This is a genomic window from Mucilaginibacter rubeus (assembly GCF_003286415.2).
GTDB lineage: Bacteria > Bacteroidota > Bacteroidia > Sphingobacteriales > Sphingobacteriaceae > Mucilaginibacter > Mucilaginibacter rubeus_A.
This window is the reverse complement of the sequence record NZ_CP043450.1, coordinates 5,248,105-5,305,775: the sequence shown is the minus strand read 5'-3', so window position 1 is coordinate 5,305,775 and position 57,671 is coordinate 5,248,105. Positions and strand designations below refer to the sequence as shown.

The following is a 57,671-nucleotide window of genomic DNA, read 5'->3' as shown; positions in this document are numbered from 1 at the left end:
AGGGTTACTTCCAATCTTTCTTTATCTGCCGAACAGCGTTATTTGGAATTCCGCCGGCATTACCCGGGACTTGAACAGCGTATAAATCAAAAGCACATTGCCAGCTACCTGGGTATAACCGCCGTTTTTTTGAGTATGATGCGCAAAGAAAAAGATCTCTGATATATTTGATAAATGTGATCTTAAATTATCATTATTTTCATTAGCGGGTATCAGAAAGTAAGGTTTTTCCGGGCGTTGCTGGCGTTTTTTGAAAGAGTCATCGAGTTTATCGGATAATTGAAGCAATCCGTTATAGACGTTGGTTAGCCTGATCGCCTTAGCACTTCAGCTATGCAGCCGGATACAGCAATTCCTCTGCGGTATCCATATAAGCCATATCAATGGGAGGCAACGCATCATATTGTGTAGGATTTGCTACGCGATCTGAAAGGTATTCCTTAGTGATTGTACAGTATTCCATGTCTTTAGATGAAACCTGTATCCGAGCAAGTTCCTGCATTCTTTCCACCGAGGGACCTCCTAATAACCATTCGTAAGCCTGGTCATCGTTAAGTATTGCCGGCATTCGCCACTTGTTATCTTTGTTATGGATTTGACGCATTAATGCATTTGCTTTTGTTGTCGCAAACGCGAAAGTGTAAACTAATTCACCTGTCTCTTTATCGAGTACCTGGTTATATAATCCCGCCATCCACCAGTATTCGCGGTCTTTCATGGTCACCATATACGGGAATGCATCAGTCGTTGTTAATTGCTGACCTTTTTTGCCGATCTTATTGATGTGCCTGTTTTCTATCATGCCTGTGGATAACACCAGGCAGGTTTTCCCTTTTTCAACCGAACTGGCCCACATCGACCGCTCTTTTTTTTCATTGAGCAGCATATTCTCCGATTTGAAATTCATCGTCGTGTATCTCCTCAAGAACTCTTGTGCTTTTTCGTGTGAATCGATGCCATACGGCATGAATCCCCACTGTGCCTGTACCAGCTCAAAATCAGTTTTGTCAGAATTGGCAATCGCGATAGCAGCGGGTTCGAACATGAATCCATTATGAACGCCTACATTTAGGAAGTTGTAGCGTCTCACCTCTTTTTCCAGGTTTTTCAGTCGAATAAACTCAGAACGGGTGACTTTTTGACCGTTGTAGTAGCACATATTTCTTTTTTCTTGTTTCTGATATAGCCGGCAACAAGTTTGCCAACCTCTTCTGCCAGCTCCTGGCGGCCTTCCGGAATTGACGTCCAAAACTTCTTATCATCGGAGTCATAAGCGACGGTGATCACCAACGGCATCATTGTCGGTTGCGCAAAGTCTATATGAAAGACCCTGCCATGTTTCAGGCTGTGTTCCGCAACCGTCGCCGCTAAGCCCTGATAAGTTATTTCAAATTCCTGTATCGCTGCCATGTTAAAGTTACACATTAACCAGAAAAAACAATAATGCTAAATTAATTAGTATTATTGTAAATTCAAAATGCTGTATCAAATTTCGATGTTCCTTCGTAAATTGTATACGAGAAAAATATCAAATAATCGAACTTATCGCAATCTACTAGAGATCAATTAACATGGAAGCCAATCTTGAAGCACAGATGATTTCAAAACCGCGCTGCCCGAGCTGTGGCAAAAAGTTGGTTTATGAAGTAAAAATGGAATGGTTTTTTATGCTCCTCAAAAAATTTTATGCAGTTCGTAAATTCTTTTGCGTCAATTGTATGTCAGGGAGGTACGTTTGGGGAAAAGGGGGCAATCTTTAACCGATAACTTGTTCGCCGGAGGAAAAAAATCTAAAAGCTGCTTAATTCCGCATCGATCTGCTCACCGATCGCGTCTATATCATCCCGGCTCAATTTCGTGTGGCCAATGATTATGTAAATTCCCTCTACTGTTTTGCAGATTGTCCCTAAAACAACGCTGTCCTGAACCAGCTCGAAGCATGGACCTTTGTGCCCGGCACACTCCATTTCAATAGCATCGATATCGCAATGCTGTGTGCATATGATGCAATTGATTCTGATGTTGTCCATAGTTTTCAATCTCTGCGTCCTTCAATTTTTGATATGATTTTATCAAACAAATCCTCACCTAAGGGTTCGCCTTCGGTTTGTCTCCATTCTTCGAATTGTTCAATAACTGCTATGAATATGCCATCCCGTTCAACGCCAAAATGACCTTCATTATCTGTTATGCGAAAATGGTGCTCGACATTATCAATTTGCCCGGCAAATGTGAACGAATCAAACGGCTCTTTTTGCCTGATAAATGTTACGATTTGCTCCTGCTCGGCATTCGAGAAATAATCGCCGGTAAATTCCCATTGACTTGAATCTTCCAAATGAAACGCGATTTCAGCCAACTCTTTCCCGGTCATGTCAGTTTCCAAAATCCGGTACACGCCTGTAAACTGCCTGACTTCGGGCAGACCTATGATAACCGGATCGATGGTAATTGTTTTATGGCGATTATCTTCCATCAAAACCGTAAATGTTGTTAAATCAATCATTTCTGCCTGAATTTTATTAATAATAAAATTCAGGCAGAAATGTTTGCGGTGCGCTCTTTCGTCCCTCATACTAACGGTCTACATTGTTTGGCCTTTTATAGTCAGTTAACCCTCTGTCTATCCAAATTATTAATGATAATAAATAGTTATCTATTGTTGAGTGCCACTCATTAGCAATAAAATGTCCTTCCGAGAAATCATCAATTGACGAAGTGATTACTTAAAGTTCAAGGATGTTCCGACTAGCGTTTTGATACGACCAATACCTAGCTTGCTTTAAACTACAGACAATACCAATTTGGTTAATCTTTAATCTCTTCGTTACATTCGAAGTAATTATTCTACTACTTCTTCCAAGTGTACATGAGTATTTTTCGTGCTATTTATAGATGGATCAACTGTTTTTAAATGGCTAACTAAAACCCCTAACCCGGTGATTAGGGGTTTTCATTTAAAGTGTTACGAGGTTTGCACAAGCAAGTTCAGGACTACTTCGTACTTCATCCAAAAATAAGCAATGTTCATTTCCTGCCTTTTTACGTGGACTTTCGATTTTTACAGTATAGTGCCTTTCATCAACTTCAACAACATTTACCGGAATAGCTTTCTTTCCGTCCCAGGAAATCCATGCTGGATCACCGGGATTAAATTTTTCTATCGTTCGTTTGTTGAAATGTAATGGAATCGCTTTTTTAACAGATACGATAGCCCGCGTAGCAAGTTTCTTTGGCGACGATTTTTTTGCAGTTTGTTCTTTCGGGGTAATGACGCTTTTCCGCTTTATGAACGCTTTGTATGTTTTCCATGCCCGCTCTAATGTTTCTATAGCCTTCCAACTTGCTCTTTTTGAATATAAATAATCACGATAATCATCCAGAGTTGAATGATTTGGCCATGTCTTATCGTCCATCATATCCCTTGCCAAGTTCCCTAACGGGGTATCTCTGTTTTTCTGCTTTGTTAACCATTCTGTAAAATTAGTTTCGCTATCTTCAACCAGTTGAACGTCATCAAGAGGTTGCGCATTACTAATCATTTGATGATAGGCATCTCTCATTTTTACTACCGCCTCATCCAAGGTTTCCGCTTCCACATAATGATGGTTAGTTTTGACATACCCAATATGGCCAGCTACCCGTTTCATATTGAATACATCGACAACACCTCTTTTACCTTGTTGAAAGGACAACAAAAGGTTTGGAGAAACATATTCACGAAAAACTACTATCGCCAGTTCGTCGTTTTCAAATTCTAACTTTACACCATGCTTTTGGATTTTCTGATCTCCAAAATAAGCGGGTTTTGACTTCAGATATTGGTCGGCAAGGGCTTTTCCCAGTTCTTCCAATGTTGGCCAAATGGTATGCAAAATCAGTTTTTCATCGTACAGAGGTAAGTAAACCCCTTCCGCCAAATCTTCAGGCAGGTCTTGCGGAAGTCCGTTGAGTTTGCTTCTACGTTCCCTAATTAGGGCTGTCGGGGTTAGAACAATAAATTCGGCATCTTTTAAGTTGCCAATTGAACATTTTGAGTCAGCAAGTAAAGCTGCTCGTGAGGAATAGCCCAAATAAGCCGCTACCAGCTCATGAGCGTGCGAAGATTTTAATTGAATACCGAATTTGTTAAGACAAAATGCGCGCAGAGAATCGGCGCATAATTTAGTAATATGCTCCATAGCAATTTTAAGTTAAAGGCTGGACTTTAAATGATTGTCGAGAGTGTTTAAACACAACCTAATGCCAGCAGATTTAACAAAATTTTGCTGTAGGCTTGTCAATTATGAATTAGCCTCGCGTTTCAGTCACTCACAACTACGGCGCTCGATTCCTTATCACTAAGGTAAAATGAAAGGATCAAAAAAGCAAGTAAGAAATCTAAAAAGATTCATTGACGAACAAGACAGGGTATTAATTATAAGGCGTTTAGCATTGCCAATATGGTTTCCGGCTTACTTTCTACCTGGCATTGGAATAGGGTATCCAATTTCTCCTGTCCGATAATGGTATGCAATTCGCGCTCGGTGAAAAAGTAATCACAATACGGCAACGCAATGGCGGCGTGCATGATGTCCAACGTATCGTTACCGTCTGTATGTTTCCTGTCTTTATTCCAGCGCATCGAACCAGCTAAGGCCGCGGTTATTTTAGCTGTAGGAAACTGCGTTGTTATTTTGCCAAGCTTAAAACACTGATAAATTAGTTTTTGCCACGAGGTTTTGTCGGTGTTGGCAATCTCTTCGGAGGTAGGGAGATGCCCGGTCTTTTTCTGATAAAGCTCCTGTATAACCTCATTAAACTGATCGGTAAAACAATCTAAAACACCCCACAGTTCCGAAAAGAACATTTCCGTCCGGTTTTTATTCTCGTGCTTATATTTTTCTTTATTGGTGTTCATCAGCTCAACGTTATCGCGAAGAGTGAAAGGGCTGTGTGAAAATTGTGGTTGTTCGATAAGCACAGACAATGGCATATTACTTACGAAATCAAGGGATGATCTTTTTAGATTGTCAGGCAATTCTTCAACTTTATGGGAATAGAAGAAATAGCCCGAAACTAATGGCAACTTACTCCATACCAGCTTATTAAGTATAAGCTTTTCTTGTGTCGGTAAATTAGTGGAATACCAACATGCAAATTCAATTTTTACCCGCTGTATATCGCTAAGTATAGCTATCCCCTTAGAAAGTCTTTCCACCAACTGGAACGTCTTTAGCAAGGAAGTTTTGTCACCCTGCTTCATCATCTCCCAAAATACCACTTCGCTTACCGGGAAAATACACTTTTTGCTTTCGTACAATTCAACAAATTTGGCTGCTAACTTATAAGTTGTCGTGTCTGGATTGCTGTTCAGCCCATCCCTAAGTAAAATCCAGTATTTTAAATCAAGATAGATGATTTTACGTCCGGCAATTGCCTGGTTGATAGTGATGCTGTTCTCCGCAATGTATTGGTCTATATAACGCATCTTTAAATCAATTAACCCGGTCCCGGTATGCTTTCATGATGGTAATAATATCATTCTGCGCAAAGCCAGTTTGACTAAGTACACAGCAGATCAATATCACTTTTAGCTTTTGTGTCAGTTCATATAGTTCTATTCCGGTTGCAACATGCGCGTTTGCCTTTTTTTCAAAAAAATGCGAATAGTAATGACGGGAGTTGACGACTATATCCAAATCAAGTGAGGTATTTTTTACCAATTGCACGTATGAAAATTCATCACGCAAAAAGGTTAGCTGCTCTATCAATGTGACAAACTTTTTATTCGCCGGTATGGCAGGCCTGAACCTGGTGGCATAACCCTCTAAAGCCTGTACAACGATAAGAAAGTCACCGGTGTTGAATATGTTTTTTTCCTGAATGCTCTCGATAAGGTGTTTTAAAATCGGAGCCATCAATTCATCAAAGCCATACCAGTTTTTAATCACCTCTTCAAAAGAGGTTTTGATACGATCATGCGTAAATAAAAAATCCTTCTTGTTTGCTGCATCCGTGTCTGTCTTATCGAACTGGTTATAATAGAACCTTACAGGATGAAAAAGTTTCTCGCCATCTTTTAATTCCTGAAATCTATCGGGGGAGTAAAATTCAATTGATTGGTAGCCGATGCTGGTTAAAGTACCAAGTGTTAGAAATGATTTAAATTTGGATGCCTGTAAAAGTAAATCCCAAAACGACATCACTTTTTTTGTGGAGATGTTTAGTTGATAGGATTGTTCAATTACGAGCTGCTCTTCATGCTCCGTTCCGGGCGGCGAGCAGGTAAACTCTAATTCTAAATTGATATTGTCTGTAAGTTGTACGCTAATATCATTACTGTTGTCTCTATCATAACTCAAATTGAACCCGTGTATCCTGTCATTTTTAAAAGGAATGGAATAATCAACACAATAATGATTTACCCATTTCGTCAAGCCGGGCATTTTAACCGTGATTTGGTTGAACACCTCTTCAGTCCAACTTTTTAAATGGATACCTGCTAAACAGTATTGAACACTAAATTTTTGCATCGGGAAAGAGCAGCTAAAATTCAGTGAACCATAAGAAGAGCAGTTAATCAATGTAATACTTTTGGCATCGGAACTCTCTCCAAGGATAATTTCCTTACGTTTATCATCACCCTGGGCCAAAGACATCATGTAATCACGTGGATCATGAAATGCCCCTATTAGTTCAAGGATAATTTTCCTGTTTGGCGTGTAGGTCAGTGTTCCTGCAACCCTATTCTCGGGATCATCGGGTAAAAACCAATATCCTTTTATTTCGATAGCATCAATCATAATTATCAGTCCTGCATCTTAACGTGTCTCAGACACTTTTGCAGAATGATGTAAATTTACCTTCCGATTGTGATATATACCGTAACAGATTTAATACCACTCATCGGGTATCAAGGCTTTGTCTTCTTCGTCATCCCGCCACCTATATACCTTAGTAAGATTTTGATAATCTTTCCAAGAGGTTTCCCCTGCGTGCTCAAGTAAGATAACCTGTACTTTTCCTTTAGTTCTTGTTACAAATAAATCGAGTGCTTGGAATATTCTTTTCAATTCCTCCATATCTTCAGAACCTATCTCTGCTTTATCATCGTTGATTTCTGGAAAATATACCTGGCTCGGCTGATCGAACATCAGAAAACTTGGGACTTTGCTTTGTTCCAAGCTAGCTAAATACTCATGAATACCAAGCATTGTCGAGATATGATAAGCCATAAAATTCCTTCCACTTCCTATCTCCCACAAATAATCTCTGGCTCCGGTTTTTGATATAAATTTCAACGTCAGATTATCAATATCCAAATTGATGTTAGCATCAAGTTTTTCTGGTTTAAAAATCTCAGCGTAAACTCTTATATATTCTGATATTTTAGCCAGGGCAAACCGCTTCACCTGGTCGCTTTTGTCGTCAGAGATTTCAGTTTCAATGTTTTTTATTCTCTCTTCTTTTCCAACAATGCGCTCCATTAACTCTCTATTCTCATTTCCTGAATTGAGATTAATAAGAATTTGATCCACCCTCCCTAAAAATCTGAATATACTAGTTACTGCTTGCCGGCTTCTTTTAAATTCTGTATCACGCTCTTCAAGTTCGCCAACTTCGCGACGTAAATTATTTAGTTCACGTTCATATTGAGATAGCTGCCCTTGAGTTTTTACAATTTCTGATGAGTAAACTTTAACCGAGTCTTCTACTTGGTCACCTAACTCACTTATACTTGCATTAACGGATTGAATATTGTCTAAGTAGTGTTCAGTATGTTCTTCGTTAGAGCCACAAAGGGGGCATATTATTGTAGAGTTAAACAAAGTCTTTAACCAGCCTACAGCTTTAGTTCTGTCCGATTGTATCAAAAGTGACTTCCTGTATTCTATAGCGCTATTGTTTAAATCTTTAAGGGTCATGCTCCGTTCTCTCAAAGTAGATAATCGCATGGAAAGATCATATTCCCTCTCCCTCAAAGTAGTTAACCGGTTAACCATATCGGCTGTTATACCCACCTCGATTGTCGGTAATTGGTCTTCTTTGAATTTTTCCTGGATTTGTAAAAGATACTGGGTGTATTGCTCTTTATTTAAATCATCATTTTCAAAAGAATAATCTTTTAACAAGCCCAATTCCTTAGCTAAATTAAAGTAGTTTTTAAGTTCAGCAGTCTCAGATTGAGATAAGTCTTGCTTTTCTTTAAGTTCCCTGGAAAGCATCAAGACTTCCCGTTTTAATAACTTTAATTCTTCCCTAAGTTCAAGTGTTCTGTTGTCAATCGCATTTATGAGATAAGGGAAGATAATCCTTAACTTTTCTCTATCAGCTGTTGAATCAGCTTTATAATAAAGCGTTGACGGGTTGGCGATTATATATTGTGGTTGAAAATTCAACGAAATAGCATTTCGATAACTTGGTCTTTGAGCTTCCCATGATGAAGTGCGTCCATTGTTTTCCATTTCTATGTCCGCATAGCCCATTACTTTGTTAAGCAATTTTTTTATATCATCTACCGTATAATTTGATGTTATCTCATCAGGTATAGGAACAGATTGTCCCTCATCCTTAAACATGTCGTTAGAAAGTTCATTTGTTCCTTTACTAAGCGTTCGGGCCAACAATATTTGCCGACCATTGAATGATATAACCACGCCAAACCATTCAGTGGTTTGCCTGATAAGTCCAGTGGGTATTCTGATTTTAGAACTTCCAAGACAATAGTCTATAATACTAATCAATGCAGATTTTCCGCGTCCACTACCTCCGGTGATTACATTGACTTTATCTGTTCTAAAATTAAGTTCACGGTATTTGAACTCTTTATTTTTAGGCCAGAGAATGACCTTTAATATCTTTAATTCCATTAGAAGCGTATGTTTAGGTATATCAAAATTTCTTCTTCAGACATCTTTGCAAACCATGCGCCCAAACGTTTTGCGGCGAACAGTATTTTTTGGTAATCCGCACTGAGCTGGATGCCAGGGTTTTTCTTCGCCTGAATAAATACCCTGGTGGATTCTGGATCATAACCTATTAATCCACATTTTATACCAAGATTTATACAATGCAAAGTATGCACAGATTGGTCTTGCATTTTTATTTGCAGGGTTGAAAAGATGTCGCTTTTTTCACTTAACACTTTTATAAAGCTGCCAGGCTTTAAATTTTTAGAATAGATAACAGCTGCGCTTTCTTCGTTAAAAAGAATAGGTAAAACAGGGAACAAGTAATGAATTTTAGGCCCTATTCCTTTGTTACTTTCTGTAAATTCCTTTAAAAACTCGTACAATCCATGAAACCCCAGGACTTTGTTTTGTACAATATCAAATTCGTTATAAATACCGATGCTCATACTATAATTCATCTTTCAGTTTATCCCAACCAAAATGCCACCCTAACCTAAATTCATTAGCCATCAAATGGTAAGCCCCTTTAGTGGTATATGACTGTTCGGTATCATAATTAGCCAGTTTTGCTTTATGATTCATAACTGCCCAATACAATTCATAGCCTTTATTTTTTCTTTCAATGTCGTCCGAGCATGACCTTTTGATTGGCTTTTGTAAATTTTCCCACCTTTCAAATAAATCATCATCCATTGATATAAAATCCTTTTTAGACGGGATATTACCTTCTTTAGCAAAACGAACTCTTTCCCACCGAGCTCTTAAAAAGTCATCAATAGCCTTTAAAATATCCTGCTCCTCCATATCGATCCAATCTAATTGCTTTACGAAATTATCTTTCTTATGAAGCGCCCTTAACGAGTCCTGTACAGGGAGAACATCCTTTGCTCGTTCGATAAAAGGTTTTGACATGTATCTGACTAACATGTCATTAAAATAGGTATTAAGTTCCTCTCCGGAGATGATAGCCTGCTCGTTATTAATCCATTTTTCAATGATTAGATCTGTTAACCAGCCAAGTAAATCTTTGTACATTGAATTAAATGGAACACTATTACTAACATGGAGGTTATCTTTGACAAAGCTTTTGAATTGGCTTCTATCATGGACGTAGTTAAGATCAAGAACGACTATATTTTTAAATAGCTTAGTGCGCGTTGTTGCATCTAAAGCTTCTACTTCAAGCGCATAATCCTTTATTTCTTGGGTAGCGCTGGATTTACCATTGTTTAAAAGTTCTGTAATCTTGTTTTGAAATTCGGTATCATTATCCTTCAAACTGACTATACTTTTGATTAAGCACGTACCAACAACTTTATTTGTTACCAGCAAAAACTGAGATGAATCAAGGTCTATCGTACTATTATTGATATTCATAACCCAAATATGTAAGGTTTTCCATAAGTCTAAACTTTTATTAGAAAATGGGTTTCTGTTAGACATGGCGGCACTCTTATCTTGTTCGTAATAAATCCCCAAATTCTTATTATTTTTTAAGTTTATTACTAAATCATCATCTGTTTCAATAGCAATATATCCCTTTTCTGTTGACGTAGATAGCCACAATAGCGCGCGTTCAATTTGAAATAAATAACCAAGCATAGGGCCAGGTGCGCTATGCTGATTGGTCTTTAAGCTTTTCGCCATAAAATTCTGACAATTAAAACCTTAAATATAGATTTTAACAATAATAAAAAAACCTTATGTTGGTTATTAAAATAATGTTGATAACAGCATGACTAAAACCCCAACAAGATTGCTAATAAAATTAGCAAAATCAATATTTAACAATCACTTCATCATATATTTTTACTAACATACTGCCCCGCAAGTGTCGACAGGCATTTTCGGTCGCCTATTGAAGAAACACCTGTTTTATTAAAGTTCAACAACTACACCGGGCTGGCAATCGTCCGCCTCGGACTGTGTGCGTCTTCCATATTATCGAAGACTTTATTGTTGCCCTCAAAATCGGTTACTATGGCTGCATATTCCGCTCCGCCATGTGTTTTTATGATGATGTACATAAATTTTAAATCAAGGGGCGTAAGCCGCCTGTTGAAAAGATTAGTTTAATGCACTGCTTCCTGCTGACACTAACACCAACACTATTTTTTTCGAAGCCTATGTGCGGTTTCATAGTCAACTATTGGATAAGACAAATAAGTTTTTGCTAAATTGCTTTCTTTGAAAGTCGCTCACCCTTACTTTATCATAAATGTCGATTAGATATGATTATATTGACACAATATTAACAGCCAATGGGTTGAGAAACCCAAAATTGGATGTTTTAGTTCCTGATCATCATCGTTACAGTATGATGGTTTACCAACATAAAGGTAGCCTTCAAGCAATAACTACGCCTCAAAGTAAATTTATAGGAAACACAGACCGGGATCTTGCAGCGAGCAAACACTCAGAATTGTTTAAACTTGCGATAGAAACTGAAATCCAATTACTCCTAACCCCGGAATATTCGTGCCCTCTAACCGCTATTGAAGCTTTGTTACAAAGTGATAATTTTCCGTCTGAAGGCAAACTCTGGGTAATTTGTTGTGAATCTATTAAACCTGATGAGTTACGAATATTTAAAACCAACTATACTATTGATAACACGGTGGTTTTAGCAGAAAACAATGCCCTTGTAAATACCCAGGATAAGATACTTGACCCTATTTGCTATCTATTTAGAACCAATTCGACTTTAGAAGGGGAATCCAAAAAAGTGGTGCTTTTTCAATTTAAAACTTTCCCAATGGGAGCCACTGGCGTAGAGGCTGAAAACCTACTTTTTGGCACAGAACGTTTTGTTTTCAGAAATGATGAAGATTCGATTTATCTCGCAACTATACTTTGTTCTGAAAGTTTAGAAATCGATTTATCGCGTGATTTACGGCAATTTGTAGATAAACCTTATTTATTACTTCATCCTCAGATGAATGGTGGTGCACGAACAGATGCTTTCAAATCATACCGAACTGACTTTTACACTACTTGTATGGAAGATTCAGACAAGGAATTGATTTGTTTAAATTGGGCTAAAGAAAGTAAAATTGCCGGTAAAGAAATCGGCTACAGTAATTCGGCTGTATACACAAAAGCAAAAAAAATAAATCTTGAAGATAATCGAATTGAAGTTAATGATAGCTACGGTATGTTTTACAATTGTTGGAATAATGCGAGGTCCAGCATACTTGTTTTAGACAATGATGAATCGATTTACCATTTTGAAAATTCTAAGACCTCGAAGCGCCCGCTAAATGTTCAAAATCAAGGGAGGTATGGTCCTGAGATGTCAAACAGGTTTATTTGGAATGATACTTGGGTGGAGTCTGTACTTGGAATTAATGGTGAGCTTACCGAAACTTGTAGTGAAATAAAGGGTGATTTTAATAAGCTATTGGATGTCGAATTAAGCTCTCTAAACAGGGAACGACTTTTAAGTCTTTCCACGGGGCTTATCTCTGGAAAAGACTGGTTTAAGCCAAGTGCTTCATCATTATTCAACATTGACAACAGCGAGCAATCATTTCGATTGTCCGTATTTCAAGATCCCCTTACTCAAGCAAAAAAAAGAGAATGGCTGATTAGGTATGCTTCATTGTCAACAGGTTACTTGAAACAAGATGGGATTTTTCCACAGGACAGCCATCTCATTGACTTAGTGAATCAACCAACAATTAATTATTCACCAGCGACATTACATTATAATGTTACGAGCGCTTCTGCAAATCCGGCATGTATTGTATATGTGGGTGATGCAGATCCAGCAATCATAAATGAATTAAAAGCTTATCTATTAGGTTCTGCACCTCAAGATAATAGTTACCGACTGAGGCTAATGATTTTATATAATCACCTAGGGGTATTGTGCAAAGACTATGAAAAAAGTGGGCCGGATATTTCTGGAAACACAAACGGCAATCCTGTTGCTATCAACAAAAAAAGACAATGATAAATCGCGATCAATTAATATCAACACTTAGGGAATATTATACCACCGTTGAAAGTATTTCTGAATCGGTTTTACAGTGCGAACGCACTTTAGAAGGTAAAGTCTATCAAAACTTTTTTTTTGATCATTCGGAAAACTTTTTGTCGTATGATATAACAAGCTATTTGAAACAATACATAGCGCCTTATTATTTTAAAAACAACAACGCGTTGCAATGGAACTTTTACCTAGTTTTTCTAACGGATCAAGAAATCAGTGAAGCCGACCGAATAACAGTAGAAGAAAATATGGATTATGCCAGAAAGTTTATTGTTCGCTCTTCCGAAGTAAGTGACTGGCTTTCTAGGACGTACCTATCAAGTGCGAATAACACCATTGATGGATTATCTGGCTTAGGGGATATATGGAAAGGAGTACTTAAAGATCAGAAACTTGATTGTGTATTTTCCGATAATATTAAAGTCGGAGACGGGGTTGAGCGAATAATCAATGGTGATTTTTATGTAGAAGGGGGCACACAAAAAGGGAACTTGAAACATAAATCAACTGAAGTGTCCGTAGGACAACTCAATTGGCTTCATCCTATTAAATACCGCGAATATCCTAAGTTCAGTGAACCTTTTAAATTCAAAAAAATAAATCTAATTGATGGTGCAAACGGGTATGGTAAAACATCGCTTTTGGAGGCTATTGAATTTTTTGTTACAGGGGAAAATCATAGACTTCATGAGCGTGAAAGCGGATATGAGATAGAAGCTAAATTTTTAGGCGACCAAGAGCCAAGAAAATTTAAAATGGATACTCAGCTATTTAGAGAAAGAGATCGTGTTTGGTATAATGGCATGGATAAGGTACGGGGGTCGGACCTCGCACTACACTTCAATAGATTTAATTTTTACAATACAGATGCCGCGTTTAGATTAACTGTTAATAAAAACGAAAAAGAAATTGAGGACGCATTTCGAGATATTGCACTAGGAGATGAGGTGAATTTTTTAAAAAGGCAGATTGCAACGTACAAGTCTAAGCTAGAAAGTGAACAAAAGCTTCGTGATCAATCAATTACAGCTTGTGACGAAGAAATACAAAAAGCTAAACTATTGCTAACGGAGCTTAGGAAAACTGCTGGTAATGAGGCTACATTAATCAAAGCACTGTACGATAAAATTCAACAATATCATATTCAGGTTAACCTTATTGGTTATGATTTGGTATCGCTTGACCGACTAAAATTCAGCCTGAGTATACTTCTAACAGAATTGGATAATATTCTAACTAATCTTACCTGGCTGGAGGAGCGAACATTATCTGAGATCCGTGATGAAGAGCAACAATTAATACAATTAGTTAAAGAGATTGAGCAATTTGAAGTTGCTGATGAAAATTTCACCAAGGATATAAACGACACAAATCTTCAACAGCAGGTTATTAAAAACTCAAAAGATCTATTAGAGTCGCTAACTAATTATCTGCAAGGTGACATTCACCTGCGGCTAACAGGACATAACGAAAGATTACGTCAGCAGAAAGTTATAGTCAATCAATTACGTATTGCAAATGAGCTTTATTCGCCCGTAAGGGGTTTTGCCTTCCCTGATTCTAATCTATCTATAGATGAATACAGGAAGATCCTCTCAAAACAACTCGTAGAAGATAGTGCCGCTCTAGAACAAATTGATGTTGAGTTAGAGAAAAGCCGAAAAAACATATCGCAAGTCAAAGCACTTCTGGCAACAATTAAAAACGATGGAAAAAATTATTTGGAACTTAATCTCAACTCCAATGTATGCCCCATGTGCAACAGTAAGTTTACTTCCACGTCAGATCTTCAAAGCTCCATTTTGCGTTCTATGGAAGAAAGTGTTGATAATGAAGATTTTAGTGGTCTTCTAAAAATAAAAAGTCGTCTTGAAGAAGCTAAGTCTGCCACCAAAGAGCAATTAACTTTATTGACCACTCTCCAAGAAGTTATCGAAAAAATAAATCTCGCGGAGGCTAGTGATTTGCCATTAGCAATGGTAAAAACTAAAATTGATGAACAATTGACGCAGTTGACTTTAGAGGAAACAAAACTTAGTGAACTGGAAAGTTTTTCGGCTTTGTGTATAAAACTTAAAATTGACGAGCAAGAATTAAATGCGTTAAAATTGAAATTTGGACAATTATTTCCTGGTGAAACATTAAACAGTAGTGTTTCAGAACGACTATTCGATAGCATTCAGAAAATGATGTCCCTAAACGATGAAAAGCTTGATGAAATCAAAACTATCCTAAAAGGGAAAACTGCCGAACTTATTGCTCAATTAAGAGTATATGACCCTCGTTTTGTTTTTGAGGATCGAGATGAAGTTAAAAGAAGATTGTCTTCCTTACAACATTATTTGAAAGAACTTGATAACCTTGTTGAAATTGATTTTGACGACGAAAAAGACCTTTCACATCTTCAACTTGAATTGAGGTCAATAGTAGATCAGTTGGATGAAATCCGGTCGGATCTATCTATCCAGCAAAAGGAAAGCACTTTATCAATCAAAGCCAATGAAACCATTGATAAGAAAACCGAAGAGAGAAATGCTGCAAAGACTGAAAACGACAGGATTAATTTGGCACTCAATGTTTTAGAAAATCTCTTAACCGAACACAATGAGGATAATTTTCTTCAGGATTTTTTACAGACAAATAAACAGGAGATAAAAGAAACGTTTTTAAGCATTCATACTCCAAAAGAGTTCGTTGATATTTCGATAAAAGACAGTACAATCAAACTTTATAAAAAAAATGGAAAAGTTACAGACTTGCTTAGAATAAGTACAGGACAGCGGTCTGCGTTGGCATTATCCCTATTTCTAACACTAAATAATAAGCTAAAAAACGGCCCAGATATTTTGATTTTTGATGATCCAGTAGCCTTTACCGATGATATGAATATCTTATCTTTTTTGGACTACTTACGTGAGATGGCAATTAAACGCAATCGTCAGATATTTTTTGCTACTGCAAATGAAAACCTTTCTTTTTTATTCCGTAAAAAGTTTGAAGTTTTAGATAAAGAGTTCAACCACATTACTTTAGAAAGAGTAGAGAGCTAATAAAAATAAGCTGCTCGATTTTAGCCCTATTGTGTCTACCCATTGAAACCAGTAAATAATATTTTCGGTAGTCAGCAACTTATCGTAGCACAAATTGTCGGAATTAGTGAAAAAAATTATCTTTATATAGCATGTAACGGAAGCTGATCCAGTAACAATATTAACGCATGATTGAACCGATTAAAGACGTTCCTACCACATTTATTTCCTATGCCTGGGAAGATGACATCTTTAAGCAAAGGGTTAAGGAATTTGCTAAGCGTTTGCGTAATAATGGAATTGACGCTAAACTTGATATCTGGGAGGTCGTACCTGGTGATCAGTTGCCTTATTTCATGGAAAGGTCTATCCGCGAAAATGATTACGTGATACTATGTACACCAAAGTATAAAATCAAATCGGAGAACCGGCTAGGCGGCGCAGGTTACGAGGGCGATATAATGACCGGAGAGATATTGCAATACGGCAATGCTCGTAAGTTCATTCCTCTTATTTTTTCGGGAGATCGGGAAACAGCAATACCCAACTGGCTTGCCGGAAAAGCATATATAGATTATACAAGGGATGACATTGAAGCTTCGCTCACTCCGTTGATCCATGCTATATTAGGTGCCGGAGAAAAGGCCCCTCCATTAGGAGAAATCCCTGAAGAATATGCGCGTACGGCTGAGAAGATTGCGGAGAAAGAAGATGCGGAGGCCGTTGTCTTCCATCACGGCAATGAAAAAGAAAATACCGCCGCCACATCAATTGCAGGACCATTTCTGGAAGCTGCTCTTTTATGGCATAGTGGCGGCAGGGCACCCAGGGGCTATAGCAATAATAATCTGAAAGAGACAGACGAGCACGGAAATGAAGTTATTGTTATCGGTGCGGGAGTAAAACCGATCATATATTGGGAGTTGAGCTGGCGTTTGGGACTTGCTATATACAACAATACAAGCCATGCGGCTGTAAATATCTCCCTTGAAATACAGGGCCCTCAGTTTTCTGAATTGGAATCGTTGCCGCAGATAAACCATTTAAAGCAGTTTGATCAAATTGAGCTTAAAGCCGGTTACCGCAGGATGCTCGAAAGTGTGCATACTGAAGCCGACGAATTTCTCCGCCACAAGGTACCGAAGGACCTTAACGGAATGATAATCATTATCCGCTATCTGGATGAGCAGCGAAATGAACATGAAACACAGGTAATTATTGAAGGTCAGAACCTAGTCAACAAAAAAATCAGGTAAGTCTAACGTTAGGGCCGACAGTCTTAAAACGCCTTTATAAGACCTCCTAAATATTATTACTCTTCCTCATGTTTCACGCGAGCTTACAACTGAAGAAAACGAAACGATCAAGCGGTATTTGCAAGATGGCTTGATTAACTACCTCTAAAAATAAAGGCCGAATAAGACGAATTCGACCTTTATTTTTTATCATTTTCGTCTTTTCTTTTTTATCGCTTTAATTGCTTCTGCAAGTGGTGCAAAAGCTGCGCTAATCGATGCTTTCACCATTTCATCGGCAAACTCGTCAAAATAGTCTTGGTAGTCATCCAATTCAATACCGGGATGAAAAGCGTCGTTGGTTAATCTACCGCTTAGTTTTCGTTCAATACCTTCTTCTGAGATATGATAGAACTTTTCGTAGGCTTTTCCCGCCAATATCTTCGCCTGGCGTTCTAATTCATCCTTGAGTGGCATGGTGGGTTGCGAACGTTTCATTCGCCGGTTCAGGTCGCTTTTAAACCTTTGGTAAATGCTTTCAGCGCTATCGTATTTATCCTGCGCAAATTGTTTGGCGTGATGTGCCAGTTCTTCTGAAGTGTAACGTTTCATATGTTAATTTTTTCTATATATGATGATTGTACTCAGAATTTTCCCAAAGTTTCAATGATCAGATAAAAAATTTAAAACTATACCGTTATGATGTTAACACGACTCTTTCCGCAGCCGGACTTTTATATTCTCGATTATTAATAAATGATAACTGAACATTATCCATTTTAGCATATAGGAACATTAAGAAGCCGGCTTTCGATCATTGCAAAACAACTTGTCGGGAGTCCGCATCCAGGATTATGTTTTCATTTTAAATTTCATAGAAGAAAATAACCATTTAGTTGAAATAGTTATTAGCCTGTTTTATCGCCCAATTGATTTTGTTATAATCACATTCGCAACTTTATACACGATAGATCGAATTTTGCGTTAAGGATTGCAGTGGAAAGCCCGCAGCGCAGCGAGGACTTGTAACGGAAAGCCTGGGCCGTAGGTAACGCCCTAAACTAAAAATTAATTAGATCTGCACGATCAATACCTAATCCTTTTGCCAAAGCGATAATAACAGTTAAGGTAGGATTTCTTTTTCCTTTCTCCAATCTGTGGATCTCACTAAAATCTACTTCTGAAAAAATCTCAAGTTGTCTAAGACTTATTTTCTTCTCCTCCCTTATTCTTTGCAAATTCTTTCCAAAAGCAATTAAGGTATTTTCATCCCGCGTTACACTCATGGATGAAAAGTCAATTTTTAAAGAAAAATTATTGTAGGACTATTGACATACAGTTTTTATTATTTTATCTTGCAGACTTATAATTTTATTAAATTAGCGACTCTTCAAAATATTAGAAGCATTCGCTTTGAATCTCGTAACTGAAACCTAGGAAATTTCAAGACGGCGAGATGATAAGTGGAATGCTCACGCTCCTGGCGTGGGCTCCCTTATTGTCGTCGGTTCTCCTAGGTACCAAGTTGCAATAAGTCGGGTTCCACGCCTTCTTTGCTATCAGGCCGGTCCCTTCTTCAAAAAATACAGGGATGAACGCTAAACTCAAGACCATTAACCGCATGACACTGCTCACCGCCGAAGAGGCGATGAAGCGGATCTTTGCCATGGTCGATTCCCCGGCCTTAAAGGCGCAGCTTAGCAAATGGCAGGATTTCGGCCTGTCCGAAGCCGCAGGCGACCTGCATACCTTAAGCGCCGAGGAGCTCGGTGATTTCATGGACAGGTTACCCGACCTGGTCCTGGCCCTGTATGCGTACCAAAAGGAAATTCAGAAAGGAGGAGACAAATGACCCTGATCCCTCAAAATCAATGGTTACTTGTCATTTGCCCGCCGGAATGATAAGACAGTAGCGGCGGCCCCGTCAGTTAATAGTTAAAAGAGGGCCGCCGTTATTGCCTGTTTCTCCCTGATGCCGCAACGGCGTCCTACCTGATTTTTAAACGTACTCCAAAATTAACACATGAAAAAAACGATATTTTTCGCTGTGCTGGCCACGCTTTGCCTTTTTTTTAAGCTGCCCGCCCAGGAAATCAGCCCCCGGAAGCCCACGACGGTGACCGGACGGGTGACCGATGAAAGGGGAAAGCCCCTGCCCAGTGCCACGGTCCGCTATGGGCCCGATCAACAAATCACTTACACCGACCAGGAGGGCAGGTTCAGCCTGCGCCTCAGCGGCAGGACCGAGCTGACCGTCAGTTATACCGGCTACCAGCGGCTCACGATCACCGCCGATCCAGCCAAACCCGCATTACCCGACATCCGTATGCAGCCCGCCAAACTGGAGATCCAGCAAGTGATCGTGTCCACGGGTTACCAGAACATCGCCCGGGAGCGGGCCACGGGTTCCTTCGTCCACCTGGACAGCGCGGTTATCAACCGGCGCACGGGCCCTGACGTACTGAGCAGGCTTGAAGGCGTGGTCCCCGGCCTCTTGTTCAACCGGAACACGAGCACGGCGGCCGGCAATACCGCCGACCTGTCGATCCGGGGACACAGTACGCTGTTCTCCAATGACCAACCATTAGTGGTCATCGACAACTTTCCCTATGACGGCGATCTTAACAATATCAACCCCAATGATGTGGCCTCCATTACCATCCTCAAAGATGCTGCCGCCGCTTCGATCTGGGGCGTCCGTTCCGGCAACGGGGTGATCGTGATCACCACGAAGAAGGGGAGGGCGGGACAGCCTACAGCCATCGAGTTCAACGCCAACTTGACCTCGGGCGACAAGCCTAACCTGTACTATGATCCCAATTACCTGAACGCGGGGGAATTCATCGGGCTCGAACAAAACCTGTTCAAAACGGGCTATTACGACGGGGCACTAAAAACCGGCTACCAGGTCGTATCGCCTGTGGTCGCTTTACTGAACAAGGCACGTTCCGGGGCTATCAGCCAAACCGATGCCGATCAGCAGATCGCAGCGATGAAAGGCTATGACATCCGGCGGGACGAAAGCGAATACCTGCTGCGCCGGTCGTTCAGCCAGCAATACAACCTGAATTTCCGGGGCGGGGGACCGAACAGCGATTATTATTTCTCGGCAGGTTATGACCAGAACAACGCCGCTTTGCGGGGCAATACCAACGACCGCCTTACCATCAACAGCAATTATAATTTCTCCCCCTTCAAAAACCTGAAACTGTCGGCCGGGATCAATTACATCAAGAACACGGCGGCGCTGAACAGTACGCTCAGCGACCTGAACAGTATCCGTGGAAAAAGCATGATCTATCCTTATGCCCGGCTCGCCGATGATGCAGGCAATCCTTTAGCCACGGTCAAGGATTTTTCGCAGGCCTTCGTGGACAATCCCGGAAATACGGGTTTCCTGGATTGGAATTACCGGGCACTGGACGAACTGCATAACAGTAATCATCATTCCGGCAGCATCGATACCCGCCTGAATTTCGGCCTCAATTACCGGTTCTTCACGCACTTTACCGCAGATATCAAATACCAGTACGAACGCGCCGAGTCCACTGACCGGACGATATACAGCCAGGACAGCTATTACGCCCGTAACCTGATCAACCAATACGCGCAGACTACCGCTGACGGCAGTTTAAGCTTCCCGGTGCCGCTGGGCGGCATCCGGATGGATGGCAGTTCCGCACTGGCCTCGCACCGCATCCGCGGGCAGCTGAACTATAGCGGCAGGGTCGGCAAAGGCGGACAACTCAACGCCATCGCCGGAACGGAGTGGAGCGGAGAAAATACGGAGAGCACTTCGGAAACGCCCGCTTACGGCTATAACCCGGCAACCGGCGCATTCAGCGGCTCGGTCAATTACGCGGATTATTTTGGCCTGAACCCGCGGCAGCTCGGATCGGCACAGATCCCGAACGGGCAGTTCTTCGGTAAACGGACCGATAATTTTATTTCCTATTTCGGTAATGCCGCCTACAGTTTTTTGGGCCGATATACCGTTTCCGCGAGCGGCAGGATCGACCGCTCCAACCTGTTCGGGGTCCATGCGAACCAAAAGGCGGTCCCCCTGTATTCGGCCGGTTTCACCTGGAACATTGCCGAAGAAAAGTTCTACCACGTGGATTGGCTGGAACAACTGCGGCTGCGCGGCACCTTCGGCTATAACGGCAATATCAATAAATCAGCGACCGCGGTAACGACGATCCGGCAGCAAAGTAATTCCTATTTTTCGGGCTTGCCTTACGCCGTGATCGCCAATCCCGGTAACCCCGACCTGCGCTGGGAAAAGGACCGGATGATCAACCTGGGACTGGACTTCGGCCTGAAAAACCAGGCCATTACAGGTACCGTGGAGTTTTATTTTAAAAAAGGCGTCAACCTGTTCGGCAACGCTTCGGTCGCCCCGTCCACCGGGTTCCTGACCTTTTTCGGCAATACCGCCGAAACGAAGGGGCATGGTGCGGATGTCACGATCAACAGCCGAAACATCCAAACGGGAGCGTTCAGCTGGCAAACCAATTTCCAGTACAGCTATGCCATTGATAAGGTGACCCAATATAACGCCCAACTGCGGACCCTGGCCTTCCTGCAACAGGGAGCCGGTAATTCCGGTACCATCACGCCGCTGGTGGGACAACCCCTGTTCGGCATCTACAGCTTCCGCTCCGGCCCGCTGACCCATGAGACAGGTGACCCGCAGGGCTATCTGAACGGGGCACTGAGCACGGATTATGCCGCGGTCATTGCCGGTACGACGGTGAAAGACCTGCATTATAACGGGCCTTCCCGGCCGACGAGTTTCGGATCGCTCTGGAACACTTTTAGCTATAAACAACTTTCGTTGTCCTTCAACCTGATCTACAAGCTGGGTTATTACATCCGCCGTTCATCCGTACAATACGGTTCGCTGTACAGCAACTGGCTGGGCAACCAGGATTATACCCGGCGCTGGCAACAGCCGGACGATGAGGCGAGGACCTTGATCCCTTCCATGCCGAAAACGCCTGTGAACCCCAACCGCGACCTGTTTTACACCTTTTCGGACGCGCTGGTCGATAAAGGCGACCATATCCGTTTGAAGGACATCAATATCAGTTATGACCTGACCAAGGTTTTCGGCCCGAAAGGCCCGTTCTCCCACATCAATGTTTACGCTTATGTCAACAACGTGGCGATCCTGTGGCGGGCTAATCCTGACCACCTCGATCCTGATGTATTCACGACCCCGGGCGGCGGCACGACCGCGCTGCCTTTGCCGAGGACTTTCGCCGTCGGCCTTAAAACCAACTTAAAATAAATGATAATGAAAACGCTGATCAAATTAACAGCCGTCCGTGTCTGCCTGATGCTATTTCCGCCGATCATGGCTTTTTATGATGGCTGCAAAAAGCAGGACGAGCTCCTGAACGCAAGGCCGGACGCGGCACTGAATGTGCCGTCGACCCTGGCGGATGTGCAATCGCTGCTGGCCAATGAAGATATTTTCAACCGCAACTACGCCACCCTGGGTGAACTCGCAACGGACGATTATTACGTAACCGACGGGTTTTACGCCAATATGAGCTCCACCGAGCAAAACGCCTATCTCTGGGCTAAATCGCTTTATCCCGCAGGCGCTTATGTCGATGCCTGGTCCGTGCCCTATCAGGCCATCTATTATGCCAACCAGGTACAACAGATCCTGGCGACCGTTCCGCGAAAGGCGGGCGATGAAGCCGCCTTCAACCAGGCCAAAGGCAATGCCCTGTTCTTTCGTGCGATGGCCTACTTTGATCTTGTTCAAACTTTCGCCCTGCCTTATGATGCCGCGACTGCTGCCAGCGAACCGGGTGTCCCGCTTCGTCCGGGCACCGATCTGACTGTTAAGGCCCCGCGCGCCTCGCAGCAGGCCTGTTATGCGCAGGTATTATCCGACCTCGATCTGGCCCTCCAGCTTCTGCAATCTGCGAGCTCTTCCCCGACACAGCCCAATAAAGCCGCGGCATACGGGATGACTGCCCGGGTCAACCTGTGTATGGGCCGGTACGATGAAGCCCTGAAAAATGCGACGGCCTCCCTGGCAGTTTACAACAAATTGCAGGATTTCAACGCGCTCGATCCATCAGCATATCCTGTTTTTCCCAACTACTCGCCGGAAGAGCTGTTCCATGCCTCGCTCAGCGGCTACTATAACCTGTACAGCTATGCCGATACGACGTTGCTGCGATCCTTCGACGGGCCGAATGACCTTCGTAAAGCCATTTTCTTTTACAAAGACGGCGATGGTTTGTATGAGTTTAACAGCCAGTATGGCAAACACGGGAGCGTGACCACCGGTATCTCTACCGCTGAAATGTACCTGACCAAAGCCGAATGCGAGGCGAGGGCGGGCAGCACTGCCCAGGCGCTGAGCGACCTGAACACCTTGCTGGTCACCCGCTGGAAAAAGGGCACGTTCGTCCCCTACAGCGCAAAGAATGCCGCGGACGCTCTAACCCTCATTCTGCAGGAACGTCGCAAGGAACTGGTCATGACCGGTGTCCGCTGGTACGATCTGCGGCGACTGAACCAGGAGGCGGCAAGGGCCGTTACCCTGATCAGGGACCTTAACGGCGAGCAATTCACCTTACCGCCTAAAGATCCGCGATACGCGATGCCGATCCCGGATACCGAAATCCAGTTGAACCCCATTCCCCAAAACCAACGCTAATCTATTATATATGAAAAGGACCAGATCAATTTTATTGACCATGATGCTGCTAACCACATGCCTCATAGCGAATGCCCGGCAGCCATTTGTTGAAGTCTACGGTACAGCCGATTTTCTGCACCAGGGCGATACCATCTTATTCCGCCTCTACCGTCACCCCAATACCGACCAGGAGCCCGCTTTGCAAACGGAACTTACCCAGCGCGCGACCGGTAAAAGCTTCCGGTTTCGTATCCCCTGTGATAACTTTCCGCATTATTTTAACTTAAGGTTCAAAGGGCATTCGGGTAAAGGAATTTACAAATACTATGCTGTGCCAGGTCAGCCTTTACAGCTCCATTTTAATCAGGATGGCATTGACCCGGAAGGGAGCGGTACCATAGCAAAAGTACAGGCAGAACTGATCAAAGCGCAGCAGGTAACCACTACCACGGAGGAAGATGATGCAGACGCGGCTTTGTTGGTGCAGCATGGAAACAAGAAAACGTTATCCTTGCTTCATATTTTGGAGCATTACCGTGAAAGGCTACCGGCATATTTTTACCAGTTTATGAAGGTTGACCTGATGGCTATCAATATGTCAGGTAAATACAGTAATGTTGAACTGATCTCCCGACGATATGCCGATTCTACGTCTAACCCATATTTGGAGCGGTTCCTGCAGACACGTGATACCGTTAAATCGTTGCTTGATGCAGCCGTAAAGCAATACCCTGATGCTTTTTATTGTGAAAGTTTTCTTTACACCATGCTATTGAAATACCGCATTGATTCCTGCGTTATTGCCAGAAAGCCCTATCATATCAAAGAAGCTTACGATTATCTCAAAGCAAAATACAAAGGCAAGCTCCGGGAGGAGTTGCTTGCGTACCTGATCCTGCCGCTTAACGATTACCCGCCGGAATTAACCGATTGCATTAAGGACGCATTGACAATTGTCCGCGAAGAGGATTACAGGACCCTACTAAAAGCCATTTCCGAAACGCGGGTCGACGGGGCTAAGGCTTTTAATTTCCGGCTCACAGATCAAAAAGGGGAAATACATCAACTTTCCGATTTTAGAAATAAAGTTGTTTTCATCGACTTCTGGTTTACCGGCTGCGGGTTTTGCAGGGTGGTCGCACCCTATATCCGTAAACTGGAGGAGCGGTTCAAGGGGCAGGCTGTCGAATTTATAAGTATAAGCTCTGACGAATCCAAAACCCAATGGGAGAAGAGTGTTTCAGGCGGACAATACACCGCACCTGAAAACCATAATTTCTTTACAGAAGGAAAGGGAAACAATCATCCGGCATTAACCAGTTATCGGATCAGGGAATACCCGGCGTTTGTCCTGGTTGATAAAAATGGATTGATCCATAACGTTCCCGTCGACCCCCGCGATGACGACGGACGTTCTGCTGAGGCGCAGATCAAAGCCTTACTATAATGACAACAGCCTGCCGGAGAGTTCCGGCAGGCTGTTTACGGTTTACTTGTAATTTTGAAAAGTAACCGCGTGGCCCGCAGGAACTACCCCGTCGGTTGGCTGAACAGCGGTGGTAATCGTGCAGGTAGCACTTACAGCCGTATTTAAACAATGCCCGGCTGGTGTCGTTCTCCATACGAACGAGGACCCGCTTTTGATCGCGTAATAAGTCGTCGCGTTTTTAGCATGCCTTGGTGCAGCGGCGAACGCGCTTCCCATTCCGGTCAGTGCGGCCAGGGCCATCAGGCCCATTTTTACTTTTTTCATGATGATATAATTAAAAATGAATAATTGACCGGTTTTACCACAGGACCGGCATCAACCCGATTTCGCGCGTGAAATATTTTGAAACCTTTTCAGGTAATTTTATCAGTAAGTATTGCCTGTCTTTCCAGCCGCATACCCCACAGTGCTGCCGCGAGAAAGAACAGGTTAAAGATCAAATGTTGTCCCCAGCCCAGGTGACTGATCACGCCGCCGCAGGAGCAGGGCACCCAGGGGAAGAAATGCAACAGGATAGCAGCGATATAAATCGTAAAGGACAGCATCAGCACACCGGCGCAGAAAAAACCCAGCAACCGGGTCCGGTCACGAAAGAGCAGCAGGGACACGACGACTTCCAGAGGCGGGATACTATAGATCAACGTTTCCGCCATCCAATCCGGAAAGGGCTGGTTGTGCATGGCGCGCTCGTAGGTTTGAAAGTCCATCAGCTTACTGGTCGCTGCATACAGGAACATCAGGATCAGGAGGGATGCCATTATCCCGGAAATCAGGTTCTTTTTCATTGGTTTAGTTAAATTTGAATGGGAAGCCGGTTCGTTCCGGCTGTTCTAAACGTATCAGGAAATCAAGGACACCGGAACTGCCGTTCATCCAGGCTGCCGTCGGACGGGTATCGCTGCCTTCCAGCCAGTAGATGTGGCCGTTGGCTTCGCGGAAAGCGCTGTTCAGCAGGTTTCCGGCAATGCTGATGGCTTTATCCAGCCAGGTCACATCTTTAAAAACGACGTAGGCATCCAGCATCACCTGCCCAATTCCGGCTACCCCGGAGGCTGCCGATTGGTAATTGCTGTGCAAGCCATCAGGATAGCTGCCGAGTATTTCCTCCGCGGCCAGCCGGTACGGCGGATGCCGGAACACTTGCCATGCCCGGATCAGGCAGGCTGCGATCCCGGCATAGCCGATACCGAACCATGGATCAGTCAGTTTGCTTTTCGCTTTTACCGGCCACATGCCGATGGCGTTTGCGGTGTATCGTTGCCCCAGCAGCCAATCGGCACCTTTCCGCGCCGCGTGTGCCGTAATCCCATCGTCGAACCTGTTGACGTAGCGCAGTAACGTATAAACGATCCCGGAAATGCCGGAAAAAAATCCGGTGGGACGGGCTGTCTCTTTACCATCAGGTCCCGTGATAACCCAGGAACCGTCTTTTTGCTGCCGGTTGACGATCGCGGTAATAGTTTTGTGCAGTTCTTTTTCTAAATCCGCCAGCTGCGGAATATCCAAGGCGGTAAGCAGGCACAGGGCTTTTCCGGCGAGACCCGATTCGACATTGATTTCTTCACTCGTTTTACTTAATTCTCTCCGGATTACAGCAACATGATCCGGGTTGATAAATACGGTTCCTGCACTGATGCTCTGTACTAAAATCGTCGCGAGGCCCCAACCGCCATTAGCCAGGCCTGCGGGCAAATCATGGTGATTCGAAAAATCCAGGGTATGAGCGAGGTTCCTGTTGAAAATATTCACGAGGCCGGCATTTGCATGACCGGAGGCCAGTGCATTTGAAATTACCAGGAGTGTACCGGGTATTCCATTGAAGAGGCTATGGTTATATTGCAACATTCTGACCGGGTTCGCGACACCGGAAGCACCGGGGCCGGGATGGTATAGCCAGTAGCCCCGACCATCGACCGTTGGCGGTGATAGCAAGCTGGCAAGGGCCTTCCCGATGGTTTCACTCAATAAGGGTTTCGCACTATGCCCGGCAGGCCCGTCTGTTGCTCCTCCCGTCAGTAACATCGCCTCATACAATTTGACAGCGGAGATCACTTCGATCAAAACCGGGCGCAAACGCCCGTCCGGGTTCAAACAGGCCGAGATCAATTCGCCCAGCTTCCTGCTGCCGGTCAAAGGTGAGATGGCCTCTTTCAATGCCGGCCGGTTTTCCGGGTTGAACTTGGTCGGCGCCAGTCCCGTAAATGCCCGGAGCAGCAATGCGCCGAAACCGTAGATGTCATCAGCCATTTCCGGTTTTTTTGAGGCGGCTTGCGACGGGGACATATAACCCGGTGTTCCGAGTGAGAATGCCGGAGACGGGATGTCATGGATGAGGTCGTAGGCCAGCTCCAGGTCGAGGGGCACGATCTGGCCGGCACTGACCTGGAAATTTTCCGGATTGAGGTCGCGGTGGAGGAAACCACGGGAATGAAATTGGCCTAATATCCGGCCCACGGCCAATACATAACCTGTCACCTGTAGTTTCACCCCGATTTCGAGGTTTTTCCAGGAGCGCCCGTTGTACAAGCGCTTTAACTCTTCGTGCAGTGACAAGCCTTCCACATATTCCATCACCAGATAATCGTTGCCTTCAGACCCGAAAACCTGATGAACCACAGGTAAAGCCACGTTATTCTTTAATTGTTCATACGCAGCTTGCTGCCAGATCAGTCTATCGCGGACAGTGCGACCATGGTCGTCGCTGCATTGATTACGCTTGCCTTCTTTGAGGACACACCAATTGATTTTCCAGAATGGGTATAAGCACAGGCATTTGAGCACATCGCCTTTCGTATCGCGCTTCAGCTGAGCCATGATGAGATAGCTCTTGCCGATAAGTTTCCTGGTCTTGACCGTCGGATAGGGACAGAAATTGTTGAACGGCCATTCCGAGATTGCTAAATTCCGACCGGTTGATAAGCTGGTCAGCTGCTGATGTTGGACATATTCCACATACAGGCAGTTGCTGAGCCGCTCCGCTGCCGGGACAGCTACCCCTCGCAGATCACCGATGGCGTTGATCAATGAGGCGGCAAGCGCCGACAGATTTTCGGCCGATCGCGGATATACGGACAAGACCTTGCCCGTCTCGTGATTTCCCAGGCCGCCTTCCAGGATCAGGCCATGTACGTTGGCGTTCGCCGGTACGCGAAATACCAGGGATAATGCTGACAGCAACGGGAACAAACGCCCGGCGAGTTCAGGCATTTGCTGCCTGATCACCGGTACGTGAAACACCCAGCGCGCGGCAGGGTCCGGCTGACCCGTCGTCAAATAATGACCAGTGCTCTGGAATGTCAAGCCGTGTTCGGTAAAAAATGACTCGTAGCCTTTTGTCACAGGCAGCTGAGCGTCATGGTGTACCACATTGATCATTTCGCTTTGTTTTTTCATCGGTTCTGGTTCTAAGCCAAAATAACGGTGGAATCGAATGCGAAAACAGTAGCTAATGGGTTGTAGCAATTGTCGTTAAAATAGGGGATAAAACTTTTGGGAATATTTTAATTAAGCGCAGAATCACGGCCGGGAACTACACAACTCAGGGGAATAACTCGCCTGCCCAGGTTCAAGGCCAGCAACCCTTTGCCACTCCATTTTTTACTCTTGTAATTGGTCCTGAACATCATTTATTCCGCTTTCAGAATATTTTCGATGTCGAGTTTGATCTGGAGAAAATTTTTTCTGACCATTTCTTCAGTCACTTCTTTGATCAAAGGCAGTTCTTCGTAGTCCTGTTCCTCATTCTTAATGGCCTCGTGATCATTGATAATCTCGTTGTGGAACACTTTGAGCTCGATTTTATTTTGCGGGTCATCGGCGACCATGCCTACAAACTGACCGGAAGATAACGTGGATATTTTGGCGGCAGGAACGGCAAAATCCAATTGGGTTGATCTACTGACAGAGGTATCCTGGCTGTTGATGGTCAGGCTTTGTTTTTCCTGGTTGATCTTTCCGAAGCGCTCACTCAGTTGTTTGGCGGTATCCCCGGTGACCTGGCCGGATACGATATTACCGACCATATTCATGATCACATCGGCCTGGTCTTTACCGTAATCTTTCTTTAACTGATCGAAGGTCTGCACTGCCAGCGTGGTTGCTACCCTGTTACTTCTTGCGGTGGCGAGCAATCCGTCGATGCCCGATCCGCCGCCCACATAGATCGTAGGAAATTCATCGAAGATCAGGCTGCTTTTGAGTTTGTCTTTTTGATTGACCAGCTTGATCATCCTGGAAATGTATAAGCTTAGCACCGCGCCATAAACCTGCTGCTTTTGCGGATTGTTACCCATACAAACAATTTTGGGTTCGAGCGGATTGTTGATATCCAGGCTAAAGTCGTTACCCGAAAGTACATAGTAAAGTTGAGGGGACGATAACCTGGCCAGGCTGATCTTGGCGCTCGCGATCTGACCTTCCAGCTGATCGAATGCTTCGTTCTTCCAGGCGGAAATGAATGGATTGATCAGTACCTCGATTTCCGGTTCTTTGGCCAGGAGCGGGAAGAGGACGCCATATTCGGCCTGCGAGAGCTCGATCGCATGCGGAACGGAGCAGTATTTTCCACCTGCGTGTTTTTTCAAGAACCATATTAGTGCCGTCAGGAAATTGATTGGTGATTCCACAAAGAAATCGCCCTGGCGTTTGATCCATTCACGGTTCAGCCCGAGCATAAATGTTCGGGCTGATTCCATGGCATCGGTAATATCCTTCATGTCAGAAGGTATGATCGGGTTGCACCGGTGGGTCCTGCTCAGGTCGTCGAAATTGATGATCCAGAGCTTTGGCTTAACTGCATATTGCTTGTGATTCTTCTTCAACGTATTAAAGGCTATTTTGGTGAGGTCATCAAATTTGAAGTCATAAATGAACATGCTGAAGCCCTTTTTGATGTGCTGAGTGATGATGTGCCTGATGACGAAATACGATTTTCCCGCTCCAGGTGTGCCGGGAACAAGTGTGCCTCGAAACGGATTGATGATATTGATCCAGCTGTCCCTTATTTTATTTTTTAACTGGTATCGCGCCGGGAGGTTAATGCTGTATTCGTTTTCCAGGCATCGTTCCTCCTGGGGAAATGTTTCGTTTTCCCTGTTAAAAATATCCCGGGTGAGGTTGACATTGATCAGCTTAAAAGCGATGCCGGCCCCTGATAGGAAAAGGAGGTATCCGGAAGCCGTTGCCGTTATGTAAGCCGTAGCGATCTCCTGCACACCACCGCGAAGCTTTAACAGGAATGCGCTCATAAAGTAGATGAGTAGGCCGGCAGTGCTGCGCAAAAGTGAATCTTTAAGCCGGGCTTTTTCGTCCTTTTTTCCACGCGTACCTATCAACGAAACGACCAGCAACAGCAGGGCTGTTATCTTGGTCATGGTGACCGTTTTGAATATGGGTAGCTTATAGATGGCCTGAAACAGCCGGTTCAGGATTTCGTAATGCCATTGCCAGAAAGTAAATGCCCGATAACATATGAAGTAAAAATGAAGGATCAATACGACAATGCCCAGAAACCTGGTGAAGTCGATGATCTTCCGGAACGCCTGTTCATTTTCCCCTGTTTGCATGGTTTCTTAATTAAAGATTCAAATGCCTTCGCTTTTTCTTTTTTCTCAAAGGATAGGGTACCGTCTCCTGCTGCGCAGTTGCGCTTAACAGTTCTTCCAGGAGCGTTTTGCCTTGACCAACATGGCTGCTATCAGCAACTTCTTTGATATGCCAGAGCTGGTCATGGCCTGCCTGTTGTGTGTTTGCAGCTCGTTGCTGGTCGCCAAACTGCTGAATGATAGCGGCTGCGCTGTACTTTTTACCCAGGTCACTGCCGTTAAAAACCACCTTGTTCACTTCATCGATGAAGGTCAGCCCGTAAACCCTGCCCTCGGTGTTTTTCCGGATGATAATTCTAATGTTTTTCTGATGCAGCTCTTTTTCAAAGCGGCTCAACGAATCGGAAGGAAATGAGGCCTGGTCGATCTTCGACTTCAGCTGCTCCCTGAATGGTCTCCGCAATAATTCATTCAGTTGGAACCGCTTCTCCAGAAGCCTGATCGTCGGTTTTTTAGGCAGCGCGCTTGCTTTAACCGGCACGCCCATTTTTGCACCCCGGCTATCTGTTACCCAATAACGCAGGCCGTTTTGTTGGTACATGACCGACGCTTTCGACCCCCGGTCCGCTAAAACATTAAAACTGCCCAGGATGGCATTGAATTCCGGGAGACTTGTGAACTTGTAATCCCGGATTACCCGGCTGACGACCCCGCTTAATGCTTTTTTGGTTTCGTCCTCGCCATAGCTTAAAGGTTTCAGCGCCGCCTCTTTTTCCAAACTCACCACCTGCTGTTGACCCTCTGCCTGAACCAGCCCGAATTCGATTTCTATCGCTTTTCGCGCCGGTTCCGATCTTTGTTTGCCGATGTTATGCATACTGATGCGTCTGCCATCCGGTTGGATGTTGGTAGCAAGGATATGGATGTGCGGATGACCGGCATCCTCATGCCGGTAAATCAAATAAGGCTGATCACCGAAGCCGATTTTTTGCATGTACCTATCCGCAATCGCATTCAGTGCAGGTACATCCAGTTTTTCCCCGGGACTAAAATTGAGCGATACATGCAGCGCGTTTGTTTTTGTTAGCTGGTTCCGTGAAGCAAGGTCGGTCAGCCGCAACAGCTTATCATGGAACGACAGTTTTTCCAGGTCTTTGGCATAGCCGCTTGCCCCGATAAAACGGGCGTGCCCTTTCCTGACCTTGTTTTCGTTGTAATTCAAGGCGTTGATCAGGCTTTTTCCGCTTTTAATTTTTGCGACCATACATCGGAGTATCTGTCCATCTGCACTTTAATCTGTTCAATTGCCGGTTCGATCTGGCTTTTGATTATGGTCATCAGGTTCATCCAAAGCCGGGCATCGGCAAAGCCATGGGCCGTATTAATGTTCTTTACCGACTGATTCAAATTGTTTCCGACCGCGTTCAATTCCCGCCTGAGCAGCACCAGTTCTTCCAGTATTTCGTCCATCGACTTATCCCGGTAAAAAACCGTCACGGGCTTACCCAATAGTACCGCCCTCCCATAATCGCTCATTTTCCTGAAACGGGATCGTTCGTATTGTTTTTTGAACTGGTTAAACTCCTCCGGCTTGAGTCGTAGGTTCAGCCAGTTGGACCTGTTGTTATGCTGTTCGCCCATATTACATCTTCATTAAATCGACTTCGGAGCGTTTAAATCCATGTCCCCAAACCGACTCCGGAGGGTGGGCAAGATCCGTTTGTGTAACAAACGTACATCTTGCTAACCGCAAAAAGACAGCGGTTTCATTCCGATGATCCTCGTTTTGAAGGCATTTCATTTTCCACTATCGGCTTCGTATTTCTTCCAGGAATTTCTCCAGGGCCTGTATCGTGATTTCCTTTTGAGATAGATCGTGCTGCACGCCATAAGCCTTGATTTTCCTCTTCAGCTCCCTGGGAATCCAGTTGTTAAACCGCGCCTCTTCTGCTTTTGCCGGATGTTTTATTGGCTTTACAGGCAGTACCTGTTGGATCGGTGTCTGTGGTTTTTCGTTTTTGATCTTATCGGCCAGGGAACCCAGCTTTTTTTTGTAGTCATCCATCGCTTTGTTTTTAGTAACCGCCCAGCGAGCTATCAACCTTTATGAACAATGGAACATTTGAGCAATGCGATATTTTTTCATTTGAACAAAGGGAGGTTTGCATAAATGCATCCATGTACAAATGAATATTTCGGCAAAGCTTCAATGCCGCATTTGCAGCATTATTCATCGATAGCATTGTTCCTTTATTCAATTCTACATCTATTCACTCAGCAGATTGATGATTTCCTCCGCTAGAAAAGTCACCTCTTCAATTGCTTTTTGGTCGGCGCTTTTGAGAATCCCGGAAGTCATCGACGACCTTGAAAGGCTAACCCGATCAAAGACACGGGACTTTAAAAGCGGCGTTCCCAATGAACTGAGTAAATCCACCACTTCAGCAGTTATACCTGACCTCGGCTTGATCATGTTAAGGACAATCCCCGCCTTCAGATTTCGATTCCGGGCCTGGGCAAATTTGACCAATGTCAGGGTAGATTTGACCGCCATGACATCAAAAAAACCGGCCTTGGTCGGGATCAACACGAAATCCGAATGAATAAATAATTCATTCAGGCGGTTAGATAAATAAGGTGGGGTATCCACAATAATCAGGTCATAATTCAGGTCCGGAAGCTCGCTTATTTTATCGGGGGACAGGATTTCCATGTCGGGGAAATCTTCCTTCAGGTGGTATATACTTCCCTGAAGATCGGAGTCAATAAGAGCGACGCTCAACTGGTCCTGGAAGCACAGGGCCAAGTTCAATGCCAAAGTGCTTTTTCCTACGCCGCCTTTCTGGTGTGCCAATGTGATGATCTTTGCCATATTTTTTCAATTTTGCTGCAAATGCACAAGTGTTCAAATGCAGTTATCAATATTTGTTCAGCAAAAGTCGTCAGACTGTGATCAGGAAAAGTCCGAGTTGCTCCGACTCGGAGGAAGCTTTTTTCCCAGGCATAAGACTATCAGATAGCATTAAACAACATTGCGGGATATCGGTGAGTTGGCTTGAAAGCGAAAAAAAGTAAGGGAAATAAATCAACTGCATCGTAATCATAAACCAATACTTAGTAAAAAAAAATTCTACTGGCGTTCTGGTTTAATTATTGTATTTGACAGGTGCAAGCCAAATATCTAAATTTGTCAGTAAGCCTTATGAATGACCTGCCAACAATCAGCTTTAATAGATTTACAAGCAAGCATTATTTTTACTTGTCACCGGAAATTTGTGATACCCTTTCGATACCAAACCACGAAGGCCGCGGCTTAACGATATGTCATGAGCAAATTCAAAAACTCTATGAGATACGAGATTCAGTGTTTAAAATGAATAAATCCATTCAGTTGGTCAGGAAAGGAAGGACTCTAAAGCGCTGGGTACACGCGTCGATTGCCGTGACCCTGCTCTTATTAGCTGTCGCAATGGTTGTTGCCAATGCATTTGTTTTGCAATATTTTCCCTTTCTTGACGCGTATTATGATATGACTGTTATAACCTTCGGTATGACGTCCGGCATTTTTCTTTTCATGACATCATTTTCATCAGCGCAGGACGTCGATGTGCTAAGAAATGCGCTTACCATTATGGAGGTCAGAAACCACATAGAAACGGAATTTCTATGTTTTGAATCCCTGGGAGTTCGTCAACAAGGGGCTGATATATCTGAGTCAGAAAGGTTCGCCTGAATCGGAAGCGGTCCATGCACCACATTTCGAAACCAGCAAATGATCGTCAAAACATTAATTTTCAATTATGAATAAAGCATTTAAAGTCGCATTATCAGCAACAACCGGCACCTCCTTTTATGACAGCAGACAGTTATATCTTGTCAATGATTTTTAACGAGGAGTTTCGCGAGCCGAAGCACCTCGTATGATTGCCAGGTCGTCATCCGGGCTTTCAGACCGAGCGAAGCAGGTTACAGGTTGGGGAGCCATTACGCATGAGATTCGTGTTTACAGCGATATATGTTGAATTATCGGAATGCTCGATAGCCTGCAAAATTATTCTGGGTCTGATTAGCAGCTTGAACGGTTCGGTTGCACGCTTTAGTCGCTTTTTTTGATACGTTCGTGCAATTTGCGAATGTCAAGTTTTTCCTTCATCTGTTCCAGGTCTTCGTCGGCAGTGTTGATTCCCAGTTTCTGCTGTACCTGTTCAAGCATCTCCAATATTTTGGTAATTTCAGTTTCAGCTCTGACATTGACTTCAAACTCGACTTGTTCCCGGACTTTTTCCATTTGCCGCTGTCGTTTTTGACTGATCAGGACGGTTATTGACAATATGATCGCGAATACCGATAAGATGGTGTCCAATATATTAAACGGTGACGGATCAAAAGGATGCAGCCACGGGATGAATCCGGCGTTCCAGATGATATAAAGAATGATCAATATCAGGATTATGCCAAGGAACCAGACGCTGCCAAGAAAGTCCGATACGAACGGCGTTTCTAAATTTCCACGTTCAACCTGGTTATTGGATTTTATTTTTGATTTTCGCGGCATATGGTTTAAATTCAACAATAGCAGATTATAATGGTTTGCCCTTGAAGTACATTATGTAAATAGATTAGTACAGCAGTCGCTTTTATTCTGAATGTGCGATGCTAGGATAAATTTGAGCACTGCAAAATCAACAGCGGAATTCAAGAGCCTGATCGAGTAACCTATGAATTGAGCAAATGCGACTGAAACAAGGTGGTCAACGATTACGGAATCTTGCCATATTCAGACAGTGAGAAGCTGCGGGCATTGAAAACTGCGCGATCTTTTTTTATTTTTAATAACCATTGTGTAACTTATAAAAAAGTTTTTACCTTTCTAAGAAACTCCCTTTTATAAATATTAAGCCTAATTTTATGGACGCCGGCCAATACATTTTAAAAAAATGGCTTATCAAATATGAACAGTTTGTTAAAGGCAGACTGACGCCCCTTACGGCCGAAGATGAATCGTCCATCGAGTATTGGAAAACGCAGCTTTTTTTTACCTTATTGCTCTATGGCCTGCCAATCAGCTTCGTTGCGGCATTTCCAGGCATTTATCTTTCAATCGCGAACCGTGATATAACTATGGGTGTTGTCGATATCACCACATTTCTTGGCTTCGCAATAATTACGTTTTCCGGCAGGTTAGCCCTGTTCGCCCGTAAACTATTGTTGATCGGATTATTTTACCCGCTGGCGATATACCTGATCATCGCCTTCGGCTATATTGGACCAGGCATATTTTACCTTTTCGGTTTAACTGTAATCACGACGCTGATCCTTCCTGTTTATTTCGCCTATTGGTCGGTTTTGTTGAGCTCGGCGATCTTAATATCTATTGCTGTTCTGCTCCCGCAAGGTGCCGGCCAATACGGCCCTCAGCAAGTAACTGGTTCAGGAAGCTGGGTTGCTTTTACTTCCAACCTCCTTTTCCTAAGCGGAATTGCGGTTATACTGATCCATCGCATTATTGACCGGCTCGGGGAAACCTTGCTTAACAAGCAGCAATTGACACAGCGCTATCAGATGTTATTTGAAAAAAGCCCATTGCCCATGTGGCTTTTTGATACTGAAACACTTCAATTTAAAGATGTCAACGAAGCCGCGACAAGGCATTACGGATATTCTCATAGAGAATTTCTCAATAAAAAGATAACTGATATTCGACCTGCTGCTGATAATTTCGCGTTGGCAGAAACGGTACAGGCGAATCGCAAATCGGGCATACCTTATGAGCAATACGCCCGTCACTATAAAAAAAACGGGGAATTGATAGATGTGCGAATAGAAAGCAGTTTATTGGAAGTGGAAGGCAAGCTGCTAAGGTTGGTTCTTGCTACGGACATAACCGAGATAATTAGGAATGAAAAGGAAATGGCCGCTGCTAATGAGCGTACCCGAAGATCTGAGTCTGACTTAAGAGCGATCTTTGAAAGTACGGCCGACGGGATCGTATTAATTGACGAACACAACCGCGTAAAGCAATTTAACGCCAAAGCGGCAGATTATATCCGATTTCAGCAAATGCCCAAACAATTTGAAATTGGTCGGGATATTTTCAGCTATGTATCAAGTTTGCTGCACGATGATTTTGCACAGTTGCTATTAAGATCGCAGTCCGGTGAAACCGTACAATATGACCGGCAGTACCGGCTATCGGAGGCTATGATGTGGGTACATTATTCTTTAAGTCCCGTATACACCGATGATAAAGTTACGGGCGTTTGTATTACAGGTCGCGATATTACGCCGGTAAAAACTTATGTTACAAAGATCGAACAACAGAACGACCTTTTCCGTGAAATTGCCTGGACGCAATCTCACGTTGTCCGGGCTCCGATCGCACGTTTACTGGGTTTGTTGCCATTAATCCGAAACCCTGAAACCGATGAGGATTACCAGGCAGCGCTTAAATACATGGAGGAGTCGATCACAGAACTTGACAAAATCGTAAGTGCAGTCATACATCAATCTCACCGGGCGGGGCAAATGCCAAAAATTGTTGAGAAAGATTGACAATTAGTGCAGTCATTACTTTCCAAGCATTGGGCTGCAGCTTTAAACAAATTATGTTACCAGAGACGTTAATAAGATTAAACAAGTGAATGGCAAACAATAACTGGTTCTCCGGATTTACAATCGCCCAACAATCGTAAACATCCCTGTGTTTGCTGGTTACTTACAGCGGAAGAGCAAACCTAAACGTAGAGCGTTTTTTCAGATCTACTCAAATTCTGCCTTCTTACTAGCCTACCAATCTCAGCGCTGAGGTAAAACCAATTAGCTGAATAATGACTAATAAAAAAAAGCCCGCTATGCGGGCCTAATACTAATGTGCGGCGTTTTTCTTATCGGTAACATCTTTACGCAAATCCGTTGCAATGACCTTGATTTGCTGTAACGCGTTGCGAAGGCGTGTTCCTGCTGCTTTGTTGTTTTTCTCATAAAACGCAGTTCCCTCTTTTTCCGCGGTCTCTACTAATGCTTTCAGTTCGGCTAATTTTTCCATTTGTATGTTTTTAATTGGTGAAGCGCAGTGCGCAGGCTTCAAATATAGTATTTTGTTTAAACCCAGCATTCTTAGCAAAAACATATTCGCTGTTGCAGGATTTCTAAAGTTCTCCTTGAAAATGCCAATACTCCGTTGCTCAAGCAATTTACTGAAGTCTAATTTCGTTTAATGGTTATTTTATCGCCAATATATATAACTGAGTCGAATAATTATCTGGTGATAGATATTAGCTTGTTTTTCTGATAGTTAATGTCGAAATTTAATAAGTAAAGCCATTTGCTATGAAAACGATCCTCCGCTTCGAGTTTGATTTCCAATTCTTCTATCCCGAATATAATGGGCCTCGGAATATTATTATGGAAAATCCATTACATATTCCCCAAACAGGCGATCCCGTTAATTTTAAAATCAAAGATTATTTTGAGGATAAAAAGGTGATCAGGAAGTTTGAAGACCTGGAGGACGGCAATGTTTTCTATGCGCAACGCCTGCAAACAACATATGGTAAAGAGACCATTGAGGTTATTGTGGTAATTTATGAAGAGAAAATATTCAAAGAAATTTTTCCGCAATATATCCGGGATAGCCTTTTTTGATTTGAAAGCAATTTTCTTATATGGGCTAATCGCTGTTGCCAACGTGTTAAAATTATAAGAAAGCTTACAAATTTTGCATCCACGATGAACGCCTGGCTTTCTCAAACCGAGTTTCAACACGATGTACATATTATCCTGCGTAAGTACCTGAAAGATCAAATGTTACAAACTCTAAAGTATTTGCAACATTCCCGAAAGTATTATAAAATAAAAAATGTTTGTTTTGTGAGAAACTGACAATCTAAACCATGATTATGAAAAAAATTCTCTGCCTTAGCATATTTGTTGCTGTACTACTGCCCGTTACGGCCTTTACCATTGATGATAATCCGCTTCTGGGAAAATGGGAGCATTCCGGCAAATCTCAGGGACAGCCTTTTAATTTAATGGCAATTTTCAGGGCTAACGGAACGTATGATGGTTTTATCAATAAAAAAGAATTTGTAAGTGGTGTTTATCATATGAATCATGATACCTTATACATTGCCGATGCCACCTGTAATGACAAATATAACGGGACTTATAAGATGGAGTTTTTCGGCAAGCTTGATTCCCTCAAATTCCATGTTATTCAGGACACGTGCGTAGGCCGCAGGCAGGCTACAGACGGAAAGGTGTTTAAAAAACTGGTTACAGCAGGTAAATGATCATCAAATGAAAAAGCTTTGCATGATTATCCTGGCGCTTGGCGCTGTCCTCATTATCTCGCAGAGCGCATTTAAATCCCCCGACTCTTTAACGCAGGCAACACTTGGCCAAAAATTGTTTTTTGATCCGATCCTGTCCCGTACTAAAAAGATCAGCTGCGCGTCATGCCATAAAGAAGAGTTCGCCTTTGCTGATACCTCTGCCGTTAGTTTAGGAGTGCACAGGCGGAAAGGTGTGCGCAATACCCCATCAGCCATGAATATGAGCCTACAGGTCGCATTTTTTTGGGATGGGCGCGCCACCACCCTGGAACAGCAAGCCCTGATTCCGCTTCAAAATCCTATCGAAATGGACTTACCGGTAGCGACAGCCGTATCGAGGTTGCAACACAATGCTTTTTATAAGGCAGCTTTTCAAACTGTTTTCCATGAGGCAGCCAATAGTGCTAATTTAGCCAAAGCATTATCCGCATTTGAAAGAACGTTAGAAGCCGGTGATTCTCCATTTGATGACTGGCGCTTAAATGATAATGAAGCGGCCGTCAGCGAATCGGCAAAACGTGGTTTTGCTATCTTCAATACCAAAGGTCGTTGTATCCAATGTCATTTTGGCCCCGACTTCAACGATGTAGAATTTCGTTCCATTGGTCTCTACGACGGCAAGGCATTACGAGATAGCGGCCGCGCCTGTGTAACTAAAAAAGAGAGTGACGTAGGCAGGTTTAAGATAGGTGCTTTGCGTAACGTGGCGATTACGGCGCCCTATATGCATAACGGTATGTTCAAAACATTACGGCAGGTGATTGACTACTATAATGATCCGGATAAAATAGTTTCCCGCTCCATTAACCGTGATACGCTGCTCAATACGCCAATGGGTTTAACAGAGCAGGAGAAAACCGACCTGGAAAATTTCCTGATTTCCTTAACGGATAAACGTTTCGCAGCGAAATTGAAAAACAAGGGAGCGTCAAACCATTTAAATAGACTATGAGAGTTTATGGCTTTTTGGCGGGCCTGATCCGGCAAGATATCGAAAGTTCGCTATCTGGTCGGCTTTGAAATGCATTTACTTTATCATATAAGCAATGCGCTAAGCATTGCGACCAGTTTTGAAACTATTTATGCTTAAATTAAAACAATGAAACGAGACGCCTTTTTACGGATTTTATCCCTAAGCGGTTCTGTTTTGGCCAGCCCTCTTAGTTTAACTGCCAAGATCCATTCCAAGTTCAGGGAGAAAACAGGTTTTAAAACCGATGCGGGAGCAGACCGTTTTGAAAAACCGATCAGCTTATTTGATGGGGACACTTTTTATACCAAAGTATCAACAAACGATACAGACGGCGATTTGTATGTATACGAATCGTCGCGGGTAAAAAAAGGTGGCCCCAACCTGCACGTACACCATGCGCAAGACGAATGGTGGTACATTTTGGAGGGTGAGTTCATAATTAAAGTAGGCGACAAATTGAACCACGTTAAAACAGGTGATAGTGTTTTCGGTCCGCGGGGTGTACCACACGCGTTTTCAAAAATAGGCGAAGGAGTTGGCCGGATGCTCACAACATTTCAACCAGCAGGCAAAATGGAAGAGTGTTTTATAGCGATTAGTAAAGGGCAAATGAAAGGCAAACCCGAGGCGGAGCAGGATGAGTTTAGAAAACAACATGGTTTTGAACGCGTGGGGCCGCCAATCGATATATTAAAGGCCTTTTAAGGATAAAAAAAAGTTCGCCAGATAGCAGGTTATGGAAACTGGCAGTTTTATATAGATAGTTATTCTGCGCATGCTATATATCGGTAATATTAAAAATTATTAATAGTTCAATTTTGAAATATCAGGATTCTAATTCCGTAAAGTGCGGAAAAAGCAGCTGACGTAGTCCTTATCCGAGGTTACAAATAATAACGCTGAATTTGCCTTCGCACATATCATAGAATTATGATAGACAGCCGACCGGTAACTTATTCAGATGAGAAAAATGTGGACATCGTAAATTAGACTCCAGTCCGGGCGAGTTGTCTTAATTGATTAATGACGGTTTCGTCTCCCCATAGGAAAACGCTTTCGGTATTGTAGGAATAACCTACTTTGAAAGCTTTGTTGCTAATCATTGATTTAAGGTACTCTTCGTATTGCTGCCGTTTGACTTGTATTCGTTTTTGAAGTTCCATCTGTAAACCCTTTAAATTGTCAGACAGTTAAATAGATACTATTGTTCTTTGCAGCCAGATAAATATTTGTTTTATCAAGTTATCCCAAACAATTTAACGGTTGTTTGTTAGACTGTCATCAGCGTTTTAGATATGCAGAAAAAAGTTTTTGCAGGAACAAGTGGTCTGCAGATAGACCGGCCAAAACGGGATTTTCCACTGGCCTATGCTCAATTATCCAGACTGGGTTACTATGCCTTGCACGAGAACAGTATCGAAATTAATAGTTCTTTTTACAAAGTACCGCAGCAAAACACCCTCACCCGGTGGGTCAGGGAGGTGGGACCTGATTTTCTTTTTACGTTTAAACTATGGAGTGAAATCTCGCATAAGAAAAATCTTATTTTCAATGCGGCAGATTTAAGCCGTTTCATGAAAACAATCCATATTATTCCCGAGGTCAACAAGGGATGCTTACTCGTTCAGTTTCCGCCCTCGCTTCATGTAAACGCCATGTCCCAATTACGGGAACTCATAGAATCTTTAAAGTCCTTTCAATGGCCGATTGCAATCGAATTTCGTCATTCTTCCTGGTATCAGGATGAAACTTATGAGCTGTTAAACCTAAATCAAGTTGCGATGGTCATACAGGATATGCCGGCGTCGGGTACACCAATCGAAGTCACATCTGACGAGTTTGTTTATCTGCGATTCCATGGTCCGTCGGGAAATTACAAAGGAAGTTACAGCGATAGTTTTCTTAATGAATACGCCGGATATATTAAAAAATGGCAGGAAGAAGGCAAAGCTATTTATCTTTATTTCAACAATACCGCGGGCGCTGCGCTTGAGAATCTTCAATCCTTAAAAAAATGCCTTGCGGATCACTATAAATAAGCTGGTCAAAGTATTGATAAGCTTATCGGCTCTGTATACAGATAATTATGACATGCCCTTTAAATGCGGTTTCCTCCGGCAGCATCTTGATTGATCACGATGGCTAACTACCGGTTATATTGTTTGACCAGCAATCTAAGGAACCCTTCTGTTTGATCAGACAGCATATTCCTATCTACCCTCCACCGCCAGTTACCGGTTTTTGACGCGGGAACGTTGATCCGACTTTTTTCATCAAGGCCCAGAATATCCTGTAATGGGCTAATGGCTAAGGCTGCCACTGAGGCATAGCAGGTTTCCAGCATCAGCCGATTTATATTTCTCCTATTGACATTAGTTCTGAAGTATTCGTTGAGATGCCGGCGTTCCTCTGCGGTAGCGTCGTTTTTCAACCAGCCAAGTAATGTATTATTATCATGGGTACCGGTATAGGTTATGCTGTTTGACAAGTGATTGTGGGGCGCGTGTACGGAGACCGGCATATCTCCTCCGAAAGCGTACTGTAAAACATTCATTCCCGGAAAAGCAAATTGGTCACGAAGCTCATAAACGTTTTGGTCGATATCTCCCAGATCTTCGCCAATAAAGGGGATAGCTCCGATTTCTTTCTTTAAAGCCTGAAAGATCTTTGCCCCGGGACCGAGTTCCCAACTACCGTGGATGGCATTTTTTTCGCCAGCCGGAATTTCCCAAAAACGCTGGAATCCCCGGAAATGATCTAATCTGATCAAATCGAAGAATTCCATATTCTTTTTTATTCTTGCTATCCACCAGGCATATCCGGTTGAGCGGTGTTCCGGCCATTTATAAACCGGCATATTCCACAATTGCCCGCCTGCATTAAAATAGTCGGGAGGTACACCAGCTACACCGGCCAGGTTTTTATCCTGATCCAGCTTAAACAGTTCAGGATGGGACCACACATCGGCGGAATCATAACTTACATAAAAGGGAAGGTCACCTATAAACTTTAAACCTGTTTGATGTCCCAATAATTTCAATGCCTGCCATTGGCGGAAAAAAATAAATTGCCGCCACATCGAATGATCGATCTCGTGCACATGCTGGCCTTGAAATAATTCAATAGCCTTTTTTTTACGATATTTAAGCTCATAAGGCCATTCATACCAGGGGCTATCGTTATAATAGTGCTTAATGGATTCAAACAATGCGAAGTCATGTAGCCAGGCCCGTTCCTTTACCTTAAAATCTTCATATTGGTTTTGAAATGGATTATCAGTGGTCTGCTTAAAACGTGTATGAGCTACGTTGAGCAATTCGTTTTTGATCAAAGCTGCCCGATCGTAATTAACCATGGAATTACCCAATCGCCTGAACTTTGCTGTCTCCTCTGCAGTTAACCAGCCATCGTTTACCAAATCGTCCGGGCTGATCAGCAAAGTGTTGCCTGCCATACTCGATATCGAACTATAAGGAGAATTGCCGGAAGCTTTACTGGTAGCGTTTACCGGAAGCAACTGCCAGTAACGTTGGTGCGAATGCCCAAGGAATTTTATAAATCTTCGCGCTTCAGGGCCCATGTCTCCGATGCTGTATGGAGATGGGAGCGAGGTGATATGCAGGATAATGCCCGCACTGCGTTTTTCTGAAACAGGCTCTGATCTTAATAAAAGCAAAGGCACAGTTTGCAAACTTTCGTTTAAAGGAATTGCAGTGTCCAACAATACCTTTTCATTTGTTAAAACAGAAGTCCATTGTAAAGGCGCATCGGGCGGCAGCATGATTTTAGTATCCGCCCAACCTTCATCCACCCGACTTATCGCCGCGGTATGGAGAGCCGAGATGCTGATGACCCATTGCCGCTGGTATACCCGTGCAAATGCGACGAAATGGGATTTAAATTTACCTTCCACTTGGAGTGGGATGTAAGTGCCGAGGTTAAATAGAGACGGATTAAGCTTCCGTTCTGCTAAAAGCTTTTGTGTCAGCCATAATTTTAATAAGCCATTTTCCTTGTTTTGGCAAAGTGCTTCGTATTTAAAGCTTTTGATCTTGCGGAGTGAAGATGCGCGACGCTCATAGTCAACAGGTCTCCGGTTATCGGGGTCTACCAGGCTGAAATCCCAAAGTTCACAGCCCTGGTAAGTGTCCGGGACACCCGGTGATGTGAATTTTAAAAATACCTGCGTGAGTGAATTGTTGATGAAGGCGTCGGATATCCTGTGCTGGAACTGCCTCAGGCTTTTCAAGAATTCCGCGCTGCCAAGTAATTTGCGTGCAAATAGCAGCGTCCCTTGTTCATATTGATCATCCGGTTCTGCCCACTGGGTGTGCAATTTGGCTTCCCTAAGTGCCTTCGTAAGATATTCCTCGAGCCTGGTGACCGACTGATCATCCGGCTCATTGTTGAGGCCGATAAAACCGACCAGGGTTTGATAGATCAGATATTCATCGTTGCTATCTGGAATGTTCCCTGTTTTATACTGCTGGTTTGCAATCTGCCAGGCATTAACCTGTTCAACCCATTTTTCGGGAATATCGGTTAAAACGTTCAGCCTGGCCCGTACATCTTCGCCGCGTTTAGTGTCGTGTGTGGCAGTTCCATTCATCGAAAGCGGCCAACTCCCCTGTCGCTCGATCATGCAGGCATGAAATTGCTTAACGTTTATTCCAAACTCCTCCGGGGAATCGCCAACCTCGTTATGCCCGATAAATCTGTCATAAGTGTACATCAGCGTATCTTCCACACCCTTAGCCATCAAAGGCCCAGTAAACTGCATGCAACGCTGGAAGAAGAACGAGATATCAGCCTGTACCTTGATGGGATGAACGGCCGTAAACAATTCGTTCAGGTAAGACGCTGGTTCTTCAAGTTCAGGGTTAGCCGCCGCTACCTGCCGGAATATTCCCTTCAAAACATCAGCCTCTGCAAATTGGAGTGGAAATTGGTTGCTGTAGTAACGATATACCGGACAGTGGATCAGAAAAGCTCCGATTGCCGCTTTCCACTTTTCCTCTTTAATATTTTGCAGGTTTTGTTGCGTTATTGGGATTTTACTGAATAGCCGGTACAGGTTGTCGAGTTCCCCTGCCATGTGGCGGTAAAGTATATCGCTTTTCTTTTCGATTATCGACCGCCTGACCGGTTTTCTGTCGGTCGCGAAGCTCTTGTAAAAATCGGTAAACAATTTTTTACTTCGGGTCTCGGTGAGGAGATTATTGACAACACCCAGGAAGTCATAACCCGTATTGCCCTGTACTGGCCAGTGCTGCGGAAACTGTTCACCCTGTTCAAGGATCTTTTCTACCGCGATATATACCTGATCGCCTGCCAGTGCCCTCAGCCTTTCCAGATAAGTTGTTGGATCGAACAAGCCGTCAATATGATCGACGCGCAAACCCTGGATCAGGTCGTGTTCAAGCAAAGTTTTCAAAAAACTATGATAGGTATGGAAAACATTTTCATCCTGTATATTAAGGCATATCAAACCGTTAACCGTAAAAAAGCGTCTGTAATTAATTTTATGGTCAGTATCCTGCCAGAAGCTTAGCAAATAATGCTGTTGATCAATGACTTTTCTCAGCCGTTCAGGATCGAGATTGATCTTTGCTGCAACGGATTCAACATAGGCTTGCAAGTCATTATTTAAACCCCGTAACGCATTTCCCAATGGCTTGACCGAATCTCTGCTGTTAATATCGGACAGCAATCGTACCAATTCAACGGGTTTAGCATCTTCCGATTCCAGTATTTTTAGAACCGATTCCTGATTCAACGGATAGCCTTGCCCGAGATAATCGATGGTAAAGTTCCCGGCTGCATATTTGATTTGGATCATATTGCTATTAATCGCCTCATCAAGCGGTTCGCCCAAAAAAGGCACCATCAGTTTACCGTCAAAAGCGGGGTTTTCCCAGTCAATATCAAAAAAGCTAACGTAATCGGAGGATTGACCTTTTTCCAATACGTCCGCAAGCCAGGGGTTACCGGGATCAAAAGCCATATGATTAGGTACTATGTCCTGCAGCCAATTCATGCCGAAACTTTTCAGCTTCGAGCGTATTGCCTGAAGTTCTTCCAATGTTCCTATTTCCGGATTGATCCGGTGAGGATTAATTACATCATAGCCGTGCATACTGCCTTTTGTCGCCTCAAAAATCGGCGAGGCGTAAATGGTCACCACACCTAACTCATGTAAGTAGGGGATGATCTCCATGAAATTTTTAAAGTTGAAATCCTTGTGGAATTGTATGCGGTATGTGGAAACAGGATTAAACATATTCTTCAAATATTAAAATGCTTTGAGCTGGAATGACAATCAGGGAAGATGATAGAAACGCATCATTGTTAATGACTGGCCCGCCCCATTCTGCAGAAGCTGAATTAAAAATGATCGAGACGTTCTCCTTGAATGCAGGCAGCATACATTCCCTGTCCCGGGTTGAGAAGTTGAGCAGGCAGTGGATTTTTTTTTCGTTGCTCCACCGGGTTAAAAGCAGCGTATTGTTGATTTTATTGGAGATAACCTCCATATTTCGCCTGTCCGGAACACGCAAAACAGGATGGGATTTGCGAAGGTTGAGGAGCGCCTGGTAATAGTTAAACATGGTCCGATGGGTTCCTGAACCGATTTTTTCCCATTGCAGCTTAGATCGATGGAAGGTGTTTTCATCTTGCGGATCGGGCGCATCGCCTTCCGTATGGAAAGCTTCAAATTCAGCTTTTCGCCCCTGTTGTACTGCTGTGATCAGTTCCGGATCCGTGTGACTCACAAAATATAGAAAGGGATTGGATTCAGCATATTCTTCGCCCATGAACAGCATCGGCAAAAAAGGGCTGACCATGACCGACGCGGCCATCAGTTTCTGCATTTCAAAGTTGAATAAAGCGGATGACCTTTCCCCAAGCATACGGTTACCCACCTGGTCGTGATTTTGCGAGAATACCACGAATTGCTGACCTTGATTTTCAACAGGATCGGTGCCAAAAGTTTTTTGGCGATGTTCAGAATAGCGGCCGTGGTATACATAAGCGTGTTCAAATGCGGCGCCGAGATCTTCAATGCCATGAAAGTCACCAAAATAGCCCTCTCGCTTACCACCTGCGCAAATCCGCAACGCGTGATGGAACTCATCGATCCATTGACTGTCCAGTCCGTGCCCCCCCTCTTTGAGCGGATCGATAAAACGGTGATCGTTCAAGTCGCATTCCGCGATCAGGTAATGTGACTTCCCGGTACATTGCTTCAAATCATTGAGCGCAAGTGTTAATTCTTTCAGCACGTGTACAGGGCTGAAATCTTTAATGGCATGAACAGCATCCAATCTCAAGGCATCGACATGGAAATCACGGCACCACATCAGTGCGTTTTCAATGAAATAGCGCCTAACCTCGTCACAGCCTGCATCATCGAAATTGATGGCATTTCCCCAGGGCGTTTTGTATTTTTCTGTAAAAAAGGGACCATATTTTCCGAAGTAATTGCCCTCAGGACCTATATGGTTATAGACTACATCCAAAATCACGGCAAGGCCTTTCCTGTGACATTGATCAACTAGCTGCTGCAGCGCAGCCGGGCCGCCATAGGAATTATGTACGGCATAAGGAAAAACGCCATCATAACCCCAGTTGCGATCACCGGGAAACTGTGCGACAGGCATGAACTCGATGGCTGTGATACCCAGGGCAGCCAAATAATCTAATTTTTTCGCGATACCATCAAATGTCCCCTCAGGTGTAAATGTCCCGGTATGCAGCTCATAGATCAGGTAGTTTTGTAGCGGGATATTGTCCCAGCGCTGATCCGTCCATTTCATACCCGATACATCGAACGCGGACGAGGCTCCGTGTACACCGTCCGGCTGGTACAGAGAATGAATGTCAGGCCATGTTTCACCGTCGATGACCACTTGATAATTCATTCCGGGGCGAAGTTCTCCGGTACGCATTTGCCAATAGCCGCGCGTTTTTTGCTCAAGTAACAGATCGTTGCCGGTATCCGGGCGAATTGATACCTGCTCTGCCTGCGGCACCCATAGCAAAATCTCGGCTATGCCGGCTTCAAAATTTACGCCTAAAGTCCTTCTATTCATCATCACCCTGATTTTGTCTTATTGTATCGTCCTTTAACAATACCACAGACCGGCCTTCAACATGAACCGTTTCCTGCGGTTTATAAATCCGGTCCGGGGCTGTATCGGAAGTGCTCGTGTCGAGGACGACTTTCCATTGCCTGCCATAAGTTTCATGAGGAAGTTTATAATCTAATCCCAGGTCATGCGCGTTAAAGACCAGGTAAAAAGTATCGTCCACAACCTGTTTGCCATCTGAACCGACGCCATGAATTCCATTGCCGTTGAGATATATGGCCACAGACTTTGCGTAGTTCTGTTGCCAGTGGCTTTCTTCCATCTGTGTTCCGTCCGAAAGGAACCAGGCTATATCTTCTATGTTCGATTCATTAACAGCAACGCCTTTGAACCATTCTTTTCTGGAAAAGACGGAGTGGCTGTTCCGTAAGCTGATCAGTTTTCTGGTGAATTCCAGGAGTTCATGATCTACAGATTCCCAGTTGATCCAGGAGATTTCGTTGTCCTGGCAATAAGCATTGTTATTACCTTGCTGGGTACGGCTGATTTCGTCACCCGCGACGAGCATGGGCACGCCCTGGGACAGGAAGAGCGTAGTCAAGAGATTTCTTTTTTGACGCTGCCTTAAACTGATAATGTCCGGATCGTCAGTTGGTCCCTCGGCGCCGCAATTCCAGGACCTGTTGTGGCTTTCCCCATCTTTATTACCTTCCCCGTTAGCCTCGTTGTGTTTTTCATTATAGGATACCAGATCGTTAAGCGTAAAGCCATCATGCGCGGTGATGAAATTGATACTGGCCGTAGGGCGGCGGTAATCTTTATAAAGGTCAGCGCTGCCTGTTACGCGGTCCGCGAACTCTGGTAGGGTATTCTCCGAGCCGCTCCAGTAGTCCCTTATGCAATCGCGGTACTTTCCGTTCCATTCCGCCCAGCCCGGAGGAAATTTACCTACCTGGTAACCGCCTTCACCAACGTCCCATGGCTCGGCTATCAGTTTGACTTGTGATATTACCGGATCCTGGTGAATGATGTCGAAAAATGCGCCCAGGCGGTTTACTTCATGTAGCTCGCGTGCGAGGGTGGCCGCCAGATCGAACCTGAAACCGTCGACGTGCATTTCTGTAATCCAATAGCGCAGGCTATCCATCATCAGGCGCAGAACGTTTGGCAGGTAGGCATTCAAGGTATTGCCCGTGCCTGTATAATCATTGTAATAACGTTTATCATCAGTGAGCCGGTAATAGGAAGCATTGTCAATACCTTTAAAAGATAAAGTTGGGCCTAACTGGTTGCCTTCTGCAGTATGGTTGTATACCACATCCAGGATGACCTGGATGCCTGCCTTATGTAATTCCTTTACCATCGTTTTGAACTCAGTAACCTGCTCGCCTTTGGTGCCCGAGCCTGAATATCTCGAGTCAGGAGCGAAAAAACCAATGGTGTTATATCCCCAGTAATTACTCAATCCGTTCTCTTTCAGATGCCGATCGGAAATGAACTGATGTACAGGCATCAGTTCGATCGCCGTAATTCCCAGATCTTGTAAATATTTGATACTCGCAGGGTGGGCGATTCCGGCATAGGTCCCACGTAAATTTTCCGGTATTTCAGGATTGAGCTGCGTAAACCCTTTGACGTGGGCTTCATAAATGACTGTATTATAATATTGGTAACTTGGAGAAGTGTCACCCTCCCAGTCGAAGTGCTGATCGATGACTACAGATTTTGGAATAAACGGCGCACTGTCGCTATCGCTGAAACTCAGGTCTTGCGCCTCATCTCCCACTTTATAGCTGTATAAGGCATCATTCCATTTTATACTACCTGAAATTGCCTTAGCGTAGGGATCAATCAGCAGTTTATTGGGGTTGAAACGATGGCCGTTTTCAGGTTCGTACGGCCCATGCACGCGAAAACCGTATAGCTGGCCGGGGGCAATTCCTTCAATATAGATGTGCCAGATGAAATTTGTTTTTTCCGTTACGGAAATTTTGGTTGTTTCATGCTGATCATTCTCCGAATCAAACAGGCATAGTTCTACTGCAGTTGCGTTTTCTGAGTATAGGGTAAAGTTAACTCCGTTGCCGTCCCAGGTGGGACCGAGTGGGAAAGGTTTTCCGGGTAGTATATTAGATTCCATTAATTGTTATTCAAATTGTTGAATACTAAATTAATTAAAGGGAAAAAAGTTTTTATTTGAAGGACAATTACTCTACAAAACTTACGGGCTGCGAGCTGTGACATCGCCGTAAATAAGATTAGCGGGAAACAGGTAGAAATGCTATTGATGCCGCAGGAATATTTTTCAAAATTGATTTTCTATAAATTTTCCTCATTTAAAGGGGGGCATTGACAGTTAGCAGTGAGAGCAAGTTATGCGAAGGGTTTGTGGACATTCCGGAGTCACTGATCACCCCGTTGCGGACTAGCAAACAGCTAGTTCCGTAACACTTTGACCATAATAGTTTATTAATTACTAATTTCAATTTTCTTAATTGCTTATACAACCCGGTGCTCAAAGTCGCACGGAATAGCCTGGCCAAGCCTTCAAGAATATCCACATAATAGACTTGTGAGACAACCTCTCGTACTAATGCGCGGCGTTTTCCTTTTAGGTAACATTTTTTCAGGTTGCATAAATCTCCCTGAAGATAGGAGTTGATAAGGGTAATCTTTAACTCATCCTGGAAGCACAAGGGCAAGATCAAAGCTAACTTGCTTTTCGCACCGCCACCTTTCTGATGTGCTAGCGTGATGATGTTTGCCATTATACTTTTCAGTTTGCTGCAAAGGATTATTTGTTCAAATTCAATAGTGAACAACTGTTCAGGAAAAGTGGTCAGAGCGTGCGCAAAACATCTCCGAATTGGAATTGTCTTTAGGATATGGTTTTGCATTTCTATGGCTAAAAAGAATTGTTAAAAAATGTTAAAACTATTGACGTGAAATTTCCATTCAAATATTTTTGACTTATTAATTATTCTTTGATAAAAAAATAATATTCTTTATTTAGTTAAATTTTAAGGTTTGTCATATGAAGTATAAATTATATCTCATCGGCTTGGCTTTATTATTTTCCGGCGATATTTTCGCTCAGACCGGCCCTCCGCCAGCATATTTTCAATTGGTAAAAAAAGCCGACACCTTATTTCAAAAAAAGGAATATCAACAATCAGCATCAACTTACAGTGCAGCTTTCAATACATTTAACGGACGCGCGATTCTGAATGACCGTTATAATGCAGCCTGCGCCTGGGCGAGATCCGGTAAGGCGGACAGCGCGTTTTTTCATTTATTTAAAGTTGCCAATGCCGGAAAATATGCCGATGACCAGCACCTCGCTATCGATTCTGATCTGGCATCCATTCATAAGGATTCCCGATGGGCAGATTTAATGACTATCGTTCGTAATAATAAAACTGCATTGGAAGCACAATACAACCTACCGGTCAAAAAACAATTAGAAGATATTTTCGCGTCCGATCAGTATTACCGTCGGAAAGCGGACAGCATTCAGAACAGATTCGGTTTCAAATCACCTCAAATGCAGTCGTTGTTAGACAGCATGAAAACGCAGGACAAGATCAACCTGCAGAAAACAACAGCAATACTGGACAAATATGGCTGGCTGGGCCCCGATAAAGTGGGAAACATCGCCAACCTGGCACTTTTTGCGGTGATCGTCCATGCAGATCTTCCTACCATGGAGAAATATTTCCCTTTGCTTAAAGATGCGGCAGATAAGAACGCAGCATCAAAAGGTAACCTCGCTTTGTTGCAGGACAAGATCGAATCTGCCAGATACCACTATCAAACCTACGGTACACAGTTAGATAAGGATGAAAAGACTAACAAATTTTCATTCGTACCGATAAAAGATAAGGAGCACGTGAATGAGCGCCGTGCTGCCGTTGGCCTGCCGCCAATCGAGGCGTATGCTAAGCAGTGGGGTATAACGAGTTATTAAATTAATTTATTATGAAAACGATATTGATGTTTTGCTTTTGGGGAATTTCCGGCATGTCTTTATACGGCAACAATTATAACAACAAGGATGGTGTAATGAATAAAGTTAATTCAATATATGGGGAATGGAGGGAAAAGAAAAATGAAACCGATTCCGCCGGGACATTTAGAATGATTTTCTTTCCGGGCGGAAAAGTTAATGTAATCCGTAAATTAAATAATTATATCGGTTTTTTTAAAATTCATAATGATAAAATTGATTATGTAGACGGCTCCATCACTATTGCTGATAAATACCCGTTTACCGCCACCTTCATTGAGCCAAATGAAATAAAGTTAGTCATCAACTACCGGGACAAATCTGAAACCAAATACTTAATCAAAACCAAGGACATTAAATCAGGATTTCAACTAATAGATAAGAACTTGTAAAGGGGAAGCCGAAAACCTGTAAGAGTAGGCATAATTTTAATTTATATTTATTCATGGAAGCATTAAACTCTAAAAAGTTTAAGACTTTAGAAAAAGGAGAATTAAAAAATGTTATGGGAGGCCTTCAGCAACCAACAAACCAGTCTATCTGGACTTATGGTTACGATGAAGTACCTTCACATTGGGACAACTCCGTGTCGGAAGACGCGCCTCCCGGCCCTATCTACACTTAAAAAGAAGGTACTGCTTTGCAGTACCTTCTTTCTTTTTTCTTCTTAAATAAAAAGCTCTTTTTCTATGATACTTATTGTTTCCGAAAAAAACGATCAGTCAACATATGAAGTGATGCAATGGCTGAAAAAAAATCATGTTCCACATTTTAGGGTAAACGGAGAAGATCTGGTCAACGTTAAACATCTCGACCTGAATAAAGAAATCGTCCTTGATGTACAGGGAAATGAAATTGATCTTAAAAAGGTTAAAGTACTTTGGTATAGACGGGGGAGTTTTAATTTCCGAAAACCGGTGGCAGAGGACTACAAGGAAATAGTAGATGCGGAATCCAAGGTACTTAACAATTACCTTTTTAAGTATCTGGATACTCAGAAATATTGCATTAATAACTTTTTATACGCCTTTGTGAATAAACTTTATGTCCTGGAACTGGCACAGGATGCCGGGCTGGATATTCCGCGAACATTGATTACGGGAGATAAGCAATACGCTTTGAACTTCTTAAAAAATGAGACAGAAGTAATCACAAAGATTATGGGATCACAATTCCTGATTCGAAATCCGGGAACTGTTAAAATGGCCTACACAGAGCAGGTAAATGACCGGGATGTAAATGAGTTCGATGATTCCTTCTTTCCGAGCTTGCTGCAAACAAAGATTTCGAAACGTTACGAAATAAGAGCATTTTATTTTAATGACCGCTTTTATTCGATGGCAATTTTATCTCAGGGCAATAAAAGAACAGAAACCGACTATAGAAAATATGATAGTGAGCTGCCTAACCGGGGTATACCTTATCAACTGCCAGATGAAGTTGAGAATCGTTTAAAAACAGTATTCGCTAAATTGAACCTAAACTCGGGATCAGCAGATCTGATTTTAGATCAAAATCATAACTATATTTTTCTGGAGATCAATCCTATTGGCCAATTCGGAATGGTATCCAAACCTTGCAACTATCATTTAGAAAAAATACTTGCTAACCATCTTATTACCCATGAAGCAGGATATGATGTTACTCTCAACTAAGGTCATTGACGTAAAGGTCATTGACAAGCCGGTGTTGGTAAAGAAAATACCTCTTTTGAATTACAGAGGAGAGCTGCTCGCCGGACGATTTTATAAACCCATTTCTAAAATCTTAAAACACCGGACACATGAAGTATGACCTGAATGACCATATGGTTATGGTAGCTAATTGCATTCCCGTAAAAGGATACAGCAGGTCGATCATTTATGACCTGTACAGAGAAACATTTGATTTTATACCAAACGATTTGTATGATATATTAAGTAAATATAACAAGCGAGAATTAACTACGGTATTTGGCGATACGCCGAAAGAATTTCATCATGTTTTAGACGAATATTTTGATTTTTTACTTGAAAAAGAATATGTGTTATTGACAAACAGACCGGATGAATTAGCATGTTTTCCAGATTTAAACCTGGAATGGGATGCGCCAGCCACGATAACAAACGCCATTATTGATATCAGGCAGCCACTGTTTGACCAGAAGGATTATTCCCGCTTTCTAAAGGATCTAAATGATCTCGGATGTACTCATTTACAAGTCCGTTTTTTCCCAGGATACAATCATAACATGGCGCTCAGGCTCTTCGAGTTTTTAAATGACCTCGATATGTTATGTGAGGTAGTGATTCCTTATGATACTGCACGGCCGCCTGGCTATTATATAAACCTTTACCAGCACTATCAGAAGATACACAGTATTACCGTTTTTGATTTCCACCAGGAGCTGGACTTCTTTAAAAAAGAAGATTACCGGCCATTTAGTCAACATGTTCATTTTACATCGGAGGCTGTCACTGATCAATCGCATTGCGGTATCATATCACCTGCTTACTTTTCGGTCAACATACCTATGTTCACTGAAAGCTTACAATTTAATTCCTGCCTTAACAGAAAGGTAGCTGTTGATCAGTTCGGAAATATCAAAAACTGCCCGTCGTTGACCAAAAGTTACGGCCAGATAAATTCTAGCAGTTTGAAGGACATAGTTAAGTCAGACGTATTTAAAGAATGTTGGACAATTAGCAAAGATAAAATTAGCATATGCCGAATGTGCGAATTCAGATATATGTGCACTGATTGCAGAGCATTTGTTTCGGATGCAACTGATAAACCTTTAAAATGCAGGTATAACCCCATAACCTGCGAATGGACCTAAATCAATTTTTATGGCGGAAAAATTCAACTTTTTCAAGCAGCATGATCAGATGGACTGCGGGCCAACCTGTTTAAGAATGATCGCTAAGCACTATGGCCGCACCATCCAACTACAGGAACTGAGGAACCTTTGCCAGATCAGCCGGAGCGGGGTTTCCTTATTAGGAGTTAGTGAAGCAGCGGAAAAAATTGGCTTCCGTACATTGGGTGTAAAATTGACCTTCGAGCAGTTAAATGATATTGAGTTACCAGCGATCTTGCATTGGAGGCAAAACCATTTTGTAATTCTTTATAGAATTCAGAGAGAAACATATTGGATTGCAGATCCGGGAGTGGGCTTAATTAAACTTACCGGCGCCGATGTAAAAGAAAATTGGATCAGCGATCCAAATACACTTGAAGGAATTGCGCTTTTACTAAGTCCTTCGCCACAATTTTACGAACAGGAAGACAGGGACCAACACGCCGTGAGTTGGTCTTCGCTTTTTTTATACTTGATCGGTTATCGAAAGTTGATTTTTCAATTATTATTGGGGCTAGCGTTGGCTAGTTTGTTACAGCTCATTGTACCGTTTCTAACTCAATCAATTGTCGACATCGGTGTTAATACACGTAATCTGAATTTTATACAAGTCATATTGCTCGCCCAGATATTTCTGATTGTCGGCCGGGTATCAGTTGAATTTATCAGGTCATGGATATTGCTGCATATCAGTACGCGCGTAAATATTTCCATCCTAACGGACTTTTTGATCAAATTGATGAAACTTCCGATAAGTTTCTTCGATACGAAAATGACCGGAGATATTATGCAACGCATGAACGATCAAAAGAAAATTGAAAGTTTTCTAACCGGTTCCGCGCTCACTACGCTTTTCTCACTGGTAAACCTATTGTTGTTCTCTTTTGTGCTCATTTACTACAAGATTTCCATTTTTTCCGTTTTTGCATTAGCGAGTGCATTATACATTGCCTGGATCACGGCGTTCCTCGGAAGACGCCGTTTACTTAATTATAAGTCATTTGAAGTAGCTTCGAAAAACCAAAGCAATGTTGTCCAGTTGGTTAACGGAATGCAGGAAATAAAGCTGAATAATTGTGAGCAGGCAAAGCGTTGGGAATGGGAGCACCTCCAGGCGAGATTGTTCAAATTTAATGTCAAAAGTCTTGCATTGAGCCAGTACCAGCAAGGCGGGGCTACATTGATCAATGAAAGCAAAAACTTACTGATCACATTCCTTACCGCCAAAGCCGTTATTAATGGCTCGTTATCATTAGGCGCAATGGTAGCTATTCAATATATTGTTGGACAATTAAATAGCCCGGTAGACCAATTATTGGGTTTTATACAAGGGTTTCAGGATGCCCGAATCAGCTTAGAGCGATTAAACGAAATTCATCAACTATCAGACGAAGAACCAATAGACCGCACATTAAATAATGAACTACCGGAAAATAAAAGTCTCTGTATTAATGACTTAACATTTTGCTATCCGTCGGCGGGTAATGAGCCTGTATTGAAAAATATTAACCTGATCATCCCTGAAGGAAAAACCACGGCCATCGTGGGGACGAGCGGAAGCGGCAAAACAACGCTATTGAAATTGTTACTCCGTTTTTATGAACCACAAAGAGGTGAAATACTTATCGGAAACCTGCAACTTAACCAGATTGCATTTAAAAGTTGGCGCAGCAGCTGTGGCGTTGTAATGCAGGATGGTTTTATATTTTCCGATACCATAGAAAGAAATATTGCTGTAGGTGATCAGTATCCCGACTATGATAAACTAAAACACGCTTTAAAGATAGCCAATATCAGCGATTTTATCGACAGCCTCCCATTGCGGCTAAATACTAAAATTGGTGCGGAGGGTAACGGCATTAGCCAGGGACAGCGACAACGAATCCTGATTGCAAGAGCCGTCTATAAAGATCCTCACTACCTTTTTTTTGATGAAGCGACAAATGCGCTCGATGCCAATAATGAACGAATAATCACCAATAACTTAAAGGAATTTTTCGAAAAGCGTACGGTTGTAATTGTTGCTCATCGTTTAAGCACCGTCAGAGACGCCGACAACATCATATTTATGGATAAGGGAAAGGTCTTAGAGCAGGGTACCCATGATGAACTGACTTTAATGAAAGGGCATTATTTTAATCTTGTCAAAAATCAACTTGAACTTGGAGTTTGATATGGAATCAATCATAAAAAATCACCGGCCAGTCTACAGCGAAGACATAAATGACATCATTTTCAAAGTACCTTCATGGATTGTGCGCTGGGGTACTACTGTTTTCTGGCTTATTATAATTGGACTGCTTATTCTTTCTACAGTTATCAGTTACCCCGATGTCATTAGGACGAGCTTAAAAGTTTCATCGGAAAACAATGCTAAGCCGCTTGCTGCAAAAGTGAACGGTAAAATCGTGAAGCTATTTGTCAAAGATCATGATCAGGTTTTTGAAGGCCAGGTCATGGCATACTTAGAAAGTATAGCAAGCCATGACGAAGTTTTGAAATTACTTGGCGAATTGAAACAATCGCGCAATTGCTTACTAAATGGGATCGTTGACAACAAGCGCCTCAATACCATTTCA

The 57,671-nt window shown here is 43.1% G+C and carries 48 protein-coding genes (2 of these 48 only partly in view); 23 read left to right on the top strand and 25 right to left on the bottom strand.

Annotated features, from left to right (window positions below; translation table 11 throughout):
* A protein-coding gene (locus DEO27_RS20980; protein ID WP_112575417.1) for a Crp/Fnr family transcriptional regulator crosses the window boundary here: on the top strand, positions 1 to 162 show its end. It extends 414 nt beyond the left edge of the window; the window shows 162 of its 576 coding nt (coding positions 415–576); the start codon falls outside the window, past its left edge; it ends in the stop codon at positions 160 to 162.
* A gap of 169 nt (positions 163 to 331) precedes the next feature.
* On the opposite strand, the gene DEO27_RS20975 is transcribed toward DEO27_RS20980, so the two are convergent.
* Together DEO27_RS20975 and DEO27_RS20970 are read right to left on the bottom strand one after the other, a co-directional pair.
* Positions 332 to 1,045, bottom strand: a complete 714-nt coding sequence (locus DEO27_RS20975; RefSeq protein WP_190295162.1) for an SOS response-associated peptidase family protein — start codon at positions 1,043 to 1,045, stop codon at positions 332 to 334.
* 62 nt (positions 1,046 to 1,107) lie between these two features.
* Positions 1,108 to 1,410 carry a hypothetical protein gene (locus tag DEO27_RS20970; RefSeq protein WP_146750139.1) on the bottom strand — a complete coding sequence of 101 codons (303 nt, stop codon included), beginning with the start codon at positions 1,408 to 1,410 and terminating at the stop codon, positions 1,108 to 1,110.
* A 161-nt stretch (positions 1,411 to 1,571) separates the two neighbouring features.
* On the opposite strand from DEO27_RS20970, the gene DEO27_RS20965 reads away from it, so the two are divergent.
* Entirely contained in the window at positions 1,572 to 1,760 is a 189-nt protein-coding gene (locus DEO27_RS20965) for a hypothetical protein (RefSeq protein WP_112575420.1), read from the top strand.
* A 275-nt stretch (positions 1,761 to 2,035) separates the two neighbouring features.
* Here the strand turns inward: DEO27_RS20965 and DEO27_RS20960 are convergent, their stop codons facing one another.
* The 8 genes from DEO27_RS20960 to DEO27_RS31890 all read right to left on the bottom strand — a co-directional run bounded on the left by DEO27_RS20960 (position 2,036) and on the right by DEO27_RS31890 (position 10,921).
* Complete coding sequence (locus tag DEO27_RS20960) at positions 2,036 to 2,506, bottom strand: hypothetical protein (protein ID WP_112575422.1); 471 nt, start codon at positions 2,504 to 2,506, stop codon at positions 2,036 to 2,038.
* Between the two features lie 451 nt (positions 2,507 to 2,957).
* The gene (locus DEO27_RS20955) at positions 2,958 to 4,181 is read right to left on the bottom strand and encodes a YozE family protein (RefSeq protein ID WP_112575103.1); all 1,224 of its coding nucleotides are present in this window, start codon (positions 4,179 to 4,181) and stop codon (positions 2,958 to 2,960) included.
* 236 nt (positions 4,182 to 4,417) lie between these two features.
* Entirely contained in the window at positions 4,418 to 5,470 is a 1,053-nt protein-coding gene (locus DEO27_RS20950) for a hypothetical protein (protein ID WP_112575102.1), read from the bottom strand.
* Between the two features lie 7 nt (positions 5,471 to 5,477).
* Complete coding sequence (locus tag DEO27_RS20945; RefSeq protein WP_112575101.1) at positions 5,478 to 6,785, bottom strand: HEPN domain-containing protein; 1,308 nt, start codon at positions 6,783 to 6,785, stop codon at positions 5,478 to 5,480.
* A gap of 90 nt (positions 6,786 to 6,875) precedes the next feature.
* Positions 6,876 to 8,852 carry a DUF3732 domain-containing protein gene (locus DEO27_RS20940; RefSeq protein WP_112575100.1) on the bottom strand — a complete coding sequence of 659 codons (1,977 nt, stop codon included), beginning with the start codon at positions 8,850 to 8,852 and terminating at the stop codon, positions 6,876 to 6,878.
* Positions 8,852 to 9,340, bottom strand: coding sequence for a three component ABC system middle component (locus DEO27_RS20935; protein WP_112575099.1), 489 nt, complete (start codon positions 9,338 to 9,340; stop codon positions 8,852 to 8,854). The genes DEO27_RS20940 and DEO27_RS20935 overlap by 1 nt, the downstream gene beginning before the upstream one ends.
* Position 9,341: 1 nt before the next feature.
* Positions 9,342 to 10,541: an ABC-three component system protein gene (locus DEO27_RS20930; RefSeq protein ID WP_112575098.1), complete on the bottom strand. Its 1,200-nt coding sequence runs from the start codon at positions 10,539 to 10,541 to the stop codon at positions 9,342 to 9,344.
* A 245-nt stretch (positions 10,542 to 10,786) separates the two neighbouring features.
* Complete coding sequence (locus DEO27_RS31890) at positions 10,787 to 10,921, bottom strand: hypothetical protein (protein WP_262714150.1); 135 nt, start codon at positions 10,919 to 10,921, stop codon at positions 10,787 to 10,789.
* A gap of 191 nt (positions 10,922 to 11,112) precedes the next feature.
* Between DEO27_RS31890 and DEO27_RS20925 the strand changes: the two genes are divergently transcribed.
* From DEO27_RS20925 to DEO27_RS20915, 3 genes are all read left to right on the top strand, one after another.
* Positions 11,113 to 12,849: a hypothetical protein gene (locus DEO27_RS20925; RefSeq protein WP_112575097.1), complete on the top strand. Its 1,737-nt coding sequence runs from the start codon at positions 11,113 to 11,115 to the stop codon at positions 12,847 to 12,849.
* Positions 12,846 to 15,938, top strand: a complete 3,093-nt coding sequence (locus DEO27_RS20920; protein ID WP_112575096.1) for a hypothetical protein — start codon at positions 12,846 to 12,848, stop codon at positions 15,936 to 15,938. Before DEO27_RS20925 ends, DEO27_RS20920 begins: the two co-directional genes overlap by 4 nt.
* Positions 15,939 to 16,105: 167 nt before the next feature.
* Positions 16,106 to 17,173, top strand: coding sequence for a toll/interleukin-1 receptor domain-containing protein (locus DEO27_RS20915; RefSeq protein ID WP_112575095.1), 1,068 nt, complete (start codon positions 16,106 to 16,108; stop codon positions 17,171 to 17,173).
* Between the two features lie 189 nt (positions 17,174 to 17,362).
* Here the strand turns inward: DEO27_RS20915 and DEO27_RS20910 are convergent, their stop codons facing one another.
* Together DEO27_RS20910 and DEO27_RS20905 are read right to left on the bottom strand one after the other, a co-directional pair.
* On the bottom strand, positions 17,363 to 17,764 hold the full coding sequence (locus tag DEO27_RS20910) for a hypothetical protein (protein WP_112575094.1): 402 nt from the start codon (positions 17,762 to 17,764) through the stop codon (positions 17,363 to 17,365).
* A gap of 449 nt (positions 17,765 to 18,213) precedes the next feature.
* Positions 18,214 to 18,438: a helix-turn-helix domain-containing protein gene (locus DEO27_RS20905; protein ID WP_112575093.1), complete on the bottom strand. Its 225-nt coding sequence runs from the start codon at positions 18,436 to 18,438 to the stop codon at positions 18,214 to 18,216.
* 305 nt (positions 18,439 to 18,743) lie between these two features.
* Between DEO27_RS20905 and DEO27_RS20900 the strand changes: the two genes are divergently transcribed.
* The 4 genes from DEO27_RS20900 (at position 18,744) to DEO27_RS20885 (ending at position 25,266) form a co-directional block, all read left to right on the top strand.
* A complete protein-coding gene (locus DEO27_RS20900) occupies positions 18,744 to 19,004 on the top strand; it encodes a hypothetical protein (RefSeq protein WP_112575092.1) in 261 nt (86 codons plus the stop codon).
* A 171-nt stretch (positions 19,005 to 19,175) separates the two neighbouring features.
* Positions 19,176 to 22,445, top strand: a complete 3,270-nt coding sequence (locus DEO27_RS20895; RefSeq protein WP_112575091.1) for a SusC/RagA family TonB-linked outer membrane protein — start codon at positions 19,176 to 19,178, stop codon at positions 22,443 to 22,445.
* Between the two features lie 6 nt (positions 22,446 to 22,451).
* Positions 22,452 to 23,837: a RagB/SusD family nutrient uptake outer membrane protein gene (locus DEO27_RS20890; protein ID WP_190295160.1), complete on the top strand. Its 1,386-nt coding sequence runs from the start codon at positions 22,452 to 22,454 to the stop codon at positions 23,835 to 23,837.
* 10 nt (positions 23,838 to 23,847) lie between these two features.
* Positions 23,848 to 25,266: a TlpA family protein disulfide reductase gene (locus DEO27_RS20885; RefSeq protein WP_112575089.1), complete on the top strand. Its 1,419-nt coding sequence runs from the start codon at positions 23,848 to 23,850 to the stop codon at positions 25,264 to 25,266.
* A 42-nt stretch (positions 25,267 to 25,308) separates the two neighbouring features.
* Here the strand turns inward: DEO27_RS20885 and DEO27_RS20880 are convergent, their stop codons facing one another.
* From DEO27_RS20880 to DEO27_RS20845, 8 genes are all read right to left on the bottom strand, one after another.
* Positions 25,309 to 25,572 (bottom strand): hypothetical protein, encoded by a 264-nt coding sequence (locus tag DEO27_RS20880; RefSeq protein WP_112575088.1) that lies wholly within the window; start codon positions 25,570 to 25,572, stop codon positions 25,309 to 25,311.
* Between the two features lie 89 nt (positions 25,573 to 25,661).
* On the bottom strand, positions 25,662 to 26,093 hold the full coding sequence (locus tag DEO27_RS20875) for a MauE/DoxX family redox-associated membrane protein (protein ID WP_112575087.1): 432 nt from the start codon (positions 26,091 to 26,093) through the stop codon (positions 25,662 to 25,664).
* Positions 26,094 to 26,097: 4 nt separating this feature from the next.
* Positions 26,098 to 28,701 (bottom strand): lanthionine synthetase LanC family protein, encoded by a 2,604-nt coding sequence (locus DEO27_RS20870; RefSeq protein WP_112575086.1) that lies wholly within the window; start codon positions 28,699 to 28,701, stop codon positions 26,098 to 26,100.
* Positions 28,702 to 28,934: 233 nt separating this feature from the next.
* Positions 28,935 to 30,872 (bottom strand): conjugal transfer protein MobC, encoded by a 1,938-nt coding sequence (gene mobC / locus DEO27_RS20865; protein WP_112575085.1) that lies wholly within the window; start codon positions 30,870 to 30,872, stop codon positions 28,935 to 28,937.
* Between the two features lie 10 nt (positions 30,873 to 30,882).
* The gene (locus tag DEO27_RS20860; RefSeq protein WP_112575084.1) at positions 30,883 to 32,115 is read right to left on the bottom strand and encodes a relaxase/mobilization nuclease domain-containing protein; all 1,233 of its coding nucleotides are present in this window, start codon (positions 32,113 to 32,115) and stop codon (positions 30,883 to 30,885) included.
* Positions 32,082 to 32,492 carry a plasmid mobilization protein gene (locus DEO27_RS20855; RefSeq protein WP_112575083.1) on the bottom strand — a complete coding sequence of 137 codons (411 nt, stop codon included), beginning with the start codon at positions 32,490 to 32,492 and terminating at the stop codon, positions 32,082 to 32,084. The genes DEO27_RS20860 and DEO27_RS20855 overlap by 34 nt, the downstream gene beginning before the upstream one ends.
* Before the next feature lie 166 nt (positions 32,493 to 32,658).
* Positions 32,659 to 32,916: a hypothetical protein gene (locus DEO27_RS20850; protein WP_146750122.1), complete on the bottom strand. Its 258-nt coding sequence runs from the start codon at positions 32,914 to 32,916 to the stop codon at positions 32,659 to 32,661.
* 201 nt (positions 32,917 to 33,117) lie between these two features.
* The gene (locus DEO27_RS20845; RefSeq protein WP_112575081.1) at positions 33,118 to 33,723 is read right to left on the bottom strand and encodes a ParA family protein; all 606 of its coding nucleotides are present in this window, start codon (positions 33,721 to 33,723) and stop codon (positions 33,118 to 33,120) included.
* A 330-nt stretch (positions 33,724 to 34,053) separates the two neighbouring features.
* Between DEO27_RS20845 and DEO27_RS20840 the strand changes: the two genes are divergently transcribed.
* A complete protein-coding gene (locus DEO27_RS20840) occupies positions 34,054 to 34,584 on the top strand; it encodes a hypothetical protein (protein ID WP_112575080.1) in 531 nt (176 codons plus the stop codon).
* 363 nt (positions 34,585 to 34,947) lie between these two features.
* On the opposite strand, the gene DEO27_RS20835 is transcribed toward DEO27_RS20840, so the two are convergent.
* Positions 34,948 to 35,406, bottom strand: a complete 459-nt coding sequence (locus DEO27_RS20835; protein ID WP_112575079.1) for a DUF1003 domain-containing protein — start codon at positions 35,404 to 35,406, stop codon at positions 34,948 to 34,950.
* Positions 35,407 to 35,759: 353 nt separating this feature from the next.
* Between DEO27_RS20835 and DEO27_RS20830 the strand changes: the two genes are divergently transcribed.
* Entirely contained in the window at positions 35,760 to 37,403 is a 1,644-nt protein-coding gene (locus tag DEO27_RS20830) for a PAS domain-containing protein (RefSeq protein ID WP_112575078.1), read from the top strand.
* 313 nt (positions 37,404 to 37,716) lie between these two features.
* Here DEO27_RS20830 and DEO27_RS20825 read toward each other — a convergent pair whose 3' ends face one another.
* Positions 37,717 to 37,896 carry a histone H1 gene (locus DEO27_RS20825; protein ID WP_112575109.1) on the bottom strand — a complete coding sequence of 60 codons (180 nt, stop codon included), beginning with the start codon at positions 37,894 to 37,896 and terminating at the stop codon, positions 37,717 to 37,719.
* Positions 37,897 to 38,180: 284 nt separating this feature from the next.
* Between DEO27_RS20825 and DEO27_RS20820 the strand changes: the two genes are divergently transcribed.
* From DEO27_RS20820 to DEO27_RS20800, 5 genes are all read left to right on the top strand, one after another.
* Positions 38,181 to 38,495 (top strand): hypothetical protein, encoded by a 315-nt coding sequence (locus tag DEO27_RS20820; RefSeq protein ID WP_112575077.1) that lies wholly within the window; start codon positions 38,181 to 38,183, stop codon positions 38,493 to 38,495.
* Between the two features lie 254 nt (positions 38,496 to 38,749).
* Complete coding sequence (locus DEO27_RS20815; RefSeq protein WP_146750121.1) at positions 38,750 to 39,142, top strand: hypothetical protein; 393 nt, start codon at positions 38,750 to 38,752, stop codon at positions 39,140 to 39,142.
* Between the two features lie 7 nt (positions 39,143 to 39,149).
* The gene (locus DEO27_RS20810) at positions 39,150 to 40,136 is read left to right on the top strand and encodes a cytochrome-c peroxidase (protein ID WP_223818010.1); all 987 of its coding nucleotides are present in this window, start codon (positions 39,150 to 39,152) and stop codon (positions 40,134 to 40,136) included.
* A 147-nt stretch (positions 40,137 to 40,283) separates the two neighbouring features.
* Positions 40,284 to 40,862, top strand: coding sequence for a cupin domain-containing protein (locus DEO27_RS20805; protein ID WP_112575075.1), 579 nt, complete (start codon positions 40,284 to 40,286; stop codon positions 40,860 to 40,862).
* Between the two features lie 590 nt (positions 40,863 to 41,452).
* Positions 41,453 to 42,196: a DUF72 domain-containing protein gene (locus DEO27_RS20800; protein ID WP_112575074.1), complete on the top strand. Its 744-nt coding sequence runs from the start codon at positions 41,453 to 41,455 to the stop codon at positions 42,194 to 42,196.
* 107 nt (positions 42,197 to 42,303) lie between these two features.
* On the opposite strand, the gene treY is transcribed toward DEO27_RS20800, so the two are convergent.
* From treY to glgX, 3 genes are read right to left on the bottom strand one after another with little or no spacing between them, the layout of a single operon-like run.
* Positions 42,304 to 46,437 carry a malto-oligosyltrehalose synthase gene (gene treY / locus DEO27_RS20795; protein WP_112575073.1) on the bottom strand — a complete coding sequence of 1,378 codons (4,134 nt, stop codon included), beginning with the start codon at positions 46,435 to 46,437 and terminating at the stop codon, positions 42,304 to 42,306.
* The gene (treZ, locus tag DEO27_RS20790; protein WP_112575072.1) at positions 46,430 to 48,253 is read right to left on the bottom strand and encodes a malto-oligosyltrehalose trehalohydrolase; all 1,824 of its coding nucleotides are present in this window, start codon (positions 48,251 to 48,253) and stop codon (positions 46,430 to 46,432) included. Before treZ ends, treY begins: the two co-directional genes overlap by 8 nt.
* On the bottom strand, positions 48,243 to 50,387 hold the full coding sequence (gene glgX, locus DEO27_RS20785) for a glycogen debranching protein GlgX (RefSeq protein WP_112575071.1): 2,145 nt from the start codon (positions 50,385 to 50,387) through the stop codon (positions 48,243 to 48,245). The genes treZ and glgX overlap by 11 nt, the downstream gene beginning before the upstream one ends.
* 894 nt (positions 50,388 to 51,281) lie before the next feature.
* On the opposite strand from glgX, the gene DEO27_RS20775 reads away from it, so the two are divergent.
* The 7 genes from DEO27_RS20775 to DEO27_RS20745 all read left to right on the top strand — a co-directional run.
* Positions 51,282 to 52,214, top strand: coding sequence for a DUF6624 domain-containing protein (locus DEO27_RS20775; protein WP_112575069.1), 933 nt, complete (start codon positions 51,282 to 51,284; stop codon positions 52,212 to 52,214).
* Positions 52,215 to 52,225: 11 nt separating this feature from the next.
* The gene (locus tag DEO27_RS20770; RefSeq protein WP_146750119.1) at positions 52,226 to 52,645 is read left to right on the top strand and encodes a hypothetical protein; all 420 of its coding nucleotides are present in this window, start codon (positions 52,226 to 52,228) and stop codon (positions 52,643 to 52,645) included.
* Positions 52,646 to 52,698: 53 nt separating this feature from the next.
* On the top strand, positions 52,699 to 52,878 hold the full coding sequence (locus tag DEO27_RS20765) for a hypothetical protein (RefSeq protein WP_112575067.1): 180 nt from the start codon (positions 52,699 to 52,701) through the stop codon (positions 52,876 to 52,878).
* Positions 52,879 to 52,942: 64 nt separating this feature from the next.
* Positions 52,943 to 53,908: a grasp-with-spasm system ATP-grasp peptide maturase gene (gene gwsG / locus DEO27_RS20760; RefSeq protein ID WP_112575066.1), complete on the top strand. Its 966-nt coding sequence runs from the start codon at positions 52,943 to 52,945 to the stop codon at positions 53,906 to 53,908.
* A gap of 128 nt (positions 53,909 to 54,036) precedes the next feature.
* On the top strand, positions 54,037 to 55,071 hold the full coding sequence (gwsS, locus tag DEO27_RS20755; RefSeq protein WP_112575065.1) for a grasp-with-spasm system SPASM domain peptide maturase: 1,035 nt from the start codon (positions 54,037 to 54,039) through the stop codon (positions 55,069 to 55,071).
* 10 nt (positions 55,072 to 55,081) lie between these two features.
* Positions 55,082 to 57,265, top strand: coding sequence for a peptidase domain-containing ABC transporter (locus DEO27_RS20750; protein ID WP_112575064.1), 2,184 nt, complete (start codon positions 55,082 to 55,084; stop codon positions 57,263 to 57,265).
* A gap of 1 nt (position 57,266) precedes the next feature.
* A protein-coding gene (locus DEO27_RS20745) for an HlyD family secretion protein (protein WP_112575063.1) crosses the window boundary here: on the top strand, positions 57,267 to 57,671 show its 5' end (the start). The gene runs 885 nt beyond the window's last position; 405 of the gene's 1,290 nt are visible here — the first part of the coding sequence; the start codon lies at positions 57,267 to 57,269; the stop codon falls past the right edge of the window.

Coding starts and splice junctions, on each gene's coding strand:
- DEO27_RS20975 (WP_190295162.1), bottom strand. CDS start 1,045: ATGTTCGAACCCGCTGCTATCGCGATTGCCAATTCTGACAAAACTGAT.
- DEO27_RS20970 (WP_146750139.1), bottom strand. CDS start 1,410: ATGGCAGCGATACAGGAATTTGAAATAACTTATCAGGGCTTAGCGGCG.
- DEO27_RS20965 (WP_112575420.1), top strand. CDS start 1,572: ATGGAAGCCAATCTTGAAGCACAGATGATTTCAAAACCGCGCTGCCCG.
- DEO27_RS20960 (WP_112575422.1), bottom strand. CDS start 2,506: ATGATTGATTTAACAACATTTACGGTTTTGATGGAAGATAATCGCCAT.
- DEO27_RS20955 (WP_112575103.1), bottom strand. CDS start 4,181: ATGGAGCATATTACTAAATTATGCGCCGATTCTCTGCGCGCATTTTGT.
- DEO27_RS20950 (WP_112575102.1), bottom strand. CDS start 5,470: ATGCGTTATATAGACCAATACATTGCGGAGAACAGCATCACTATCAAC.
- DEO27_RS20945 (WP_112575101.1), bottom strand. CDS start 6,785: ATGATTGATGCTATCGAAATAAAAGGATATTGGTTTTTACCCGATGAT.
- DEO27_RS20940 (WP_112575100.1), bottom strand. CDS start 8,852: ATGGAATTAAAGATATTAAAGGTCATTCTCTGGCCTAAAAATAAAGAG.
- DEO27_RS20935 (WP_112575099.1), bottom strand. CDS start 9,340: ATGAGCATCGGTATTTATAACGAATTTGATATTGTACAAAACAAAGTC.
- DEO27_RS20930 (WP_112575098.1), bottom strand. CDS start 10,541: ATGGCGAAAAGCTTAAAGACCAATCAGCATAGCGCACCTGGCCCTATG.
- DEO27_RS31890 (WP_262714150.1), bottom strand. CDS start 10,921: ATGTACATCATCATAAAAACACATGGCGGAGCGGAATATGCAGCCATA.
- DEO27_RS20925 (WP_112575097.1), top strand. CDS start 11,113: ATGTCGATTAGATATGATTATATTGACACAATATTAACAGCCAATGGG.
- DEO27_RS20920 (WP_112575096.1), top strand. CDS start 12,846: ATGATAAATCGCGATCAATTAATATCAACACTTAGGGAATATTATACC.
- DEO27_RS20915 (WP_112575095.1), top strand. CDS start 16,106: ATGATTGAACCGATTAAAGACGTTCCTACCACATTTATTTCCTATGCC.
- DEO27_RS20910 (WP_112575094.1), bottom strand. CDS start 17,764: ATGAAACGTTACACTTCAGAAGAACTGGCACATCACGCCAAACAATTT.
- DEO27_RS20905 (WP_112575093.1), bottom strand. CDS start 18,438: ATGAGTGTAACGCGGGATGAAAATACCTTAATTGCTTTTGGAAAGAAT.
- DEO27_RS20900 (WP_112575092.1), top strand. CDS start 18,744: ATGAACGCTAAACTCAAGACCATTAACCGCATGACACTGCTCACCGCC.
- DEO27_RS20895 (WP_112575091.1), top strand. CDS start 19,176: ATGAAAAAAACGATATTTTTCGCTGTGCTGGCCACGCTTTGCCTTTTT.
- DEO27_RS20890 (WP_190295160.1), top strand. CDS start 22,452: ATGAAAACGCTGATCAAATTAACAGCCGTCCGTGTCTGCCTGATGCTA.
- DEO27_RS20885 (WP_112575089.1), top strand. CDS start 23,848: ATGAAAAGGACCAGATCAATTTTATTGACCATGATGCTGCTAACCACA.
- DEO27_RS20880 (WP_112575088.1), bottom strand. CDS start 25,572: ATGAAAAAAGTAAAAATGGGCCTGATGGCCCTGGCCGCACTGACCGGA.
- DEO27_RS20875 (WP_112575087.1), bottom strand. CDS start 26,093: ATGAAAAAGAACCTGATTTCCGGGATAATGGCATCCCTCCTGATCCTG.
- DEO27_RS20870 (WP_112575086.1), bottom strand. CDS start 28,701: ATGAAAAAACAAAGCGAAATGATCAATGTGGTACACCATGACGCTCAG.
- mobC (WP_112575085.1), bottom strand. CDS start 30,872: ATGCAAACAGGGGAAAATGAACAGGCGTTCCGGAAGATCATCGACTTC.
- DEO27_RS20860 (WP_112575084.1), bottom strand. CDS start 32,115: ATGGTCGCAAAAATTAAAAGCGGAAAAAGCCTGATCAACGCCTTGAAT.
- DEO27_RS20855 (WP_112575083.1), bottom strand. CDS start 32,492: ATGGGCGAACAGCATAACAACAGGTCCAACTGGCTGAACCTACGACTC.
- DEO27_RS20850 (WP_146750122.1), bottom strand. CDS start 32,916: ATGGATGACTACAAAAAAAAGCTGGGTTCCCTGGCCGATAAGATCAAA.
- DEO27_RS20845 (WP_112575081.1), bottom strand. CDS start 33,723: ATGGCAAAGATCATCACATTGGCACACCAGAAAGGCGGCGTAGGAAAA.
- DEO27_RS20840 (WP_112575080.1), top strand. CDS start 34,054: ATGAATGACCTGCCAACAATCAGCTTTAATAGATTTACAAGCAAGCAT.
- DEO27_RS20835 (WP_112575079.1), bottom strand. CDS start 35,406: ATGCCGCGAAAATCAAAAATAAAATCCAATAACCAGGTTGAACGTGGA.
- DEO27_RS20830 (WP_112575078.1), top strand. CDS start 35,760: ATGGACGCCGGCCAATACATTTTAAAAAAATGGCTTATCAAATATGAA.
- DEO27_RS20825 (WP_112575109.1), bottom strand. CDS start 37,896: ATGGAAAAATTAGCCGAACTGAAAGCATTAGTAGAGACCGCGGAAAAA.
- DEO27_RS20820 (WP_112575077.1), top strand. CDS start 38,181: ATGAAAACGATCCTCCGCTTCGAGTTTGATTTCCAATTCTTCTATCCC.
- DEO27_RS20815 (WP_146750121.1), top strand. CDS start 38,750: ATGAAAAAAATTCTCTGCCTTAGCATATTTGTTGCTGTACTACTGCCC.
- DEO27_RS20810 (WP_223818010.1), top strand. CDS start 39,150: ATGAAAAAGCTTTGCATGATTATCCTGGCGCTTGGCGCTGTCCTCATT.
- DEO27_RS20805 (WP_112575075.1), top strand. CDS start 40,284: ATGAAACGAGACGCCTTTTTACGGATTTTATCCCTAAGCGGTTCTGTT.
- DEO27_RS20800 (WP_112575074.1), top strand. CDS start 41,453: ATGCAGAAAAAAGTTTTTGCAGGAACAAGTGGTCTGCAGATAGACCGG.
- treY (WP_112575073.1), bottom strand. CDS start 46,437: ATGTTTAATCCTGTTTCCACATACCGCATACAATTCCACAAGGATTTC.
- treZ (WP_112575072.1), bottom strand. CDS start 48,253: ATGATGAATAGAAGGACTTTAGGCGTAAATTTTGAAGCCGGCATAGCC.
- glgX (WP_112575071.1), bottom strand. CDS start 50,387: ATGGAATCTAATATACTACCCGGAAAACCTTTCCCACTCGGTCCCACC.
- DEO27_RS20775 (WP_112575069.1), top strand. CDS start 51,282: ATGAAGTATAAATTATATCTCATCGGCTTGGCTTTATTATTTTCCGGC.
- DEO27_RS20770 (WP_146750119.1), top strand. CDS start 52,226: ATGAAAACGATATTGATGTTTTGCTTTTGGGGAATTTCCGGCATGTCT.
- DEO27_RS20765 (WP_112575067.1), top strand. CDS start 52,699: ATGGAAGCATTAAACTCTAAAAAGTTTAAGACTTTAGAAAAAGGAGAA.
- gwsG (WP_112575066.1), top strand. CDS start 52,943: ATGATACTTATTGTTTCCGAAAAAAACGATCAGTCAACATATGAAGTG.
- gwsS (WP_112575065.1), top strand. CDS start 54,037: ATGAAGTATGACCTGAATGACCATATGGTTATGGTAGCTAATTGCATT.
- DEO27_RS20750 (WP_112575064.1), top strand. CDS start 55,082: ATGGCGGAAAAATTCAACTTTTTCAAGCAGCATGATCAGATGGACTGC.